This is a genomic window from Xenorhabdus thailandensis (assembly GCF_037996785.1).
In the GTDB taxonomy this organism is placed as follows: domain Bacteria; phylum Pseudomonadota; class Gammaproteobacteria; order Enterobacterales; family Enterobacteriaceae; genus Xenorhabdus; species Xenorhabdus griffiniae.
In genome coordinates this window covers 57,532-115,202 of record NZ_JBBMXF010000008.1, presented here as the reverse complement: position 1 = coordinate 115,202, position 57,671 = coordinate 57,532, and the positions used below count along the sequence as shown (strand labels likewise).

Annotated in this window: 50 protein-coding genes, 1 tRNA gene and 5 pseudogenes (1 of these 56 running past the window's edge); 21 read left to right on the top strand and 35 right to left on the bottom strand. The window is 43.8% G+C overall.

Annotated features, from left to right (window positions below; translation table 11 throughout):
- Window positions 1-86 precede the first annotated feature (86 nt).
- Together AAC853_RS08390 and AAC853_RS08385 are read left to right on the top strand one after the other, a co-directional pair.
- Complete coding sequence (locus tag AAC853_RS08390; protein ID WP_338885021.1) at window positions 87-713, top strand: glutathione binding-like protein; 627 nt, start codon at window positions 87-89, stop codon at window positions 711-713.
- 136 nt (window positions 714-849) lie between these two features.
- A complete protein-coding gene (locus tag AAC853_RS08385) occupies window positions 850-1,761 on the top strand; it encodes a TIGR01777 family oxidoreductase (protein WP_340614254.1) in 912 nt (303 codons plus the stop codon).
- Window positions 1,762-1,941: 180 nt separating this feature from the next.
- On the opposite strand, the gene AAC853_RS08380 is transcribed toward AAC853_RS08385, so the two are convergent.
- The 11 genes from AAC853_RS08380 to AAC853_RS08330 form a co-directional block, all read right to left on the bottom strand.
- Window positions 1,942-2,532: a UbiX family flavin prenyltransferase gene (locus AAC853_RS08380; RefSeq protein WP_189758866.1), complete on the bottom strand. Its 591-nt coding sequence runs from the start codon at window positions 2,530-2,532 to the stop codon at window positions 1,942-1,944.
- A 45-nt stretch (window positions 2,533-2,577) separates the two neighbouring features.
- Window positions 2,578-4,095 (bottom strand): amidophosphoribosyltransferase, encoded by a 1,518-nt coding sequence (purF, locus tag AAC853_RS08375; RefSeq protein WP_340614253.1) that lies wholly within the window; start codon window positions 4,093-4,095, stop codon window positions 2,578-2,580.
- Window positions 4,096-4,127: 32 nt separating this feature from the next.
- On the bottom strand, window positions 4,128-4,616 hold the full coding sequence (gene cvpA, locus AAC853_RS08370; RefSeq protein WP_099132017.1) for a colicin V production protein: 489 nt from the start codon (window positions 4,614-4,616) through the stop codon (window positions 4,128-4,130).
- A 141-nt stretch (window positions 4,617-4,757) separates the two neighbouring features.
- Complete coding sequence (gene dedD / locus AAC853_RS08365) at window positions 4,758-5,429, bottom strand: cell division protein DedD (RefSeq protein WP_340614252.1); 672 nt, start codon at window positions 5,427-5,429, stop codon at window positions 4,758-4,760.
- Window positions 5,419-6,717 carry a bifunctional tetrahydrofolate synthase/dihydrofolate synthase gene (folC, locus tag AAC853_RS08360; protein WP_340614251.1) on the bottom strand — a complete coding sequence of 433 codons (1,299 nt, stop codon included), beginning with the start codon at window positions 6,715-6,717 and terminating at the stop codon, window positions 5,419-5,421. Before folC ends, dedD begins: the two co-directional genes overlap by 11 nt.
- A complete protein-coding gene (gene accD / locus AAC853_RS08355; protein ID WP_340614250.1) occupies window positions 6,710-7,657 on the bottom strand; it encodes an acetyl-CoA carboxylase, carboxyltransferase subunit beta in 948 nt (315 codons plus the stop codon). Before accD ends, folC begins: the two co-directional genes overlap by 8 nt.
- Before the next feature lie 135 nt (window positions 7,658-7,792).
- The gene (locus tag AAC853_RS08350; protein WP_189758861.1) at window positions 7,793-8,491 is read right to left on the bottom strand and encodes a DedA family protein; all 699 of its coding nucleotides are present in this window, start codon (window positions 8,489-8,491) and stop codon (window positions 7,793-7,795) included.
- A gap of 46 nt (window positions 8,492-8,537) precedes the next feature.
- Complete coding sequence (truA, locus tag AAC853_RS08345; protein WP_338804896.1) at window positions 8,538-9,377, bottom strand: tRNA pseudouridine(38-40) synthase TruA; 840 nt, start codon at window positions 9,375-9,377, stop codon at window positions 8,538-8,540.
- The gene (locus AAC853_RS08340) at window positions 9,377-10,387 is read right to left on the bottom strand and encodes an aspartate-semialdehyde dehydrogenase (protein WP_338885016.1); all 1,011 of its coding nucleotides are present in this window, start codon (window positions 10,385-10,387) and stop codon (window positions 9,377-9,379) included. Before AAC853_RS08340 ends, truA begins: the two co-directional genes overlap by 1 nt.
- A 54-nt stretch (window positions 10,388-10,441) precedes the next feature.
- Complete coding sequence (pdxB, locus tag AAC853_RS08335) at window positions 10,442-11,569, bottom strand: 4-phosphoerythronate dehydrogenase PdxB (protein WP_340614249.1); 1,128 nt, start codon at window positions 11,567-11,569, stop codon at window positions 10,442-10,444.
- 157 nt (window positions 11,570-11,726) lie between these two features.
- Window positions 11,727-12,476 carry an AraC family transcriptional regulator gene (locus AAC853_RS08330; RefSeq protein WP_340614248.1) on the bottom strand — a complete coding sequence of 250 codons (750 nt, stop codon included), beginning with the start codon at window positions 12,474-12,476 and terminating at the stop codon, window positions 11,727-11,729.
- Window positions 12,477-12,607: 131 nt separating this feature from the next.
- On the opposite strand from AAC853_RS08330, the gene AAC853_RS08325 reads away from it, so the two are divergent.
- Window positions 12,608-13,507: a DMT family transporter gene (locus tag AAC853_RS08325; RefSeq protein ID WP_273558276.1), complete on the top strand. Its 900-nt coding sequence runs from the start codon at window positions 12,608-12,610 to the stop codon at window positions 13,505-13,507.
- Here AAC853_RS08325 and AAC853_RS08320 read toward each other — a convergent pair.
- A complete protein-coding gene (locus tag AAC853_RS08320; protein ID WP_340614247.1) occupies window positions 13,460-14,893 on the bottom strand; it encodes a sensor histidine kinase in 1,434 nt (477 codons plus the stop codon). The two genes, AAC853_RS08325 and AAC853_RS08320, sit on opposite strands and share 48 nt — an antisense overlap.
- The gene (tctD, locus tag AAC853_RS08315) at window positions 14,890-15,558 is read right to left on the bottom strand and encodes a transcriptional regulator TctD (protein ID WP_340614246.1); all 669 of its coding nucleotides are present in this window, start codon (window positions 15,556-15,558) and stop codon (window positions 14,890-14,892) included. The genes AAC853_RS08320 and tctD overlap by 4 nt, the downstream gene beginning before the upstream one ends.
- Window positions 15,559-15,843: 285 nt before the next feature.
- Between tctD and AAC853_RS08310 the strand changes: the two genes are divergently transcribed.
- The 3 genes from AAC853_RS08310 to AAC853_RS08300 are packed head-to-tail and all read left to right on the top strand — an operon-like array spanning window position 15,844 to window position 18,782.
- Window positions 15,844-16,818 (top strand): Bug family tripartite tricarboxylate transporter substrate binding protein, encoded by a 975-nt coding sequence (locus tag AAC853_RS08310; RefSeq protein WP_340614245.1) that lies wholly within the window; start codon window positions 15,844-15,846, stop codon window positions 16,816-16,818.
- A 13-nt stretch (window positions 16,819-16,831) separates the two neighbouring features.
- Window positions 16,832-17,263 (top strand): tripartite tricarboxylate transporter TctB family protein, encoded by a 432-nt coding sequence (locus AAC853_RS08305; RefSeq protein WP_340614244.1) that lies wholly within the window; start codon window positions 16,832-16,834, stop codon window positions 17,261-17,263.
- A gap of 10 nt (window positions 17,264-17,273) precedes the next feature.
- Window positions 17,274-18,782 (top strand): tripartite tricarboxylate transporter permease, encoded by a 1,509-nt coding sequence (locus AAC853_RS08300; RefSeq protein ID WP_338804888.1) that lies wholly within the window; start codon window positions 17,274-17,276, stop codon window positions 18,780-18,782.
- 131 nt (window positions 18,783-18,913) lie between these two features.
- Here AAC853_RS08300 and fabB read toward each other — a convergent pair whose 3' ends face one another.
- Window positions 18,914-20,128: a beta-ketoacyl-ACP synthase I gene (gene fabB / locus AAC853_RS08295; RefSeq protein WP_189758850.1), complete on the bottom strand. Its 1,215-nt coding sequence runs from the start codon at window positions 20,126-20,128 to the stop codon at window positions 18,914-18,916.
- Between the two features lie 204 nt (window positions 20,129-20,332).
- Between fabB and mnmC the strand changes: the two genes are divergently transcribed.
- Window positions 20,333-22,381, top strand: coding sequence for a bifunctional tRNA (5-methylaminomethyl-2-thiouridine)(34)-methyltransferase MnmC2/FAD-dependent 5-carboxymethylaminomethyl-2-thiouridine(34) oxidoreductase MnmC1 (gene mnmC / locus AAC853_RS08290; protein WP_340614243.1), 2,049 nt, complete (start codon window positions 20,333-20,335; stop codon window positions 22,379-22,381).
- Between the two features lie 98 nt (window positions 22,382-22,479).
- Here the strand turns inward: mnmC and AAC853_RS08285 are convergent, their stop codons facing one another.
- From AAC853_RS08285 to tnpA, 8 genes and pseudogenes are all read right to left on the bottom strand, one after another.
- Window positions 22,480-23,022, bottom strand: coding sequence for a GNAT family N-acetyltransferase (locus AAC853_RS08285; protein ID WP_273558269.1), 543 nt, complete (start codon window positions 23,020-23,022; stop codon window positions 22,480-22,482).
- Window positions 23,019-23,441, bottom strand: coding sequence for a CCDC90 family protein (locus AAC853_RS08280; protein ID WP_340614242.1), 423 nt, complete (start codon window positions 23,439-23,441; stop codon window positions 23,019-23,021). Before AAC853_RS08280 ends, AAC853_RS08285 begins: the two co-directional genes overlap by 4 nt.
- Before the next feature lie 67 nt (window positions 23,442-23,508).
- Window positions 23,509-24,632, bottom strand: a pseudogene (locus AAC853_RS08275) (ISAs1 family transposase).
- Between the two features lie 983 nt (window positions 24,633-25,615).
- Window positions 25,616-25,891 (bottom strand): YfcL family protein, encoded by a 276-nt coding sequence (locus AAC853_RS08270; RefSeq protein ID WP_273558267.1) that lies wholly within the window; start codon window positions 25,889-25,891, stop codon window positions 25,616-25,618.
- A 21-nt stretch (window positions 25,892-25,912) separates the two neighbouring features.
- Window positions 25,913-26,464 (bottom strand): elongation factor P hydroxylase, encoded by a 552-nt coding sequence (locus AAC853_RS08265; RefSeq protein ID WP_340614241.1) that lies wholly within the window; start codon window positions 26,462-26,464, stop codon window positions 25,913-25,915.
- A 21-nt stretch (window positions 26,465-26,485) separates the two neighbouring features.
- On the bottom strand, window positions 26,486-27,286 hold the full coding sequence (locus AAC853_RS08260; protein ID WP_189758846.1) for a sulfite exporter TauE/SafE family protein: 801 nt from the start codon (window positions 27,284-27,286) through the stop codon (window positions 26,486-26,488).
- Window positions 27,287-27,353: 67 nt separating this feature from the next.
- Window positions 27,354-28,445, bottom strand: coding sequence for a chorismate synthase (gene aroC, locus AAC853_RS08255; protein WP_273558265.1), 1,092 nt, complete (start codon window positions 28,443-28,445; stop codon window positions 27,354-27,356).
- Window positions 28,446-28,595: 150 nt separating this feature from the next.
- Window positions 28,596-29,012 (bottom strand): IS200/IS605 family transposase, encoded by a 417-nt coding sequence (gene tnpA, locus AAC853_RS08250; RefSeq protein WP_340614159.1) that lies wholly within the window; start codon window positions 29,010-29,012, stop codon window positions 28,596-28,598.
- A 22-nt stretch (window positions 29,013-29,034) separates the two neighbouring features.
- Here tnpA and AAC853_RS08245 point away from each other — a divergent pair.
- Window positions 29,035-30,254, top strand: a pseudogene (locus tag AAC853_RS08245) (RNA-guided endonuclease InsQ/TnpB family protein).
- A gap of 265 nt (window positions 30,255-30,519) precedes the next feature.
- Here the strand turns inward: AAC853_RS08245 and prmB are convergent.
- From prmB to hutI, 7 genes are all read right to left on the bottom strand, one after another.
- On the bottom strand, window positions 30,520-31,455 hold the full coding sequence (gene prmB / locus AAC853_RS08240; protein WP_273558264.1) for a 50S ribosomal protein L3 N(5)-glutamine methyltransferase: 936 nt from the start codon (window positions 31,453-31,455) through the stop codon (window positions 30,520-30,522).
- Between the two features lie 110 nt (window positions 31,456-31,565).
- On the bottom strand, window positions 31,566-32,930 hold the full coding sequence (locus AAC853_RS08235; RefSeq protein WP_338885004.1) for an amino acid permease: 1,365 nt from the start codon (window positions 32,928-32,930) through the stop codon (window positions 31,566-31,568).
- Window positions 32,931-33,022: 92 nt separating this feature from the next.
- A complete protein-coding gene (gene hutH / locus AAC853_RS08230; protein ID WP_340614240.1) occupies window positions 33,023-34,555 on the bottom strand; it encodes a histidine ammonia-lyase in 1,533 nt (510 codons plus the stop codon).
- 14 nt (window positions 34,556-34,569) lie between these two features.
- A complete protein-coding gene (hutU, locus tag AAC853_RS08225) occupies window positions 34,570-36,264 on the bottom strand; it encodes a urocanate hydratase (RefSeq protein WP_340614239.1) in 1,695 nt (564 codons plus the stop codon).
- Between the two features lie 303 nt (window positions 36,265-36,567).
- Entirely contained in the window at window positions 36,568-37,299 is a 732-nt protein-coding gene (hutC, locus tag AAC853_RS08220) for a histidine utilization repressor (protein ID WP_273558261.1), read from the bottom strand.
- 36 nt (window positions 37,300-37,335) lie between these two features.
- On the bottom strand, window positions 37,336-38,295 hold the full coding sequence (gene hutG, locus AAC853_RS08215; protein ID WP_340614238.1) for a formimidoylglutamase: 960 nt from the start codon (window positions 38,293-38,295) through the stop codon (window positions 37,336-37,338).
- A gap of 19 nt (window positions 38,296-38,314) precedes the next feature.
- Window positions 38,315-39,583: an imidazolonepropionase gene (gene hutI, locus AAC853_RS08210; RefSeq protein ID WP_340614237.1), complete on the bottom strand. Its 1,269-nt coding sequence runs from the start codon at window positions 39,581-39,583 to the stop codon at window positions 38,315-38,317.
- A gap of 182 nt (window positions 39,584-39,765) precedes the next feature.
- Here hutI and smrB point away from each other — a divergent pair, with 182 nt between their 5' ends.
- The gene (smrB, locus tag AAC853_RS08205) at window positions 39,766-40,308 is read left to right on the top strand and encodes an endonuclease SmrB (protein ID WP_340614236.1); all 543 of its coding nucleotides are present in this window, start codon (window positions 39,766-39,768) and stop codon (window positions 40,306-40,308) included.
- Window positions 40,309-40,515: 207 nt separating this feature from the next.
- On the opposite strand, the gene sixA is transcribed toward smrB, so the two are convergent.
- From sixA to AAC853_RS08185, 4 genes are all read right to left on the bottom strand, one after another.
- A complete protein-coding gene (gene sixA / locus AAC853_RS08200) occupies window positions 40,516-40,998 on the bottom strand; it encodes a phosphohistidine phosphatase SixA (protein WP_340614235.1) in 483 nt (160 codons plus the stop codon).
- Window positions 40,999-41,348: 350 nt separating this feature from the next.
- Window positions 41,349-43,505, bottom strand: coding sequence for a fatty acid oxidation complex subunit alpha FadJ (gene fadJ / locus AAC853_RS08195; protein ID WP_340614234.1), 2,157 nt, complete (start codon window positions 43,503-43,505; stop codon window positions 41,349-41,351).
- Entirely contained in the window at window positions 43,505-44,815 is a 1,311-nt protein-coding gene (fadI, locus tag AAC853_RS08190) for an acetyl-CoA C-acyltransferase FadI (RefSeq protein WP_340614233.1), read from the bottom strand. The genes fadJ and fadI overlap by 1 nt, the downstream gene beginning before the upstream one ends.
- A gap of 292 nt (window positions 44,816-45,107) precedes the next feature.
- The gene (locus AAC853_RS08185; protein WP_338884998.1) at window positions 45,108-45,404 is read right to left on the bottom strand and encodes a YfcZ/YiiS family protein; all 297 of its coding nucleotides are present in this window, start codon (window positions 45,402-45,404) and stop codon (window positions 45,108-45,110) included.
- 359 nt (window positions 45,405-45,763) lie between these two features.
- On the opposite strand from AAC853_RS08185, the gene fadL reads away from it, so the two are divergent.
- A complete protein-coding gene (fadL, locus tag AAC853_RS08180; RefSeq protein ID WP_340614232.1) occupies window positions 45,764-47,077 on the top strand; it encodes a long-chain fatty acid transporter FadL in 1,314 nt (437 codons plus the stop codon).
- Between the two features lie 62 nt (window positions 47,078-47,139).
- Here the strand turns inward: fadL and mlaA are convergent, their stop codons facing one another.
- The gene (mlaA, locus tag AAC853_RS08175; RefSeq protein ID WP_340614231.1) at window positions 47,140-47,892 is read right to left on the bottom strand and encodes a phospholipid-binding lipoprotein MlaA; all 753 of its coding nucleotides are present in this window, start codon (window positions 47,890-47,892) and stop codon (window positions 47,140-47,142) included.
- Between the two features lie 184 nt (window positions 47,893-48,076).
- Between mlaA and AAC853_RS08170 the strand changes: the two genes are divergently transcribed.
- From AAC853_RS08170 to AAC853_RS08145, 6 genes and pseudogenes are all read left to right on the top strand, one after another.
- Window positions 48,077-48,151: transfer RNA gene (locus AAC853_RS08170), tRNA-Arg, on the top strand.
- 173 nt (window positions 48,152-48,324) lie between these two features.
- Window positions 48,325-49,302: pseudogene (locus tag AAC853_RS08165) on the top strand (tyrosine-type recombinase/integrase); the annotation flags it as partial.
- Window positions 49,303-49,546: 244 nt separating this feature from the next.
- On the top strand, window positions 49,547-50,509 hold the full coding sequence (locus tag AAC853_RS08160; RefSeq protein WP_340614230.1) for an IS110 family RNA-guided transposase: 963 nt from the start codon (window positions 49,547-49,549) through the stop codon (window positions 50,507-50,509).
- Between the two features lie 103 nt (window positions 50,510-50,612).
- On the top strand, window positions 50,613-51,497 hold the full coding sequence (locus AAC853_RS08155) for an IS982 family transposase (RefSeq protein ID WP_340614229.1): 885 nt from the start codon (window positions 50,613-50,615) through the stop codon (window positions 51,495-51,497).
- A 6-nt stretch (window positions 51,498-51,503) separates the two neighbouring features.
- Window positions 51,504-52,655: pseudogene (locus AAC853_RS08150) on the top strand (DNA primase family protein); the annotation flags it as partial.
- Window positions 52,656-53,251: 596 nt separating this feature from the next.
- The gene (locus tag AAC853_RS08145) at window positions 53,252-53,713 is read left to right on the top strand and encodes a hypothetical protein (protein ID WP_340614228.1); all 462 of its coding nucleotides are present in this window, start codon (window positions 53,252-53,254) and stop codon (window positions 53,711-53,713) included.
- 527 nt (window positions 53,714-54,240) lie between these two features.
- Here AAC853_RS08145 and AAC853_RS08140 read toward each other — a convergent pair.
- Window positions 54,241-54,747, bottom strand: a complete 507-nt coding sequence (locus tag AAC853_RS08140; protein ID WP_340614227.1) for a DUF7823 domain-containing protein — start codon at window positions 54,745-54,747, stop codon at window positions 54,241-54,243.
- Between the two features lie 274 nt (window positions 54,748-55,021).
- Here AAC853_RS08140 and AAC853_RS08135 point away from each other — a divergent pair, with 274 nt between their 5' ends.
- The 5 genes and pseudogenes from AAC853_RS08135 to AAC853_RS08115 form a co-directional block, all read left to right on the top strand.
- A complete protein-coding gene (locus AAC853_RS08135; RefSeq protein ID WP_340614226.1) occupies window positions 55,022-55,216 on the top strand; it encodes a hypothetical protein in 195 nt (64 codons plus the stop codon).
- Between the two features lie 511 nt (window positions 55,217-55,727).
- A pseudogene (locus AAC853_RS08130) lies at window positions 55,728-55,978 on the top strand (tail fiber protein); the annotation flags it as partial.
- Between the two features lie 26 nt (window positions 55,979-56,004).
- Window positions 56,005-56,475, top strand: coding sequence for a phage tail protein (locus AAC853_RS08125; RefSeq protein WP_340614224.1), 471 nt, complete (start codon window positions 56,005-56,007; stop codon window positions 56,473-56,475).
- 432 nt (window positions 56,476-56,907) lie between these two features.
- Window positions 56,908-57,072: a hypothetical protein gene (locus tag AAC853_RS08120; protein ID WP_228860694.1), complete on the top strand. Its 165-nt coding sequence runs from the start codon at window positions 56,908-56,910 to the stop codon at window positions 57,070-57,072.
- 2 nt (window positions 57,073-57,074) lie between these two features.
- Window positions 57,075-57,671, top strand: partial view of a hypothetical protein gene (locus AAC853_RS08115; RefSeq protein ID WP_340614223.1) — the 5' portion only. Its footprint extends 120 nt past the window's final position; only the first 597 of its 717 coding nucleotides appear in the window; it begins with the start codon at window positions 57,075-57,077; its stop codon lies beyond the right edge, outside the window.

Sequence of the window (57,671 nt, the reverse complement as noted above, 5' to 3'; positions counted from 1 at the left end):
TGCAGTAAATTTATAACATTTATAAATAAACGATGGTAAGGTAACATCGTTACATTTTTCAGAAAGTTATTATCGCTGGAGGTTATATGATAGATCTGTACTATGCGCCAACCCCAAATGGCTACAAAATCACTCTTTTTCTTGAAGAAGCCGGTATTCCTTACACTATCTACCCCATCAATATCAGCACTGGCGAGCAGTTCAAACCTGAATTTCTCACCATTTCACCCAATAACAAGATCCCGGCTATTGTCGATCATCAACCCGCCGATGGGGGAGAGCCTGTCTCTATCTTCGAATCAGGAGCTATTTTACTTTATCTGGCAAATAAAACAGGCCAGCTATTAAGCAAAGATTTGCGTGAACGTACCGAACAATTGCAATGGCTGTTTTGGCAAGTTGCCGGCTTTGGCCCAATGCTCGGTCAAAATCACCATTTCAACCGCTACGCTCCAGAAGTTGTACCTTATGCCATTAATCGCTATGTGGAAGAATCAAAACGTTTATACAAGGTGCTAAACACTCAACTGGAAAAAACGTCTTATCTCGGCGGAAACGAATATAGTATCGCAGATATTGCCACTTATCCGTGGGCAAGATGCTATGAATACCAAAAAATCGACCTACAGGATTATCCGGCAGTTGCTAAATGGCTGGATAAGATCAGCCAACGCCCGGCAACACAAGCCGCCTACGCCGATAAGGGAGCTTAACTCCATATAACCTGATGACGAGATATTTCACCATAAAACTTGATATTGGTAACAGATAACCGCATATTTCGCTGCCGCTTAAGCTATCCCTTGTTATAGTCCAATGTGCAATTATTTTTTGTTACAGGGGGTGGCTATGCGTATCTTAATTACGGGGGGAACAGGGTTAATTGGTCATCGCTTGGCCTGCCAATTAATTTCGCTCTCCCATTCCATCACCATTTTGAGTCGTTCACCACAAAAGGTGTATTCTCTGTTTTCTGATCGCGTTGACTGTTGGACAACGTTGAATGACCAACACGATCTTAACGGCTTTGATGCTGTTATCAATCTTGCTGGCGAGCCTATTATCAATAAACGATGGACATTGAAACAAAAAGAGAAACTCTGTCAAAGCCGCTGGCAGATCACCGAGCAATTGAGCAAGCTAATCAAGGCCAGTGAATCTCCGCCATCTGTATTTATTTCCGGTTCGGCCGTTGGCTATTATGGTGATCAGAAACAAGCAGTCGTTACCGAAAACGATCTTCCTCACAATGAATTTGCCCATCAGCTTTGTGAACGTTGGGAGCAACTTGCCCTACAGGCTCAAAGTGACAAAACTCGCGTATGCCTGTTACGTACGGGCGTTGTCTTGGCTCCCGAAGGGGGAGCATTACAAAAAATGCTGCCACTGTTCCGGTTAGGTTTAGGGGGAGCTATCGGCAATGGCAAACAGTATATGCCGTGGATACACATTGACGATATGGTCAATGGTATTTATTACCTGCTGGTATCACCTGAATTACAGGGCGCCTTCAATATGACGTCGCCTTACCCTGTTCATAATGAGCTGTTTAGTGCCACACTCGCGACTGTGTTACATCGCCCTGCTTTTATACGTATTCCTGCATGTGTGTTAAAAGCAATGATGGGAGAAGCCGCAGAGTTAGTCCTGGGTGGTCAACAAGCTATTCCGAAAAGACTGGAAGAAGCCGGATTTGGTTTCCGTTATTTTCAACTGGAAGAAGCCTTGCAAGATGTCATAGAGGAAAAAGACAATACTTAATCAATCTATACGCATTAAACTTCAAATTGCCATTTACAACACGCTATGAAACCTGATGTCTCCCCGCTTTGCGGGGAGACATCACTCGCATCTTAAAGTGAGATTAGTATATCTTGAACAAGGGTAAGGTAATAAACGATATGCTGTTATGACTTCTTCACAACAGCATATTGACTCAACTTAAATGCCATATCCAATGGGTTTAGCTCCCTGCCAACGGCTAAACAGATCTTCTGGCAAGTCAATATCAAATTGATCAAGCACACGGTTAACCGTCTGGTCGATAATATCCTGAATATGTTCAGGACGATGATAAAATGCCGGAACAGGTGGCATGATCACCGCCCCAATTTCCGCGGCCTGCGTCATTAATCTCAAATGCCCCAAGTGCAAGGGAGTTTCCCTCACTCCCAGCACTAGCTTGCGCTTCTCTTTCAAAACAACATCCGCAGCACGGGTAATTAAGCCATCAGTGTAACTATGCACAATGCCTGATAGGGTTTTTATGGAACAAGGCAAAATCACCATACCCAGTGTCTTAAAAGAGCCAGAGGAAATGGATGCGGCAATATCACGATTGTCATGTACAACATCTGCCAAAGCTTGTACATCTCGCAGCGTATAGTCCGTCTCCAATGCCAAAGTCTGTCGGGCTGATTGACTGATCACTAAATGCGTTTCAATGCCTTCTATTGGTCGCAAAACTTGCAGCAACCTGACACCATAAATCGCACCACTCGCGCCGGTCAGCCCGACAATCAATTTTTTCATGTTTTCCTCTGAGATTCTGGCTATAACTGCATGATAATAACAATATTATCCTTCATTATATATTTCCAGATCCTCTATTTCGCTCTGTCCACGCACTTTCATTGCATCGTCTTTGCGTAGATTTTCAAGGTAGTCGAGGTAACACTGGTCAATGTCTTTCGTGACATAAATACCATCAAATACAGAGCACTCGAATGTTTGAATATCAGGGTTTTCTTCCCGGACAGCCTGGATAAGATCGTGGAGGTTTTGGTATATCAAGGCATCAGCACCAATGATCTGACGAATTTCATCCACTTCCCGACCGTGAGCTATCAGTTCATTGGCATTCGGCATATCAATACCATAAACATTCGGGAAACGAACTTCCGGTGCCGCCGAAGCAAAATAGACTTTCTTGGCTCCCGCTTCGCGCGCCAGTTCAACAATCTGCTCAGACGTGGTTCCACGCACGATGGAATCATCCACCAGCAAAACATTTTTACCCCGGAATTCAGCGCGATTAGCATTCAGTTTACGACGAACAGACTTACGTCGCTCTTGCTGACCAGGCATGATAAAGGTACGCCCGACATAACGGTTTTTGACAAATCCCTGGCGATAGGGTTTATCCAGAATATGGGCGATTTCCAATGCGATATCACAAGAGGTTTCCGGTACGGGAATAACGACATCAATATGTAAGTCTTCCCATTCACGGGCTATTTTTTCCCCCAATTTCCGCCCCATCCGCAACCGGGCGTTATAGACAGAAACCTTGTCAATAAAGGAATCCGGGCGAGCAAAATAGACAAATTCGAACAAACACGGTGTTAATGACGGATTTTCTGCACACTGGCGAGTAAACAGTTGCCCGCTTTCAGTGATATAAATCGCTTCCCCAGAAGCCACATCACGCAGGAACTCAAAACCCAATGTATCCAGCGCCACACTTTCCGACGCCACCATGTATTCATTGCGGCCATCTTCCCGTGTTTTCTTTCCCAGCACCAGAGGACGAATGCCATGTGGATCACGAAAAGCCACCACCCCATGCCCAATAATCATGGCAACACACGCATAAGCGCCACGAATTTTTTTGTGCATTTTTGCGACTGCCGCGAAAATATCATCAGGCTCTAAAGGGAAATGGGGAAATTGGGCTAATTCATTGGCAAAAATATTCAGTAGAATTTCAGAGTCTGAGGTTGTGTTGACATGACGGCGGGCATTTTCAAACAGCATTTTTTTCAATTCATGTGCGTTTGTCAGATTACCGTTATGTGCCAACGTGATACCAAAAGGAGAATTCACATAAAAGGGCTGCGCTTCAGATGCACTGGAACTGCCCGCCGTAGGATAACGGACATGCCCAATGCCGATGGTTCCCTGTAAACGTAGCATGTGCCGTGTTTCAAACACATCCTTGACTAAACCATTCGCCTTACGTAAACGAAACTCATTGTTACCATCAATAGTTGCAATACCTGCTGCATCTTGTCCACGGTGCTGAAGCACCGTCAATGCATCATAAATCGACTGGTTAACCGGTGTAAAACCGACGATACCGACAATACCGCACATGTAGCCTTTCCTCATCAGCCAAGCGGAGAGCGTTATCTCTCCGGCAAGAAACTCGACGCACTTTGTAAGTAGTCAAAAAACCACCTGATAATTTGACTAAACTGTGGGATCAGTTGTGATTGTTGCCAATCCTGACTTTTGGGCAGTGGCGTGAAAGAGTCCGCAATAAACAAAATGGCAGACACCACCAAGACACCACGCAAGGCGCCAAAGCAGATCCCCAAAACCCGATCAGTGCCTGACAGGCCCGTTCGCTGAACAAGTGAACCAATGACATAGTTTACTACTGCGCCAACAATCAGTGTTGCAATAAATAAGATAGCAATCGCTACCCCATTGCGCACCAGTTCATCCTCAAGGCGGGTAAAATAAGCCGCCAAATAAGTATAGAAGTGGCTTGCAACAAAGAAAGCACAGCCCCACGTTATCAGGGAAAGCGCTTCGCGAACAAAACCACGAATCAAGCTAACCAGTGCCGAGAAACCAATGATGGCAATGATCGTATAATCAATCCAGACCATATTTTAATCCAAAAACAGGCTCCCGACACTCAGGTCGGGCGCATTCTAACAGAAAACGAAAACGTTTGCGTAGTAGATTCACCACTCTACTGAAAATAATTTTCGACAGGTAAACAAACAGCATTTGCTGTGCCAATCAGATTATGGCTTATAATTTTTGATCTGCCCTTGTAATCCCGTAAGTTCCTTTAATTCGGGCAAAATAGATTCCAGTACCTGCCTTGATGCATTCGGTCCTACATAAATTCGGGTTAACTGCCCCTGTACCGGAGAAGAAGGCACTGTATATACCTGGTGCCCAGAAAGACGCAACCTTGCCACTATCTCGTCAACTTTATCCGCGTTTTTTAATGCGCCAAGCTGAACAACATATGCCGCTGCCTGGGGGGCTTGCTCTGTTGGCTCCGGTTTAGGTTTAGTTTCTGGCTTGCTTTCAACGCGAGGTTCAGGTTTAGTTCCCGCTTTCTCTTGAGGAGATGACTCCACTTTTTTAGGCTCTGGCGTGACAGTGACAGGAGGTGCTGTTGTTGGCTCTGCAGGCGATGGCCGAGACAGCATCTCGATATCTGGCTCTTGCTCCTGTGATTGCATTGCTTGTGCAGCACCTTCAGGCGGTGTAGAAGGCATGTTTTGTGTCAATGGTGGGATCGAGTCAATATCTTCTTCATCACCAGGCTTTGGCACCAAAGGGATCGCCGCAAATTGATTTTCATTGTATTTCTTATCACCATCAAAAATCATAGGCAGGACAATGACGCCCAATGCAACAAGAACAATCGTACCAACCAAGCGATTTTGGAATTTACTGGCCACTTTCCTTGCCCTCCTCCAGTGCTTCCATGACATGTGCGACAGTGTGGAAAGAGCCACAAACCACGATAATATCTTGCACCGACGCATCTTTCACTGCCTGCTGCCAGGCTGTTTTTACTTCGGGGAATGTCCGCGCCTGTACAAGATGCCCAGACAATTCGTCAGCTTCTGCTCCCCTCAGTTCATGCAACGATGCGCAATACCACTCATCAATTTGCTGAGAAAGACAAGTAAGTGTACCCGCTATATCCTTATCTCCCAACATGCCAACCACGCCACGGATCTTGCTGTCTGGTGAACGAGGCAATTCTGCCAGTTTTTGCACTAGATAGCCCGCAGCATGTGGATTATGAGCCACATCCAAAATAACCAGCGGATTTTCCCTGATGATTTGGAAACGCCCCGGTAATTGCGCATTTCTTAGCCCTGCACGGATTGCTTGTTCATCAATGGCCCGGCTGACTTTGTCATCCTGCTGCAATAAGCAGTGGATCACCCCCATTGCAGTTGCAGCATTTGCTAACGGCAAATTAGGCAAAGGTAACTCGTTGAATTGTTGCTTATCGCTTCGCCAGTTCCAGCTATCTTCACGCTGTGAGAAATACCAGTCAACACCACGACGAAAGAGCTTAGCGCCTAATTCTTCCGCAACTTCAGCAATTGAGTGAGGCATATCAGGTTCACCCACTACTGCAAAATGCCCACGGCGGAAAATGCCCGCTTTTTCACGGCCAATGTGTTCGCGATCTGCACCCAACCAATCCGTATGATCCAGTGCAATACTGGTGATTGCGGCAATATCGGCATCAACGATATTAGTGGCATCCAAACGTCCACCCAGCCCAACTTCCAAAATCACGACATCAAGATCCGCTTCTTTGAAAAGTTGTAATGCGGCCAACGTCCCATATTCAAAATAGGTTAATGAGATGTCACCACGCTGGGCTTCAATCGCTGCAAATACACGGCAGAAATCTTGTTCCGCGGGTTCCTTGCCCTGAATACGCACCCTTTCGGTGTAGCGGACTAAATGCGGGGAACTGTACACGCCGACTTTAAGCCCTGCGGCCAGAAAAATGGATTCCAGGGTATGGCAAGTGGTTCCCTTGCCATTAGTACCTGATACCGTGATAACTTTTGGAGCCGGAGTCAATAAGCCTAACTGACGCCCCAGTTTACCCACACGTGCAAGCCCCATATCAATGGCTTTGGTGTGCAGGTTTCCCAGATAGGAAAGCCACGTCATCAGTGGCGACGTGGCTTGAGGAATTTGTGAAATATCAGACATCTTCTTTATTAGGATTGATGTTTATATCCGCTTCGACATCAGCAGAATCAACAACGATTGCTTCTACTGGCTCTGCTTTTGTGCCTGGATGAGGTTTGTGGGTCAACATAGCAAGCAGGCTGGCAACTTTATCGCGCATATCTGGACGACGCACGATCATATCAACCGCCCCCTTCTCCAGCAGGAACTCACTACGTTGGAAACCTTCCGGCAATTTTTCCCGCACAGTCTGCTCGATGACACGAGGCCCCGCAAAGCCAATCAATGCTTTAGGCTCAGCGATATTGATATCACCCAGCATTCCCATACTCGCCGTTACCCCACCCATTGTTGGGTTGGTCAACACACAGATATAAGGCAAACCACGGTGTTGCATTCTTGCCAGCGCTGCACTGGTTTTTGCCATCTGCATCAGTGACATCAACGCTTCCTGCATACGCGCTCCGCCACTGGAAGCAAAACAGATAAATGGACAGTTATCTTCCAGAGCCTGTTCGACAGCGCGCACAAAACGAGCGCCAACCACAGAGCCCATTGAGCCACCCATGAAATTGAATTCAAAGGCACCCGCCACAACTGGCATATCATACAGCTTACCCTTCATAACGATGAGTGCATCTTTTTCTTGCGTCTGCTTCTGGGCTGCCACTAAGCGATCTTTATATTTTTTAATATCGCGGAATTTCAGGACATCTTTGGGTTCCAGCTCACTGCCTAATTCTGTGCCAGTGCCTTCATCCAAAAATGAATGCAATCTCTTACGGGCTGAAATACGCATATGGTGGTCACATTTTGGACACACTTCAAGGTTACGCTCTAATTCAGCACGATAAAGTACCTGACTGCAACTGTCGCATTTTGTCCAAACTCCTTCGGGTATACTGGCCTTACGAGTTTGTATGATTTTGCTTTTGTTTAGAATCTTTTCAATCCAGCTCATTAATGAACCTTTCCGTCTGAATCTGGCTGCTGCCAGCTATTGTTTTACGTGCCATTAAACCACAATGCCATTGCAGTGTGGATAAAAAACTGCTCAAACCTGTTTACGGTTATCAATTCATCTATCTTCTATTTTTTATCTATCTACTGCACTGCTTGCTGCTTTTTTCGATGCAGCGCGACGATGACGCCAAATTTCTATGATGCCAGGCAAAATAGAGATAAAAATAATAGCAACAATCAATAATTTCAGATTTTGCTGTATAACTGGCATATCACCAAATAAATAACCGGCATAAGTGAATAATAGCACCCAGATAAATGCACCGATGACATTATAAGCAGCAAAATGGCGGTAAGACATTTTCCCCATTCCTGCAACAAACGGTGCAAACGTTCTCACAATTGGCACAAACCGAGCCAAAATTATTGCTTTTCCACCATGTTTTTCATAAAACTCATGGGTTTTATCTAAATAACTGCGGCGAAAAATCTTTGAATTGGGATTGGTAAATAATTTCTCACCAAAAATTCTGCCAATGGTATAGTTGATAGCATCACCAATAATCGCGGCTGTAATCATCAAAGCGACCATGACGTGCACATTCAGATCATTAGAATCTAATGCAGATAGTGCGCCAGCCACAAACAGCAAGGAATCCCCTGGCAAAAATGGCGTGACCACCAGACCTGTTTCACAAAATATAATCAGAAATAGGATGCCATAAACCCAATCACCATAACTGGCAACTAATTCAGCTAAATGAGCATCAATGTGTAAAATAAAATCGACAATGAATTTCGCAAAATCAACAAAATGAGTTAAAAACTCCATAATATTCCTCGTTATGACCAAACATCCCTGTCACTATTCGAAAATGTCAGATTAAATGATTTGCCAGAAATAGTGGCCCCATGACGGGTTCAGGTAAACCAAAACGTTCAGGATAATCCACAGCAACTAAATATAAGCCTTCAGCCTTGGCAGTGGCTGCCGCTTTTGTCCTGTCTTTCAGCGCCAATAATTCAGCCATCCAGCCAATATCCTGGTTACCGCAACCAATCTCCAGCAAGCTGCCAACGATATTACGTACCATATGATGCACAAACGCATTCGCCTTAATGTCCACGACAATATAATGCCCATGCCGACTAACGTTAATATGCATCATATTGCGCCACGGTGAATTGGATTGGCACTGTACTGCCCGGAAAGAAGTAAAGTCATTTTCTCCCAACAAGCTCTGTGCCGCTTCATGCATTTTTTTCTCATCCAATGGATAATGAAAATGCGTGACACCGTGCGCCAATACCGCTGGACGATAACGATGGTTAAAAATCACATAGCGATAACGGCGAGCAGTTGCACTGAAACGGGCATGGAATTCATCATCCACCGTTTTAACCCAACGTACTGCAATATCCGCAGGTAAATGGGTATTTACCCCCATTGTCCATGCGGCATCTTTACGTTGGGACGAGGTTTCAAAATGCACGACCTGGCCGGTCGCGTGTACCCCTGCATCCGTTCTACCTGCACAAAAAACTGAAATCGGCTCATTCGCAACTTTCGACAGGGCTTTTTCCAGGCATTCCTGTACGCTTTTCACTTCTTGCTGACGCTGCCAACCATAATATCGACTGCCGTCATATTCAATCCCCAGTGCAATTTTTACTTTTTTTGCTTCTGGCACAGACTGACTCAGCTCTGTATCAGACATCAGTAAAATTGCTCCTGCATCAGCTTTTCAGCGATTTCAACCGCCATCAAAGCGCCACCGAAACGAATATTATCGGCAACTGACCAGAATTGCAGCATCTCAGGCATTCCGTAATCGTTACGCAGACAACCTATGCTCAAACTATCACTGCCCGAAGCATCCGTTACCTGAGTCGGGTAATCCCCCTCTTCTGAAACCTGAATATCGTCAAGGCGTTCAAATTCACTACGGGCTTCTTCTATGCCAACCGGACGCAACGTTTCCAAATTCACCATTTGGGCAATGCCATAGAAAACAGAAGATTGGACACAACTTACCGAAACCGGCAATCCTTCATCCTGTAATACTTTGCGAATTTGATCGACAATCCGGCGCTCTTCGCGCACTACACCTTCAGCATCAGGCAACAAAGGCAGCAAATTGAAAGCCAATTGTTTGCTGAAACGACCCTCATCCGGTGGAATGCCATTTAATAAACGAGCACTCTGCCCTGCCAGTTCATCAATAGCGGCTTTGCCATAAACAGAAACTGGCAAGATATTGGTCAAATGTAAACGGGCAATGCCAGCCGTATCGATCAATGGCTTGATGGCAGTCAGAACCTGGCTAGTTGAGCTATCTGCCACAGCAATGATGTTACGGTTACGATATTCTGCCAATGCATAAGGGTTAACGCCAGGAACAACCAGAGGCACATCTGGCTCCGCGGCAAACAAACCGCTGCTATCGATCACCAGACAACCAGACTCTGTTGCTTTTTCAATATATTGTGCTGTTGTTTCCATCGTTGCAGCAAAAAAAGCAAGTTGTACCTGTGACCAGTCAAACTCTGCCGCATCACGAACCGTGATATTTTTTCCGTTAAAACGCTGGATCTTTCCAACACTTTGTTCACTGGCAAGAAGATGCAGTTCACCAACCGGAAATTGACGTTCCTGTAATAACGCCAATATCGCTTCACCTACTGCGCCCGTTGCACCCAAAAGCGCAATATTCCAACCTTCTGACATGTTGGTTTTCTCCACTTCTCTTATTTTGCTGACAGACAGGGATTCCTGCCTGTATTAAATCACTTTTGCATTAAATCCAAGTCTGGACAGTAATTGAGCACTCTCTTCTGAGTCACAATGCACGGTCAGTGAAGACCATTCCCGACGATCTGGATAGTATTTGCGTAATCGATCAAAAGCGCCCTCCTGATCCGCAACCTGACGTAAGGGTGCATCATCACGGCGCACATCATACACTAAATGCATCAAACGCTTGAGGACACTTTGTGTCACCTCTCCTCGCACGGTGACCTGACTGAAATCGGGTGTTGGCAACAGATCAGCCAATTCCGTCTTGCGCGGTTGCCCCAGAAATTCACAATAAGCCTCAAAAACCTGAGTTGTCCCCCGTGCTTTGCCTTCCAGGGTATAACCGGCAATATGTGGGGTCGCAATATCAACCAACGCTAGCAGGGGTAGAGAAAGGTTAGGCTCTACTTCCCAAACATCAAACACTGTGCGTAACCTTTTTCCATTTTGCAGTGCGGAAAGTAACGCTTGATTATCAACCACCTCACCACGGCTGGCATTAATCAAAATACGGTTGTCCGGTAATGCAGAGAGTAATGCTGCATCAGCCAAATGATACGTCTGGTATGGGCCAGAGCGATTAAGGGGGGTATGGAAAGTTAGAATATCCGCTTCTTGCACCAATTTTTCTAAAGGCCAAAACGCCCCTTCATCACCACGATCTGCGCGGGGCGGATCGCACAGTAAGGTCTTCACGCCCAAGGCCGTCAGTCGATCAGCTAAACGTCCTCCGACATTACCAACACCGACAATACCGACAGTCTTGTCTTTAAGCTGAAATTGATCGCGCTCAGCCAATAGCATCAATGCCGAGAAGACATACTCAACCACGGCAATCGCGTTACACCCAGGCGCGGCGGAAAAACCAATCCCTGCCTGAGATAACCATTGCTGATCAATATGATCCATTCCCGCCGTGGCCGTCCCGACAAATTTCACCGAACTGCCCTGCAACAAAGATTCATTGACTTTAGTGACAGATCGAACCATAAAGGCATCAGCATGTTCCAAAATTCCCTCGGGCACTGGGCGCCCTGGAATTGCCTGCACTTCACCTAATTGCTGGAAGAGTTGTTCAGCATAAGGCATATTTTCATCAACTAAGATTTTCACTTTTCTCATCCAATGGCTTAAATGGGCGTGATCCATTATTCTGCCATTTTATCTGTATAAAACCTATATACCAATCTAACTTCAAGATGCGTATGATTTCTCCCCGCGACGCGGAAAGATATTAAGACGCATCTTGAAAGACGATTGGTATAGGCTTTCAGCCTTTTCTGAAACGTTCTGGTGTTGTGCCCGCAATCTGTTGAAACATGGCGATAAAAACCGATGATGAGCTATAACCCACATCAAACGCGATTTCGTGAATACTTTTCCCCTGTTCCAATAAAGAGATGGCATGGAGAAAACGCAACCGTTGCCGCCATTCACTAAATGACATGCCCAATTCTTGCTTACAACGCCGCGATAAAGTTCTCTCTGAGGTATACCGCTTTTTAGCCCACTCCGCTAAAGAGGTATTATCCGCCGGATTGCGTTCCAACATCTGTAATACGGGAGCGAGCAACTTATCTTTTGAGGAAGGCAAATAGGTACACTGACTTGGTGACAACTCCAACTGATCAATCAATATCTGTGCCAGCCGCCGATCTTTTTCTGTTTCCAACTGCCGGATCTTTCGTTGAAAAAAATCCACCATAATGGCATTGAAGATACCACTCAAACGGATAAGGCAAGGTTGTTGCGGCAAGGTCTCCGTCCATTGGGGGGAAATGTCAATGATCCAAAATCGCATCGCCTTCCGGTTATAACTTGAATGGGCGATATTTTTCGGTATCCAGATACAAAACTCTGGTGGAGCAAGAAAACGCTGCTTTCCCACCTGCGTTTCCATGACGCCACAAACGACATAAATTAATTGACCGAAAGGATGTGTATGTAACCGACATTCAGTATCAGCATTCAATGTTTCATCACGAAAAGAGAGGATATCTGGCATAATTGGCTGAAACATAACTTGATTTGTCTCCAAGGGTAAATATCTTGTCTTAATAGCCACATCTGTTGTCTGATTATCAATATATATAATAAATCGGTCATTGCTAAACTAAACAGACAAACTACTTACCTAAATAATCCAATTCAATGAAGAACTTATTATTCCCCCTTGTCGCTGTGCTGATCTGGTCAATCAACGCCGTTGTCAGCAAAGCTGCTGCCACTCATATTGAACCTGCTGCAATTTCTTTTTACCGATGGTTTATTGCCTTTTTGGTTCTGACGCCTTTTCTCTTATTGCCAGTCCTACAACAGCGGAAAATCATTGCTCAATATTGGTGGAAGCTCTTGATTTTGGGTTCTCTGGGTATGGTGCTTAACCAAAGCCTGGCATATTATGCAGCCCACACCGTCAGCGCGACAATCATCGGGATTTTCACTTCATTAATCCCCCTGTTAACTGTCATTATCAGTATCTTTGCCTTACGGGTTACCCCCACTGTTGGTATCACTCTCGGCACTGTACTCTCTCTGTTTGGGCTTGTATGGCTGGTCAGCAAAGGGGAACCCGCTTCCCTATTGCAACAGGGTTTGGGTATTGGAGAAGTGATGATGTTTATTGCCGCCGCTTCTTATGCCTTGTATGGAGTTTTAACCAAACGTTGGGCAATTCCATTAGCCAACTGGCAATCACTCTATGCCCAAATTGGGTTTGGCGTTTTATTGCTTTTGCCCAATTTTATGATGGCAGATGATATCCAGTTAACGACCGATAATATTTCCCTTGTTCTGTTTGCTGGTATTCCTGCCTCCATTATTGCTCCCTATTTGTGGATACAAGGTGTCACCCGCATTGGCGCAAACATGACTGCAATTTTTATGAATCTGGCGCCCGTATTTACTGCCATTATTGCTATTGTAGCTCTCCATGAAGAAATGCACAGTTACCATTTAATTGGGGGAGGTGTTGTTTTGGCCGGTGTGATACTCGCGCAACAGTTACGTATCCCGCTCACGCGCAGAAAGCCTGATTATAATTCTCACTAATAACCCACCCAACACCTCACTGGGTAAAAGCTGGAGAGCGGCATTGTGATACTGGCAAATTTCTTTAACAATAGTCAGCCCTAATCCCGTCCCCTCCAGCCCAGCAGCGTTGTCTAAACGGTTAAATGCCATTAGCGATTGGTGAATATCTTCTTGAGCGATCCCCGAACCTGAATCATCGATCTCAAGGCAAGCGTGTTTTTTATCTGGCATTATACTCACCCTTCCTGTTACCACGCCCATTTGCGGGGTATATTTGATAGCATTGTCCAGCAAGTTAGCGCACATTTCTGCTAACAATAGCGGATCTCCCCTGATCCAGGCAGCCTCTTCCCCTTCGTAGCCTAAGTCAATGTTTTTACTTTCTGCTTGCTGTAAACGGGAAAAGCAAACTTGTTGCAACAGCGCCACGATATTGACCGGCTGATAATTTTGTATTGCCTCTTTTTCATGCACTCTAAGTTGTGAAAGTTGCAGCAGGCGATCAGTCAGCACGATCATATTATCTAAACCCTTATCAATTGCTGTCAGTATGCTATCCCTCTGTTCAAGATCCTGGTTGCCACGTGCTACTGCAACCTGTGTTTTCAATACTGCTAAAGGCGTTCTTAATTGATGAGAAGCATCCGCACTAAATCGTTCTTGGCGTCCAACCATTAATGCCAACCGTCCAATATAGCGGTTAAGCGATTGCAGTAAGGGAGCAAGTTCGGACCACGGTAAAATATTCGGTAATGGCGTTAGATCATTAGCAGAACGCAGGCTCATCATGCCTGAAAGTTTCCGCAGCGGTTTAAGCAGGAGTTTGAGTAAGATGTAAGCAAGGAATAATGCCAATAATACGACAGCACCTTGATTAACAAGCGAAGACAGCAGTAATTGGTGAGTCATATCTTGGCGGGAGGTCACCGTTTCCGCCACCAATATCAACGCCATCCCCATGACGTTACCTTCATTGATGGGTTGATACAATCCCACTACACGTATAGGCTTCCCCTGATATTCCGCATCATAAAAATAAGCCAATGCCGTATATAAGGGTGAACGTTGGACGTTCTGCGGTATTTGAGGAAGATCATCATAACCGGAAATCGTCTTGCCTTGCGGTGAGATAACCTGGTAGTACAGACGATCATTCGTATTGCGCTCGAAACTGTCCAAGACAACATAAGGTACGTCAACGATTAAGTTCTGGTCCCGAACAGTCAGGCGTTCAGCAACGGTTCTTGCTGATGCAAGCAGTGTCCTGTCATAAGCCAACATTGCTGCATTTCTCACGCTGGCATACTGGCTATAAACAGAAGCACAGCCCAGTAATAGCAAAGGAACGCCCAGGAACAGCAATAACTGGTGGAATAACGATCGCGGTATTTTCAGATACTTCATTGTGTCAGCTGCTCCAACCGATATCCCAACCCACGCAATGTCTTGATCTCTACATCACTGTTGAGTAATTTTTTTCGTAACCGATGAACATACAGCTCTATGCTTTGTGGATTAGCCTCATCCGATAGGGAAAACACCTGCTCAAACAGCTGCTGTTTAGAAACCGGACGCCCTCGACGATGAAATAATGTTGTTAACACAGACAATTCTCTGGGAGTCAATGCCAACGGTACATTGTTCAGCACAAAATACCCTTCGCCTTCATAAATTAATGAACCAAATTTCTGTGCCTCTTGTGGTATAGCTGAACTACGACGCAACAACGCACGAATACGGGCTTCCAGTTCTTGAAAATCAAAAGGCTTGGTTAAATAATCATCGGCACCGGAATTCAATCCTTTCACACGATCCGTAACTTCTGTTTTAGCAGTCAATAACAACACGGGTAAGTTTTGACCACGCTTACGTAACCGCGATAACAGAGACAAACCATCCAATCTAGGTAAAGCCACATCCAGAATCAACAAAGCATAATTTTCAGTCTGCAAAAGCTGATCTGCCACGATACCATCTTCCGCCAGATCAACCACAAACCCAGCATTATTCAATGCTTTCTGTAACCAATGTGATAATTCTGGGTGATCTTCAACTAATAAGAGCCGCATTGAATAATACCTATTGTTAAAAATTAACCAGAGAAATAAAGCGGAGATATCACATAATTGCAATATTAAGATTGAGCAATTGCTTAGGGGTTAACAAAAAAACATGAATTCAAACAAACATTTAACATGATTATGTAAAACACTACGCAAATTAAGCGATTGAGGTCACATCCAGACAACTTTTTTTGTTAATGAAAGGTAATTGAAAGGTTTCGTTTCTATAAATAAACAGGCATCAGAAATTTGTCATTCATATCCTTTACTGGTGCTATGTGAGGAATAAAAATGAAAACTTTTAAAACATTAGTAGCCACTGTAAGCCTGTTTATTTGCGCCTGCGCTTTTGCAACTTCTGCTCCCAATAGAACCGAATGTATTGCCCCCGCCAAACCTGGTGGAGGTTTTGATTTAACTTGCAAACTCATCCAAATTTCACTATTAGAAACTAAAACTATCGATTCTCCCATGCGGGTGACATTTATGCCCGGCGGTGTCGGCGCAGTTGCCTATAACGCCATTATTGCTCAACGGCCTGCGGAAGCCGGCACTATCGTCGCCTTTTCCGGCGGTTCCTTATTGAATCTTGCACAAGGCAAATTTGGTCGCTACAACGTCAATGACGTACGCTGGCTCGCCAGTGTCGGTACAGATTATGGCATGATTGCGGTGCGCAAGGATTCTCCCTACAAAACGCTGACAGATTTGATGGAGGCGTTTAAAAAAGCGCCCGATAGTATTGTGTTTGGCGCAGGTGCTTCCATCGGTAGTCAAGACTGGATGAAAACCGCATTACTGGCAAAAGAGGTTGGTGTCGATCCCCGCAAAATGCGCTATGTCGCGTTTGAAGGTGGTGGTGAACCTATCACCGCCCTGTTGGGTAATCATATCCAAGTTGTATCCGGTGATTTAAGTGAAACCTTACCTTATCTCAATGGCGATAAAATTCGCATACTGGCTGTTTATGCCGATAAACGCTTAGATGGCGATCTGGCAATAATTCCAACAGCAAAAGAACAAGGTTATAACCTTATTTGGCCAATTATTCGCGGTTTTTATATGGGGCCAAAAGTTTCTGATGAGCAATATCAATGGTGGGTAGATACCTTTAAAAATCTCCAACAAACTGATGAATTCAAAAAACAACGTGAACTACGCGGATTATTTGAATTCAATATGGCAGGTAAAGAGCTGGATGACTATGTGAAAAAACAAGTTATTCAATACCATGAAATGGCCAAATCCTTTGGTTTAGCAAAATAACAGGGATAGCATCATGAGCGATCGTATCTTTGCTATTGTATGGCTGCTGCTATGTGGAATAGGGTTGGTCGTTGGATGGGGTATCCATAGTGAATATAGCTATGAACCTCTAGGCCCCCGCCCATTTCCAATTGTTATTATTTCATTAATGGCACTCTGTGCTTTACTATTGCTGTTAAAAAAACCTGATCCTGTTTACTGGCCGACATCACAAGTGTTACGTCGCTTAGTTTTATTGATTGCCACACTAACCATTTATGCATGGTCATTTGAGTGGTTGGGTTTTCCACTCGCAACTACGTTATTGACTATCTGTGTGGCACGACTCTTTAACGCCACACTCCTTGCTGCAATTATTTCCGGTTTAGTTCTCGGTAGTTCACTCTTTTTTGCTTTTGATCGTCTGTTAGAAGTCACTCTGCCCGTCGGCAGTTGGCTCAGCTAAGGAGACAACAATGGATACTTGGATATATCTGAGCCATGGTTTTGAAGTCGCATTAGTACCCAAAAACTTGGTCATTGCATTGATAGGCTGTTTTATCGGTACTGTCGTTGGGTTACTGCCCGGTCTTGGTCCTATAAATGGGGTAGCTATTCTGCTGCCTTTGGCTTTTGCGTTAAAATTACCTGCTGAATCTGCCCTGATCTTATTGGCAACTGTCTACATTGGTTGTGAGTATGGCGGCCGTATCTCTTCAATCTTACTGAATGTACCGGGAGATGCCGCTGCCATTATGACAACGCTTGATGGCTACCCGATGGCAAAACAGGGGCGAGCAGGTGTTGCACTCTCTATCTCTGCCGTTAGTTCGTTTTGTGGCTCACTTTTGGCTATCACGGGTATCATTTTATTTGCTCCACTTTTGGCACAGTGGTCTTTAGCTTTCGGGCCGGCTGAATACTTTGCACTCATGGTATTTGCCATTGCTTGCCTCGGCAGTATGATGAGCCAAAATCCTATCAAATCACTCCTTGCCGCCTTAATCGGTTTAGCCTTGGCAACCGTGGGCGTAGATGCCAACACCGGCGTTTACCGTTTCACCTTTGATAACGTGCACCTCTCCGATGGTATTCAATTCATTGTTGTCGTTATTGGCCTATTTTCAGTCAGCGAAATTTTATTGATGCTGGAGAGTACTTCTGCGGGGCAAAAAGTCATTAGCCAGACAGGACGCTTGTTATTCAATAGAAAAGAAGCCGCAACGTGTGTAGGACCAACTTTACGCTCCTCAGTCATTGGCTTTTTTGTGGGAATATTACCTGGTGCAGGGGCGACAATCGCCAGTGCAATAACCTACATGACAGAAAAGCGGATCAGCGGTAACAGTGATTCATTTGGCAAAGGTGATATCCGCGGTGTAGCTGCACCAGAGGCCGCGAATAACGCATCAGCTTGTGGTTCATTTATCCCTATGCTGACTCTCGGTGTACCCGGCTCAGGTACAACTGCTGTGATGCTGGGTGCTTTGACACTCTACAACATCACCCCAGGTCCTACCATGTTCACCGAACAACCTGATATCGTCTGGGGGCTTATTGCTGCTTTGTTGATCGCTAATATTTTGTTACTGATCATGAACATCCCAATGATTGGCTTATTTACCCGTATGCTCAGTATCCCAATGTGGTTTTTGGTTCCTGCAATAGCTATCGTTTCCGCAGTAGGCGTATATGCCATCCACAGTACCACTTTTGATCTGATGTTAATGGTCGGGTTAGGCGTTTTTGGTTATATACTGCGAAAAATGAATTTCCCAATGTCACCACTGATTTTAGGTTTCGTCTTAGGCGAAATGCTGGAACAAAACCTACGACGGGCACTCTCAATCAGCAATGGAGATTTTGAGATCTTATGGAGTAGTACTATCACACAAGTTTTGCTGATTCTGGCGGTATTGGTCATTGTTATTCCGCCAATTCTGCGCATCATTAATAAACGCCGCAATAAAATCACGGCGCTTTAATAAAAATAGCCAATCCACATAATCAATAGATTGGCTATACCCATCTAACTTCAAGATGCGTGTGGTTCCATATCGTGTTGTAAATTGCAACTTGAAGTTTAATGCGTATAAGTTTTTTATTACTTTAAAAATTAGTTTGAATACTTGCGCATCACCAGGGATGCATTTGTACCACCAAACCCGAAGCTATTGGACATCACTGTCCTTAGCTCGCGTTTGGTAGGTTCAGTAATAATATTCATGCCCTGTGCTTTTTCATCCAGGTTTTCAATATTAATGCTTGGTGCAATAATGCCATGCTCTAACATCAACAAACTATAAATCGCTTCATGGGCACCCGCTGCACCCAATGAATGCCCTGTCATCGCTTTAGTCGCGGAAATGGCAGGTGTGTTGTCACCAAAAACTTCTCTAATAGCTTCCAGTTCTTTCAAGTCGCCAACTGGTGTCGAAGTTCCGTGGGTATTGATGTAATCGATTCCCCCTTCAACACCGTCTAATGCCATTTTCATACAACGCACAGCGCCTTCTCCAGAAGGGGCGACCATATCTGCACCATCTGAATTTGCCCCATAACCGATAATTTCAGCATAAATATGTGCACCACGGGCTAATGCGTGCTCTAACTCTTCAACAACAACAATACCGCCACCACCCGCGATCACGAAACCATCACGGTTTTGATCATAAGTACGGGAGGCTTGTTCTGGTGTTTCATTATATTTAGTGGAAAGTGCTCCCATTGCATCAAACTCACAAGCCATTTCCCAGCTTAATTCTTCACCACCACCGGCAAAAATAATATCTTGCTTACCGAGTTGGATTAATTCAACGGCATGACCGATGCAATGTGCAGAGGTTGAACAGGCAGAACTGATGGAGTAGTTGACGCCCTTGATCTTAAACGGTGTTGCCAAACACGCTGATACGCCAGAAGCCATTGCCCGTGTGACCATATAAGGGCCAACGCCACGCAACCCACGGGCACGCATACCATCTGAACCTGCAACTTGGTTATAAGGAGAGCCTCCTCCTGAACCGACAACCAATCCAGTACGAAGATTAGAAACTTGTTCATCGGACAGGCCTGAATCTTTAATTGCCTCATCCATTGCCAGATAAGCATAAATAGATGCGTCACTCATGAAACGTAAAGTTTTGCGGTCAATCAAACCAGAAGTATCCAGTTTTACATTCCCCCAAACATGGCTGCGCATGCCTATTTCTTTAAATTTTTCTGAGAAAGTTATCCCGGAACGGCCCTCTTTCAGAGATTCCAGCACCTCTTTCTGGTTATTACCAATACTGGAAACAATACCCAGACCGGTGATCACTGCACGTTTCATTACTTACCTCATCAATATGTTTACCTGCGGGATTTATTCACCTGCACTTTAGCTTACACTTGTACGCCGAACAAGTCCGATCAGGTTAAAAATTCAAGGAAAAATTGATCTTGACTCAACTTTGAAACTTTACCATGGGTGGTGCAACTAAACGAAGACCGTTAAAATCCACCTATTATTGTTATCAACAGTACAGGCATTATTGTGAAAAGCAGCGCTATCAGCAACGCAACCCTAAGCTGGAATGAGCAAGGCACCCCCATTTCAGAGCAGTTTGATGATGTTTATTTTTCAAATCAAGATGGCTTGGAAGAAACATTATATGTATTTTTGAAAGGCAATCATTTTCCTCAACGTTTTAATACACATTCCCGTCCAGAGTGTGTTATTGCAGAAACTGGATTCGGTACTGGATTGAATTTCCTGACACTTTGTCAATCTTTCTCTCATTTTAGACAACAATATCCTGAAGCTGTATTAAAACGGCTACATTACATCAGTTTTGAAAAATACCCATTAAAACCCATTGACCTGAAAACAGCACACCAACGTTGGCCAGAACTGAAAACGTTTTCTGAGCAATTATGCCAACAATGGCCCTTACCACTGGCAGGCTGCCATAGATTAATCCTGGATAATGGCGCTATTACCCTGGATCTTTGGTTTGGCGATGTAAATGATCTATTACCGAAAATAAGTTCAAGCCTGACAGGGAAAATTGATGCCTGGTTTTTAGATGGTTTTGCACCAGCAAAAAATCCACAAATGTGGAGTGAACAGCTGTTCGCTGCAATGGCCAAATTTTGTCGTCCTGAAGGAACTTTTGCGACCTTTACTTCCGCCGGAACAGTCCGCCGAGGATTGCAGGCAGCAGGCTTTAATGTCACTAAGGTTAAAGGCTTTGGGCGTAAAAGAGAGATGCTAACTGGCACCTTATCTCCATCAAGTGACCCACTTCACTTACCTTATGCACCCTGGTTTTCTCGCAAAGCCGCTACCTGTACCGATGATATTGCCATCATCGGTGGAGGTATTGCCAGTGCATTAACCGCACTTGCCCTATTGCGCCGTGGCGCCAAAGTCACACTATATTGCCAGGATGAACAACCTGCCCAAAATGCATCCGGCAATCAACAAGGAGCCATTTATCCCCTATTGAATGGTAATAGTGATCCGTTAGAACGTTTCTTTACATCAGCATTTACTTTTGCCCGCCGTCAGTACGATCAATTAATTGACGAAAATGTATCGTTTGACCATCAATGGTGTGGTGTCAGCCAATTAGCTTATGATGAAAAAAGCGCAAATAAAATCAGCAAAATGCTACGGACAGCATGGCCAGAAGACATTGCGCTTGGTATGAACCGCAACCAATTAAGCCATGTCAGTGGAATAGATGTAAATTATGCTGGCATTCACTACCCACAGGGAGGATGGTTATCCCCTGCTCAACTCACTCAAGCGGTGATTAAACTGGCTGAACAACGCGGAATGCAGGTTTATTTTAATCATAAAGTAATTCAGCTTATCCAGGGTGAAAACGGCTGGCAATTGCAGCTTGAACATAAGGAAAACCTGCAATGCAAGGCTCACAAAGTTGTCATTATTGCCAATGGCCACTGTCTGCCACAATTTGAACAGACTAAAAAACTCCCTGTAACCGCTGTTCGCGGTCAGGTTAGCCATATTCCAACCACAGATAGCCTGAGCCAATTGAAAAGCGTACTGTGCTACGATGGCTACATGACTCCCGTTAATCCTAATAACCAATATCACTGTATCGGTGCCAGTTATCAACGCAACCAGTTGGATACACGGTATTCGTCTATCGAGCAACAAGAAAACCGAGATCGTTTATTAAAATGTTTCCCTGATGTTGATTGGCCACAGGAAATTGACATTTCAGAAGAGAAGTCTCGTCAGGGTATCCGATGTGTCATCCGGGATCATATGCCAATGATCGGGAATGTTCCTGCTTTCAATGAGCTTATGGATAAATATGCAAATTTATCTCTGCAAATAAACACGAATAAGATGATTGAAGAATCTCCTTGTTATCCAGATTTATTTGTTCTTGGTGTGTTAGGTTCACGTGGATTATGTTCTGCTCCTTTAAGCGCAGAATTATTGGCTAGCCAAATTTTCGGGGAACCTCTCCCACTTGATGACGAAACATTAGCGGCTTTACACCCAAATCGCTTTTGGGTGAGAAAGCTATTACGTGGCAAAGCGGTAAGAACAGAAAAACCTTAAAGTAGTTTATGTTGTGCACCAGACATGGGAAAATTATGTCTGGTGTAAATCCCAAGATTTTTATTCCCCAAATCGATATCATTTTCAAATTCAGTAAGTTACTTAGGTATAGTCGTCACAGTAAGCAAACGTCTCATTGCACAACGTTGTTCTTCAGCAAATCCATAATCGATTTCACTTTGTCGTATTTGCTGTAATGACTCAGAAAGTTGCTGTGACTCTAAGATCTCAAACCCCAATTTATGATAGAAGGGTGCATTCCAGTTAACATAACGAAAAGTTGTCAATGTCACAGCGTTAAGATGGCGCTGTTCAGCAACCTGAATAACTTTTTCAATCAATGCTTTTCCAATACCTTTTCTCTGCCAATTTTCATGCACTGAAAGCTCCATAATATGTAAGCCATCATCTAACGGCTTAGCTAAAATAAAGCCAACAGGCAGAGCATCTTCATTAAGGGCAACCCAGCTATTGCCTTGCGCAATATAGTCCAAATGTTGCTGCTCCGTTTGCACATGACCATCGGCTATCCAAGCCAGCTCGGGTATAAACCTAAACAATTTCGCAGCAGAACGTTCTATTGCGGGTAATTGGCTTACATCTGATTTTTGTGTTAAGCGAATAGAAGACCTTGTGTTCAAATCATAAACCTCATTGTTGCAATAATGACACCAGAAAAACCAAACATCATGGTGACCATCCATTTGGTTTGAGCAACTATTTTGTTGGATAGCTCCTCATTTAGAGTTGATATTTTCTGATGTATAGATGAGATATCACCTCGTATAGATGAGATATCACCTCGTATAGAAGATATCTCACCACGTACAGCTATCATATCCTTCTGCAAGATCGATACGTCATTACGTATAGAAGCTATTTCACTTCTCAGCGAGGACATATCACTACGCACAGATGATATCTCCTTGTAAATCAGTGAACTAACCATTTCAACATCCGTTTTTGTTGCATAGTTTGATTTTATAACAGCAACATCCATTTTGATTTGAGCAACGTCTGATTCCAGATTCTCAACTCTTTTTTCCAATGTTATATTCATCGATTTTTTCTCAGCAAATCTTAATACGTCATAATTTATAGGTTCAGCAGGGCAAGAGCGTGAATGCTCACTTCTTGCCCAACACCGTAAATCCTGCGACTAATACCTTGTCCAGATAGTTAATATCCATGCTCGCAAGCCGTTGTTTTCGGCGAATACTCGCTTTTTTGGTTGTTTCTGCCCGCAACATATTGACACTGATATGACGCATACATCCCAATATTTCAGCCGATTCTCCCCGATGGATAAGGCAAGCATCTTCTCCCATAGTGACATCAAGAACCCAATGTAATCGTGTTTCGATCCCCCAATGGCTCCTGACAGCGGTCGCAAATTTATCCGTGTTTAGCTCCGCTGAACTGATGTAATAACGATAATCGAGCGACTCTTTTCCTTTATTATTAATTCGATACCCGATTGCTACGCCGATGCTTTTTAAGTTTTTCCATTCAGGAAATGGTTGAGATAACGCTTGTGCAGACAATACATGATATTCACGCGCTTCTATACGACCATGCCCTTGTTCTATCGTGATATTTTCGGCATGACTCACTGCTGAGACTTGCGCAGACAACGCCTTCTTGACGGCGTGATACAGCGTTTCCTGATTGCCTTTCACCGCCAGAAGATAGTCACCTTCTTGCTGCACAATTTGTTCCGCAATCTTCGTTTGACATCCCATCGCATCAATCGTTATCAGGCAGCCTTTGATATCCAGCAAACGGAGTAATTTAGGGATCGCAGTGATTTCATTGGACTTTTTGTCTGTCTTCAATTGCCCCATCACAACGCCATTCTGGGTGGCAAACGCACTTACATCGACTGCCGATCCTTGCCGTGATAAGTTCCCCGCAATGTTTTCCCGTCAATGGCGATAATTTCCCCTTCAGAACGTTCATTAATCCCTTGAACCCACTGGATAAAACAGTGCTGAAACTCAACAGGATTGAGACGAGAAATAAGTCGAGCGATAGAATCATGTCCCGGTATTCCATTCGGGAAAAGTGATTTTTTTTGATACCAGTCCAGATACGTTTCGCCGAAATCTTCAATATCTTCCCATCCTTCCGCGCCGGCGATGATGGATGTAATTGCCAGAAAAAGGATATCAAACAAAGGATAACTGATCTTAGACGACTGGCGAGGGTCTGTTAACGTACTGAAATATTGAGAAAAGGCATCGATGCTCATGTAGAATACTTCCTAAAAAAAGAAGGATGAGATGATGTTTTTTCTTATCCGTCAACCCTAAATTTTGTTAACAAAAAATTCACGCTCTCACCCTGATAGGTTCAGGTAATAAAAGTGCTTTGTTATTTTCAGCATACTCTCTGTCACCACTTTGAATAAAGTTTCTTCCTAGTTTCATGTCACTATCTCCTGAAATATCCTTTTCTAGTTTTGACTTACCAAGAGGAATTTATTTGTTTTTTAATCTTAGCCCTTATTGACTTTTAACTTATAAATCCTCTTAAATCAGTGAGTTAGTTAAGTAAAAACCTCTTTATTTCCCTGTGTGTCATGACCAAAAGCTTAGCATCATTATTTATTTTAATCATCAGTCGTTCCATTAATAACATGATTATTTAAAAGCAATGATAAATAATTATATTCATACTCGTTAAAATCTAACATATTTATACATCATTTTAACGTGACATAAAAAAATCCTCTTAGATTAAGGTAATAAATAGAATGTCATTATTTTAGACATCATTTATATTTAATTTAATTCAATATATTAACACCCTAATTATTTTAATATACCAATCCAACCTCAAGTTTCAGCTTGAAAATCAATGCTATTATTTATATCTCCCCGCGTAGCGAGGGGATATAAAATGCATCTTGAAAGGCGGTGGGTATATAACAACATTGTTCCAGCAAGGAGTGCTTAAAGCTATATTTTGGACAAATTTAACCGTCAGATAACTCTACTTTATATTTACTATAAAAAACTCAATAAAGATTTCATTATCACCATTTATTCTCATTATTGAGATGCACTACGCATTTTTTTGTCGTTGAAGATAGGGGATTACTCAGTCCGAGCAAAAATAAAGGGCTATCTGAATAGCCCTAAATAAAGTTATTTTTATATATCCATCTAACTTCAAGATGCGTGTGATTTCATATCGTGTTGCAACTTGAAGTTTAATGCGTATATTAAAGAATTACTCTTTCGCACCATCCAGCAGTTTTTGCCAGGTCGCCAAAACCAAAACTTGATCTGGTGGAGTCAGTTCTCCCACTTTAATCGCTTTGTGGATGCTTTCTTCAACACGCTGATGAAGCTGTTCAACCGTATTTGCACCTTCTTGCTCTAATTCAGCAACAGCTAATGTCAGATGCCCGCGGAGGTAACCACCAGCAAATAATTCATCATCACTGGCCTGTTCAACCATATCATCAATTTGCGCCAGAATGCGTGTTTCAAACTCTGCGAGCATTATTTTTTCCTCAACATCAAATTAATTAGCAAAGCGATCTTCCGGATAAGGAAAATGCTCTGCTTTTAGTGGAGGCGTATTGTAGAACGATTGCAGACCTTGAATAAAGCGTGCAGCTCGTGCAGGTATCCCATTTTCAAGGTATTGCATGACTTGTACATGCACTTTCCGCTGAAAAACAAGCCGATCCGGCTCAAAATCACCTTCAAGGTTGTCACAACTGACATTAAAGGGAAATCCCGCAGCTACACAGAATAACCACTCCAGCGATTGTGGCTTAATCTCTACCTTTTCAAACGCTTCCTGAGTTTGAGCGTCACGCCCATCAGGGCAGTACCAGTAACCAAAATCGATCAGTTTGCGACGCTCTTCACCCGCAATACACCAATGAGAAATTTCATGTAATCCACTGGCATAAAATCCGTGGGCGAACACTATCCGGTTAAAGTCCATTTCATCATCTGCAGGCAGATAAATTGGCTCATCGTCACCTTTTATCAGACGAGTGTTGTAGTCATTACTAAAGCAATTATCAAAAATTTCAATCAGTTGTTGATAATGATGTGCGGTCATGTATTAATGCCAGATCCTAAATCAAAAATAAAATGCCAGCCAAGAGCGGACTGTATCTCCGTGCTGATCATAAAGAAGTTTGATGCTCATTAAGAAGGAAATTGTCACTAACAGCGGACGGATGAGTTTCTTCCCTTTGCTCAACACCAAACTCGCCCCTAATCGCGCACCGATTATTTGCCCTACCAGCATCACAACGCCCGCCAGCCATAAGATCTGCCCACCAAGCACAAAGAATCCCAAGGCTCCGATGTTAGATGCAAAGTTCAGTACTTTGGCATGAGCCGTCGCTTTCGCCAGATTGTAACCACAAAGCATGACATAAGAGAGTGCGAAAAACGATCCCGTTCCTGGCCCAAACACGCCATCGTAAAAACCAATGCCACAGCCGGCAAGACAACCAAACGCAATTGGGCCAAGACGACGTTGCCGATCTTCGGCACCAATACTCGGTACTAATAGGAAATAAAGGCCGATAATGATCACTAATGCCGGCAATAAATAACGCAGAAAATCCGGTGACACAAATTGAACCAACAACGCGCCCAACATGGCACCAATTATCGTCATGACGATAGCAAAACGCTGGGACCGCAAATCGACTACACCACGGCGGATAAAATAAAGGCTGGCAGAGAAAGAACTACCTATAGCCTGTAACTTACTTGTTGCCAATGCCTGGACCGGAGAAACCCCCACCGATAGCAACGCAGGAATGGTCAATAATCCACCGCCCCCTGCAATAGAATCGATAAACCCCGCCACCAACGCAACCAAAAAGAGGAGACCGTAAATTTCCGGCCCCAATAATGACCATTCCATTATGCATTTCACCAGAAAACTGCTTGCTTATTCCCATGATACCTTTCAGCATCAACCGAAGCAGGTATCAAAAGCCTCTTCCCAGCCTACCAACGTTCACATCAGCACACTGTGCCCGCTGGCGCAGTAAGTGATCCATCAGCACAATCGCCATCATGGCTTCTGCGATAGGTACGGCACGAATACCAACACAAGGATCGTGGCGGCCGCGAGTCACCATATCCACTTCTTCTCCCTGACGAGTGATAGTTCTGCCAGGCACCATAATGCTGGATGTCGGTTTCAAGGCAATATGCGCAATAATTGGCTGACTACTACTAATTCCGCCTAAAATGCCGCCAGCATGGTTACTGGTAAACCCCTGCGTCGTCATTTCATCGCGGTTTTCGCTGCCACGTAAATTGATAACACCGAAACCATCACCAATTTCAACACCTTTGACCGCGTTAATGCTCATCAAAGCATGGGCAATGTCTGCATCCAAACGGTCAAAAACCGGTTCCCCTAATCCCGCAGGAACGTTTTCGGCAACCACACTGACTTTCGCACCAATGGAATCTCCTTCTTTTTTCAATGTCCGGAGTAATTCATCAAGCTGCGTCAACTTACTTGCATCCGGGCAGAAAAAAGGATTCTGTTCAACCAGATCCCAATCTTTCAGTTCACAATGAATATCGCCCATCTGAGTCAGGCAAGCACGAATAAGAATACCGTGTTTTTCGAATAGATATTTTTTAGCTATTGCCCCTGCTGCAACGCGCATGGCAGTTTCACGGGCAGATGAACGCCCGCCACCACGGTAATCTCGCATCCCATATTTCTGTTCGTAGGTATAGTCAGCATGACCTGGGCGGAAAACATCTTTAATCGCACTGTAATCTTGTGAACGCTGATCGGTGTTTTCAATCATCAGGCCAATGCTAGTACCTGTTGTTACGCCGTTAAAAACGCCAGAAAGAATACGAACCTGATCGGGTTCACGACGCTGTGTCGTATAACGGGAAGTTCCCGGACGACGCCTGTCTAAATCGATTTGTAAGTCAGCTTCTGTAATAGCAATACCCGGTGGAACACCATCGACAATACATCCCAGTGCGATCCCGTGAGATTCACCAAACGTGGTGACACGAAAAAACTGCCCAATACTATTTCCTGCCATTCCTAGCCTGCCATTATTCTCTGTGCATTTAAAAAGAGTGAATAACAATAACTCACCCAATGATTAAAACCTATCTTATTTCAGTAATTTTATCAGGTGCGCCGTAAAACCCCGTCCTTCAGGGCGGGGATATCAGGCGCAGTTTTCCGACTAACCTGGTGTTTTCTGCTGCTCGATGTATTGCCGGATGATCGAGATCGGCGCACCTCCGCAACTACTTGCAAAATAGCTCGGTGTCCACAGAACGCCTTTGTAGTAATAGCGTAGAGCAATATCTGGACGGTCACGCCGAAGCAGCCTGCTGGAAACGCCTTTAAGACTGTTGACCAGATTCGATACTGCGAGCTTTGGCGGGGAGTTGATCAGCAAATGCACGTGGTCGTATTCGCCGTCCATTTCAACCAGTTCAACACCAAAATCAGCACATACGCTGCTAAAGTAGCTGCGTAGCTTTTCGATGGCATCAAGATCGAATATCTTTCGTCGATACTTGGCGACGAATACCAAGTGGACGTGCATCAGGAAAACACCGTGTCTTCCGCGTCGAATATCAGTTTCTTTTGTCATAGACCAAAGTATAATGATAGTCATGATACGACTTCAAGCCTTCAAATTCCAGTTAAGACCAAATGGTCAGCAGGAGCGCGATATGCGACGCTTCGCAGGGGCTTGTCGCTTCGTTTTTAACCGTGCACTGGCACTCCAGAATGAGAACCATGCAGCAGGGAATAAATATCTCCCCTACACCAAAATGGCTTCATGGTTGATTGAGTGGAAATCCGTACCTGAAACACAATGGCTGAAAGAATCTCCCTCGCAACCGTTGCAGCAGTCACTGAAAGATCTGGAGCGCGGCTACAAAAATTTCTTCCAGAAGCGGGCTGCATTCCCCCGCTTCAAAAAACGTGGTCAACATGACTCATTCCGCTACCCGCAGGGCGTGAAGCTCGATCAGCCCAACAGTCGAATCTCGTTGCCAAAGTTAGGGTGGATACGCTATCGCAACAGCCGTGAAGTCATTGGCGAAGTGAAAAACGTCACGGTCAGCCAGTCATGCGGCAAATGGTACGTCAGTATCCAGACTGAATACGAAGTGACTGACCCTGCTCACAATGCAGAATCAATGCAGAATCAATGGTCGGACTGGATGCCGGAGTAACAAAACTTGCCACGCTTTCAGATGGCACGGTATATCAGCCAGTAAGCAGCTTCAAAGCAAACCAACGTAAGCTGGCAACACTCCAGCGGCAGTTGAGTCGCAAAGTAAAATTCAGCGCAAACTGGCAGAAACAAAAACGGAAAATCCAGTGCTTGCACTCACACATTGCCAATATCCGGCGCGACTACCTTCACAAAGTCACCAGTGAAATCAGCAAAAACCACGCGATGATCGTCATTGAAGACTTGAAGGTCAGTAACATGTCGAAATCGGCAAAAGGCACGGCAGAGAAGCACGGAAGAAACGTCAAAGGCAAATCAGGCTTGAACCGCTCGATACGGGATCAAGGCTGGCATGAAATGCGCCGTCAGCTTGAGTACAAGCAGCTCTGGCGCGGTGGTCAGGTAGTGGCGATACCTCCGGCATACACCAGCCAGCGGTGTGCCTGCTGTGGTCATACGGCGAAAGAAAACCGTCAGACGCAAAGTCAATTCGTGTGTCAGGTATGCGGCTACACCGCGAACGCGGATGTAAACGCCGCACGTAATATTTTAGCGGCAGGACATGCCGTGCTTGCCTGTGGAGGGATGGTGCAGTCAGACCGCCCGTTGAAGCAGGAACCCACCGAGGTGAGTCAGGCTTCGGTCTGAACGCTGTAGGAATCCCCGTCCTTTAGGGCGGGGAGGATGTCAATTGCCTTTTATACGCATTAAACTTCAAGTTGCAATTTACAACATGCTATGAAACCTGATATCTCCCCGCGAAACGGGGAGATATCACACGCATCTTAAAGTTAGATTGGTATATCCTTAATCTTTCGAGCAACAATATTGCTAGCTATGACCCGAAATCCACGGGATATTGATACAATTTATATGAAATAGCCGTTTTAACCACTGGATGAATGAGAAAATATCAGTCTTTGAATGGCTGGAAATATTCCTGATATTCAACAAGCTGCTGGCGAGTCAGCACGAAAACACCGTCACCATAATCATGTTTGAATGTCAGCCATTTGAAGGGTACTTCAGGGTATTGCTCAATCAGGTGAACCATACTGTTACCTACTTCACATACCACGATTCCCTCTTCTGAAAGGAAATCCGGGGCAGTTGCCAGAATACGACGAACCAAATCCAACCCATCAATACCTGCAGCCATGGCTAATGTAGGTTCATGATCGTATTCCTGAGGAAAATCACTCATATCTTCTTCATCGACATAAGGAGGATTAGTGACAATGATGTCGTATTTCACCGGTGGTATATCATGAAATAGATCTGAACGGATCGGGATTACACGATGAGAAAGTTTATGATTCTCTATATTTATTTCTGCCACTTCCAAAGCATCAGGAGAAATATCAACAGCATCAACTTCGGCTTCTGGGAAGGCATGGGCACAAGCGATTGCAATACACCCACTTCCGGTACAAAGATCCAAAATTGTCGATGGCTGACGTGAGATAAGCCCTTCAAAATGCTCTTCAATCACATCTCTAATCAGTGAACGTGGAATCAAAACACGCTCATCGACATAGAATTCATGACCACAGAACCAAGCTCGATTTATCAAATAAGCAACAGGAACACGTTCATTAATACGACGCAAGACAAGTTCCACGATGCGTTGACGCTCTGTTGATGTCAGGCGTGAAGCCAGCATTGAATCAGGGACATCCATAGGCAAACGCAATGAAGGGAGAACTAACTGCAAAGCTTCATCCCACGGATTACATGCCGTATGTCCACAATAGATACCCGATTCGCTAAAACGGCTAGTAGACCAACGCAACATATCTAAAATGGTACGCAGTTCTGCAACAGCCTCATCGGCTACGATCTTATCCAAAAAACACCTCCAAACAACAAAGAAAGATATATCAGCTCGCTAGTTTGCCATGATCCAGAACACAAATCAGCTTTCTTAACACAGCGTTATTTTAGGGTGATATAGGAGGGTTAGCCATGACTTGGTTTTTTCACCCATAAATAATAGCTAATAGTCAATAATACTATCCATACTATCCCTACGTATAATGCAATCCGAGTATTTGGGAAATAACCTAATACCGCAATAACAAATCCCATAAACGCAATAGCCAACGTTGGCGCAACAGGCCAGAAGGGAACAGGGAATTTAAGCTGTCTGGCCTCTTCTGCGGGCATCTTCCGGCGCATGATATATTGTGACAGCAGAATCATCAGCCATACCCACACAGTTGCAAATGTTGCGATGGAAGCAATAATGACGAAAACTTTTTCCGGCAACAAGTAATTCAAGAGGACGCCCACCAACAAAACTCCTGACATTGCCAGCACCGTCACCCACGGTACTCCATTTTTAGTCAGTTGGGTAAACGAGGCTGGAGCCTGTTTTTCTTGCGCCATGCCATACATCATCCGTCCGGCACCAAAAATATCACTGTTGATCGCGGAAATTGCGGCAGTAATGACGACAATATTTAAAATATTGGCTGCGGAATCAATTCCCAAGCTGGAGAAGATTTGGACAAACGGGCTACCATTTTGCCCCACTTGGTTCCACGGATAAATGCACATCAAAACAAACAGCGTAAGGACATAGAACAATAAGATACGGAATGGGACCGCATTGATTGCACGTGGGATAGATTTTTCTGGATTTTTAGCTTCACTGGCAGTGATACCAATAACCTCGATGCCACCAAAGGCAAACATCACAACCGTAAACGAGGCAATCACTCCCGCTATGCCGTTTGGCATAAATCCACCATGTTCCCATAAATTCGACAGGCCGGTGACATGCTCAGCTTCCTGACCAAACCCATACATCATGATGGCAAAACCGCCGACAATCATGGCGATAATCGCAACAACCTTGATGATGGACAGCCAAAATTCCATTTCACCAAATACCTTCACATTGCATAGGTTGATTGCACCAATAAAAAAGACTATGCCAAGTACCCAAATCCACTGGTCAACATGGGGAAACCAGAGCTTCATATAGATGCCAAATGCAGTGACGTCAGCAAGGCAAACAACCAGCATTTCAAAAACGTAAGTCCATCCGGTCAGAAAACCCGCCAATGGCCCTAAATACTGGGTGGCATAATAAGAGAAAGAGCCTGGCGCGGAGCGATGTACCGCCATTTCCCCTAATGCCCGCATGACCATAAATACAGCTGCACCGCCAATGGCGTAAGCTAGCAATACCGCAGGTCCTGCGGCTTTGATGGCTCCCGCTGAACCATAGAAAAGACCGGTGCCAATTGCCGAACCCAGTGCCATAAACCGAATGTGGCGAACACTTAATCCTCGCTTGAGTTGTGAAATGTTTTGCATGATTTATCCTTATGTCTTTTATTATTAGATTGGAAGAGATAAATACTACGATAAGGCCGGAGCTTATCCGGCCTAAGACGGTGAGTCTGTACTTAGTTTTCTAAGATATTCCCAGCAGGCAACAAGGCAGAAAGTTGCTGTTCAGCCAGCAACTGAATTGCTGCATCAATATCCGGGGCGAAAAAGCGATCTTTATCATAATGTGCAACTTTATTGCGGAGAATATGGCGGGCTTTTTCCAATATCGGACTACTCGTCAAGCCATGACGAAAATCCATGCCCTGGCAAGCCGTCAGCCATTCAATCGCTAAGATCCCTCGCACATTATCTGCCATCTCCCATAAACGACGCCCCGCGGCGGGTGCCATTGAAACGTGATCTTCCTGATTGGCAGAGGTTGGCAAACTATCAACACTGGAAGGATGCGCCAGCGCCTTGTTCTCACTTGCCAGCGCAGCCGCAGTCACCTGTGCAATCATGAAACCGGAGTTAACACCGCTGTTTTCAACTAAGAATGGCGGCAACTGGGACATATTGCTGTCCATCAACAAGGCAATGCGGCGTTCTGACAATGAACCTATTTCTGCCAGAGCAATAGCCAGATTATCCGATGCCATCGCGACCGGTTCAGCGTGGAAATTCCCCCCAGAAATCACCTCATCTTCTTCAGTAAAGACCAGCGGATTATCAGAGACGGCATTGGCTTCAACCATAATGACATCAGCCGCATGGCGGATTTGGGCTAAACAAGCGCCCATCACTTGAGGCTGGCAGCGTAATGAATAAGGATCCTGAACTTTCGGGCAGTTTTTATGGGATTCACAAATCTCACTTTGTTCTCCCAATGCCAAACGGTAAAGGGCTGCCACATCAATCTGGCCTTTCTGCCCACGGACTTCATGGATACGAGCATCAAAGGGTTTACGGGAGCCAAGAGCGGCTTCAACAGACATGGCGCCACAAACAATCGCTGATGCGAGTAAATCTTCGGCAGCAAATAGTCCTTTTAAGGCGAAGGCGGTAGAAGATTGTGTACCATTGAGCAGTGCCAATCCTTCTTTGGCGACAAGACACATCGGCTCAAGTCCCGCTTTTTCCAGTGCTACTTTTGCCGGCAGCCATTCGCCACGATAATGGGCTTTCCCTTCTCCCAACAATAACAAGCTCATATGCGCTAATGGTGCTAAGTCACCCGAAGCCCCTACTGAACCTTTACTTGGAATACAGGGATAAACTTCAGCGTTGACCAGGGCAACCAATCCCTGGATCACGTCTAGACGAATGCCGGAATAACCACGGGCAAGGCTATTGATTTTCAACACCATAATCAATCGGACAATTTCATCCGGCAGAGGCTCCCCCACACCCGCCGCATGTGACAACACAATAGAACGCTGCAATTCTTCCAAATCTTGTTCTGCAATACGGGTATTCGCCAGCAAACCAAAACCGGTATTGATACCATAAGCCGTTTTATTTTCACTGATAATGCGGTTCACGCAAGCAACACTGCTCTCAATGGCAGGAAAGCATTGTTCGTCCAAACTAATGTGAATAGGATGCTGATAAACATGACGTAATTCTTCAAGTGTCATTTTTCCCGGATGAATAGTGATATTTTTCATTCTAACAACGCTCCTTATTTCGCATCAGCCACTGGCAGGTTTAACATTGGCAAGTTTAGCCCTTGCTCTTTCGCACACTGGATAGCCAATTCATAGCCCGCATCAGCATGACGCATAACTCCCGTTGCCGGATCATTGTGTAATACACGGGCAATGCGTTCAGCCGCTTCATCCGTTCCATCACAAACAATGACCATGCCGGAATGTTGAGAGAATCCCATACCAACGCCCCCACCATGATGCAAGGAAACCCACGTCGCACCACTGGCCGTATTCAATAAGGCATTCAGCAATGGCCAGTCAGAAACAGCGTCGGAACCATCTTGCATGGATTCAGTTTCACGATTAGGGCTGGCGACAGAGCCAGAATCCAAATGATCACGGCCAATCACGATTGGGGCGGAAAGTTCCCCACGGCGAACCATTTCATTGAATGCTAATCCTAATTTGGCGCGATCGCCCAATCCCACCCAACAGATGCGTGCAGGCAAGCCCTGGAAACTGATGCGCTCTCTTGCCATATCTAACCAACGGTGTAAATGGTCATCATTCGGCAGCAACGCTTTTACCTTGGCATCAGTTTTATAAATATCTTCAGGATCACCGGAAAGCGCCGCCCAACGGAAAGGTCCGATACCGCGACAGAACAGAGGACGAATGTAAGCGGGAACAAATCCAGGAAAATCAAAGGCGTGCTCAACACCTACCTCTTTCGCCATTTGGCGGATATTATTGCCATAATCAAAAGTAGGTATACCCTGTTTCTGGAAAGCCAGCATAGCTTCAACATGTGCGGCCATTGACGCTTTTGCCGCTTGGATCACCACTTCTGGCTCACTTTCGGCACGGCGGCAATATGCTTCCCATGTCCAGCCAGCCGGTAAGTAACCATGTAATGGATCATGGGAGCTGGTTTGGTCTGTCACCATATCAGGATGCACACCACGGCGTACCAGCTCAGGTAAAATCTCTGAAGCATTACCACACAATGCTATCGAAATTGCTTTACCTTCCTGGGTATAACGTTCAATACGCGCCAAAGCATCATCCAGATCAACGGCCTGTTCATCCACATATTTAGTACGCAGACGAAAGTCAATGCGGCTTTGTTGGCACTCTATGGTTAATGAAGAGGCACCGGCCAATGTCGCAGCCAGTGGCTGTGCTCCGCCCATTCCCCCCAAACCCGCTGTCAGTATCCAACGTCCGGTCAAATTGCCGTTGTAGTGTTGGCGGCCTGCTTCGACAAAAGTTTCGTAAGTTCCCTGAACAATGCCCTGGCTTCCAATGTAAATCCAACTACCGGCGGTCATCTGGCCATACATAGCCAGCCCTTTGGCATCCAGTTCGTTAAAATGTTCCCATGTCGCCCAGTGTGGCACCAAGTTCGAGTTGGCAATTAATACACGCGGGGCATTTTCATGTGTTTTAAACACCCCCACAGGCTTGCCTGATTGCACCAACAGGGTTTCGTCATTTTCCAGACCCTTTAAGGTTTCAACGATTTTTTCATAGCATTCCCAGTTTCTGGCTGCACGACCAATGCCACCATACACCACCAATTCACAGGGATTTTCCGCCACGTCGGGATCAAGGTTATTCATGAGCATACGAAGTGGTGCTTCGGTTAGCCAACTTTTTGCTGTGAGTTGTGTCCCTCTGGGAGCACGAATGGTTACGTTGCTGAATTTATTATTTTGCGTCGTCACGGTTTTTTCCTATCTCATCGTTGTGAATTTTGTTAATTGTATAGTTGTATATACATGTACATTCAATAGGCAAAAATGTGATAGAGATAAAGTTAATAATGCGGTAAAAATATTTTTTTAATTAAAATCAAAAAGATGATATTGATTTATTTCGTGATAAACAGGGGGATATTTTTGCTGGTTTTGTGTTTAACATCACATTGATTTTACATTATTGTTACAACGATGAATAAAAAACCTCTTCGACTCAACGGAAAAAGAGGTTTTTTGCCGCTTAACTTTTTGTAGCTCCATATAGGAGAACTATGAACTAAAACGCCCTTTCAATTTATATCGATACCCAGGAAACAATAACCTGGCACTGGAAACAATAAATTCTTTCGACCAGGTTCGCCGGCTGATTAACAAACAAGGCGTATTTGCCTCAATTTGTAATAACCGACAAGAGAGGGCATCTCCCGCCACGGCTTCGACGATATGCTCCCCTTCGGTCAATGGCGCTACCTGGGATAAATAATCATGGGCCGTTTGCTGACGAAAATCTTGCCGCAAATACTCTGGTGCCGCCTGAACATTGACAAAGCGATCTTCAATCTGCACAGGGACATCATTTTCATAATGTACAATGATGGAATGGTAGAGCGGCGCACCTACTGCAATACTGAATTCCGCAGCCTGCGTCATGTTAGCCTTCACTTCAGCAAGTTTCAGCACCTTGCAACTATGCCGGTTAGAGCGAGAAGCAATTTCATCGGCAATACTATGAATTTCAAATAACGCCGATTGTCCTTTCGGCTCAGAGACAAACGAACCCACACCTTGCAAACGGAATAGAAAACCTTCTGCTGTTAGCTCCCTCAATGCCCGGTTAGCCGTCATACGACTACAGTTAAATTGCCTGACCAATTCCGCTTCCGAAGGGATCCGATCATACGGTTTCCACTCCCCCGTATAAATCTTTTCAATAATCACTTGTTTGACTCTTGCATACAAAGGCACTGGTTTGGCATATGTATCTGGTAAATCGTCTGTCACTGTCCCTTCCTTCTCGCTTTTTATTCGTTCACCAACCTATTTATTCCACCAATGCACCAACTGCCATGCAAGGCGAGCCGCCGCTTTCCCCCCCATTCCCTGGATATCATATAAAGGGTTAAGCTCAACTAAATCTACGGCTTGCAATTTTTTGCTCTGACAGATGAGTTGAACCAATGGCAATAAACGCTCTAGCGGAACACCTAATGCCGCAGGCGCAGAAACGGCCGGCATTTGCCAAATTGGCAGCACATCCAAGTCGATAGTCATATAAATGATATCAACCTGATTAATTATATCTTGTAATTGCTGCTGTACCCTATCCAACATGGATTCAACGCAGTGGGTATCCCAAATAATGGTGACATCAAGATGGTTAGCTTCATCCAGTAATGCCTGGGTATTTGATGCCAAGCTGGCGCCAACACAACTGTAATTAAATGGGCGCTGGTGTTGTTGGCAGTAATGCGCAAGTTGCCGAAATGGGGTTCCTGATGTAGGCTGCGGCGAATTTCTCAGATCCAAGTGGGCATCAAAATTGATGATACCGACACGCTGCTCTGAAAACGCACGGTAAATTCCCATCCCATGAGCAAAAGCCGTTTCATGCCCACCACCAAAAATCAGCGTTTTCATATTATTCTGCTGGCATTCATAGACAGCATCACTGAGTACCTGCTGTGCTTCACTCAATTCACCAGAATTAGCACGAATATTCCCCAAATCCACCAATCTATCGTGACCGTCATAACTCGCCAGGTTTGCCAACGATTGGCGCAAATATTCTGGTCCCAATTTCGCTCCTGGACGGCCCTGATTCAATTTAACACCTTCATCACATTCAAATCCCAATAGCGCAATGTGGTGAGGAAATTCGGCTGGAGAGAAACTGGCTGGCTGTTTTATTGTCTGGAATAACCGTAACGCGTTATTGGCTTCAGCAAGATCATTGCGCCCTTGCCAAATGTTTTCGGATGTTGGATGCCATAAATTCATATTTTTTCCCTCACCACCATTAATTAAAGCCATTTAAATCATTACGATGCGTAATTTCGCCATGATAAATACGATAAACCAACGGGTTATGTCCCAGTTCGTATAAAATATCAACGGGGTTTCGGGCATCCCAAACAATAAAGTCTGCCGTAAAACCTGCGGCTAATTGACCGTGACTACCCGCTCGTCCCAGTGCCTGAGCTGCATGAATAGTCACGCCTTGCCAAGCTTCTTCTGGCGTCAAACCAAATTGTACGCAAGCCATATTCATAATCAGGCGCAAGGAAGCAAAAGGACTCGTACCAGGATTAAAATCGGTTGAAATAGCCATTGGAACACCGTATTGGCGCAATAATGCAATGGGTGGACGTTGAGTTTCTCGCAGGAAGTAAAATGCCCCCGGCAGTAATACGGCCACTGTTCCACTACGGCTGATAGCCCCAATACCCTTTTCATCCAAATGCTCAATATGATCAACGGATAAACCCTGATATTCAGCAACCAGCTCACTGCCTCCTAAATTGGAAAGTTGCTCAACATGACCTTTTACGGGAATATTCAAACGTTTTGCTGTTGCAAAAAGGCGTTTAGTCTGATTTAAAGTGAAACCAACGGTTTCACAAAATACATCTACAGCTTCAAATAACTGTTTTTGCCAGAGGGTAGGCAAGATGGAGTCACAAACTAAATCAATATAGGCATCAGGATCATGTTTATATTCAGGTGGGACGGCATGGGCAGAAAGTAATGTCGGGCTAATTTCGATAGGATTTTTCTGTGACAATGCCCGCACAACCTTTAACTGTTTTTCTTCATTTATCAGATCTAGCCCATAACCTGATTTCATCTCAACTGTTGTCACCCCTTCAGCCATCAATGCATTGAGACGTTTCTGGGATACGCTTTCTAACTGTTGAGCGGAACTGTTACGGGTGGCATTAACGGTAGAATTGATCCCTCCCCCTTTAGCACTAATTTCTTCATAAGAAACCCCATTCAAGCGCTGTTCCCACTCAGAGGCTCTATTGCCACCAAAAACTAAGTGAGTGTGGCAATCGATTAAGCCAGGTGTAATTAAACGCTGCTCTGCGTCAATGACCTTACATTGGTTGGCTGGTACGCTATCTGTCGGTAATATCGCTAAGATTTTTTCATCCCGCACAATAAGGTCATGCTGTTCTAACATGCCGTAATGACTTTCACCATCAACGTTCTTAATTGCAGGATCCATCGTAGCAAGTTTGGCATTGCGCCATATGACATCAGTGTCTCTCAGTTCAATCGACATTGTACTATCCTGTTATCTTTCTTGTTTGTATCAGAACTCATGTTGTATATACATTTATTTTATAACCAAACATAATTGTCAAATCATTTTGTGAACAATTTGTTACTTAAAATGATAACTGTCAGGAAAAATCACAAAAAATCATGTACACTTGCCAAAAGCAGTGAGTAAATGAATGTGTAATGAAGAAGAAATATCAACTAAACTCAGAAGACATCAGTCTATTCAGAACGTCTGTTACAGGAACCCGTCGTATTGCACAAGATACGGTTTCCCATCCCCCGAAAAGAAAAAAAATTAACGCTGTTGCCCCTGAACGTTTGATGCAGGAGCAAGCTGATGCCAGTTACTATTTTTCCGATGAATTCCAGCCAAATTTGGAAATGGAAGGCCCGACTCGTTACATTCGGGAAGACGCCAGCCATTATGAATTAAAGAAATTGCGGCGGGGAGATTATTCCCCTGAACTTTTTCTGGATTTACATGGGCTAACTCAGTTGCAGGCCAAACAAGAAATTGGGGCATTAATCGCTGCCTGTCGTCGCGAACACGTCTATTGTGCCTGTGTTATGCATGGACACGGTAAACATATTCTCAAACAACAAGCCCCGTTATGGCTTGCCCAACATCCTGATATTATTGCCTTCCATCAAGCACCCAAAGCGTGGGGAGGGAACGCTGCGTTACTCATTTTGGTAGAGATGGATGAGTTTACGCAGCGCTAATTTGGTCTTTATATACCAATCGCCTTTCAAGATGCGTCTTATATCTTCCGCTACGCGGGGAGATATAGACAATCACATTGATTTACAAGTTGCAATTTACAACACGCTATGAAACCTGATTTCTCCCCGCGAAGCGAGGAGAAATCACACGCATCTTGAAGTTAGATTGGTATATTTAATTAAATTGTCTAATGGTTAAGTAGTTGGTCAGGATTTCTCCGCTAATTGTGCAGGAGATGTTTGCCATAACAGACACCCTTTTTCTGTTTGGTGATCCAGTTCGACACAAGCAACGCTGGATGTAGCAAACATCGGCGGCGTTTGCCCAGGACAAAGCTCAGAAACCAAATAACCGACTAACGGTAAATGGGAAACCACCAATACAGATTTGTGCCCTTGTGTTGACAAGACGTGTAAGTAGCTGGCAACCAACGCAACATCACCCGATGGCGTTAACTCAGCCAATAACTCTTCATTATCAGGAAGCGCCAGGTTTTCTCGCACCGCCTTTAATGTTTGTCCTGCACGAATATAAGGACTGACCAAAATACAATCAATATCAGGCGTTTGTTGTGAAAGCCAATCTGCCATCTTCTGTGATTCTTGCCACCCTCTAGGTGTCAGCTCCCGGGCTGCATCACTGATTGCATCCAAAGCAGCATCACCGTGACGCATAATAAAAACGTACATAATCCACCGTTTAGTTAATTGCAAACCGATCTCAAAATACCCTATACACTCGTATTTCTTGAGATAAGCCATTGGTTATACGGCATTAAAACGTAAGCTCAAAAGCAATTATCAAGCTAATATTTGATATATGCCCTATGGATTTCCGAAGGATATAAAAACGTTTCAGTTAGGGCCAATCCGCATTCTGCCCTAAAAAAAAGGTAAATAAAATGGCTAAAAAAAATCGATATATCTCTTGTTATTTCGTGGACTATTTTTAGATAAAAAATACGAATAAGGATTTAATTGCCATAAAAAATCGACTCTTAATTAAAAGAGCCGATCGGGTTATTTAAATAAAATTCAAGTTATGCGTGAAATTTCTTTTTCTGTTCAGCCATCTGGACTAAACGCTCACAGGGCGCAAACCTTTCGCCATATTGCGCCTCCAGACGACGTAAAATTTCTACAACTTTATCACTGCCAAGCTTATCAATATAACGGAATGGTCCCCCCAGGAATGGCGGGAATCCGATGCCAAATACAGCACCAATATCACCATCACGCGGACTTCTGATAATCCCCTCATCCAGACAGCGCACAGCTTCATTCAGCATGAGCATCACACAACGCTGGGCAATGTCAGCCGGCAACATTTTTATCGCTGGTTTGATCTTTAATAAGGAATAAATCGAAGCATCCACTTCTTTGGCTTTTTTTCTGCCCGTATACAAATAGAAGCCGCGACCATTCTTCTTGCCTTTTCGGTCATCCTGCAAAATTGCAGATAAAATCTCTGGTGCTTTAAATCGACTGCCTAATTCTTCTACTAAAATAGGGATGATTTTAGTCCCCACATCTATGCCAACTTCATCCAGTAGATTGATAGGGCCAACAGGAAAACCAAAATTCAGCAAAGCATTATCAATATGTTCAATCGGCTCACCTTCCAATAAACAATAACCCGCCTCATTAATGTAAGGTGTCAGAATTCGGTTTACATAAAAACCCGCTTTATCACCAACAACAATCGCTGTTTTTCCCTGTTTCTTGGCTAACGCTACAGCAGTTGCGATCGTTTTTTCACTTGTTCCCTCATGTGGAATAACTTCCACCAGCGGCATTTTATCTACAGGACTGAAATAGTGAAGACCGATCACCTGCTCTGGCCGAGTCGCAGCTTCAGCAATCTTATGGATTGGCAATGAAGAAGTGTTAGACGCAAAAATGGTTTCAGGTTTTGTATTCTCTTCAATCTCTGTAACCATTTTGCGTTTTAAGACTAAATCTTCAAATACCGCTTCAACAACAATATCAGCTTGCTTAAACCCACTGTAATCGGTCGTTCCTGTCAATAGAGACATCTGACGAGAACGCTCACTTGATTTCAAACGACGCTGTTTTACCCGCTTAGAAAGGAGATCCCATGTATATTTCAAAGCCTGATTAATACCCTTTTCATTAATATCTTTAATGCGGGCAGGCAAATTTCCTCGCGTCACAGTTACATTGGCAATGCCGCCCCCCATCAGGCCGCCTCCCAAAATCCCCACCTGTCTGATTTCAGCGGGCTGTTCTGAAGAGCCAGTTTCATTCTTCAACGTGGTAGAAGCAAAAAACAGGCTCCGCAATGCTTCTGATTCTTGCGTCATCGCCAGCTCACCAAATGCCTTGGCTTCAAGCTGAAAGCCTTTCTCTGAGCCTTTTTCCAAACCGGCACGAATCACATTGATGATTTTTTCTGGAGCGGGATAATGGCCGCGAGTTTTTTCTCGCGTTTTTTTATGAACCATCTGGAATAACAACGGCCTGCCTAACGCACTTGCCAGCATACGCTGCGACCATGCCAATGGCTTACGTTTCACGATGCCTTTTTTAACATATTGCACAGCAACATCTAACAAGATATCTAAAGGAACTGCGTCATCTACAACACCCAACCGTAGCGCCTGTTTTGCCTTGAGTTGACGGCCTGTCAATATAATGTCCAAAGCAGCACTGACACCAATCAAGCGAGGTAATCTCTGCGTTCCACCTGAGCCGGGCAATAACCCAAGCTGAACTTCTGGCAAACCAAGACGGGTTTTTTCATCCAAAGAACAGATACGCGCATGGCAAGCCAATGCTAACTCCAGACCACCACCTAAGCACACACCATGAATCGCTGCCACAACAGGCAAAGAATAATTGGCAATCTGCGCAAACAGTTTTTGACCTTTTTCAGCTAATGCTGACGCTTCTTCCTGGGTTTGGCAGTTAGCTATCATGCTAATATCCGCACCAGCAATGAAAGTATCCGGCTTGCCGGACACAATAACCAACCCTTTCAAGCCTGAAACTTGTTGCGCTTTTTCAAACATGATCAGGAACTGCTCGACAAATTCAGCTTTCAGGGTGTTGACTTTCTCTCCTGGGACATCAATGGTGATAATTCCCACCTTGTCGTCCCTGACAGAAAAACGGAATACCGATTGCTCCGGTTGCATTGTTGCTGACATAACCGTTTCTTTTTCAGCCTGAGCCATTATTCTACCTCCAATACCATTGCTGCACCTAAACCACCAGCGGCACAAGCTGTCGTTAACCCAAAACCGCCCCCACGGCGACGCAATTCATTCAACGTTTGGGTCACCATTCTGGCGCCTGTCGCCGCGAAGGGATGCCCATAAGCAATTGAGCCGCCTAACACATTGAATTTATCCATATCCACTTCACCAATTGCCTGAGTACGTCCCAACTTTTCACGGGCAAATTTCTCACTGGCAAACATTTTTAAATTCGTTAATGTTTGGGCAGCAAATGCTTCATGCATGTCGATAATGGTCAATTCATTGAGAGTGATACCCGCACGCTCAAGCGCCAACGGGGTTGCATAGGACGGCCCCAGTAACATGTCCTGCCAAACATCAATGGCAGAAAATGCATAACTACGTAAATACCCCAATGGAACCATACCAAGCTCTTTGGCAACGGATTCACGCATTAACATCACTGCTGCGGCACCGTCCGTCAGTGGTGTGCTGTTTGCCGCGGTGACTGTGCCATGTTTTCGATCAAAGGCCGGACGCAATTTGGCATAAGAAGCTAAGGTTGAGTTTTTTCTGATATTGTTATCTTCTGCCAATGTCTTGCGGTATGGCGGGAAATAGGCTGATATGATTTCCTCTTGCAAAAGCCCTTGCTCCCAGGCTTTGGCGGCCAGTACATGCGAGCGGTGCGCAAGCGCATCCTGATCTTCGCGACTGATATGATACGTTTTTGCCATCTGCTCAGCGGTATCTCCCATTCTCAACCCTGTGGAATACTCTGCAACAGCAGGAGATACAGGCAATAAATCACGTAATTTCAATCGACTGAGCAATTTTAATCGTTGGGTGAGACTTTTGGCTTTGTTCATGTCAACTAACGTACGCGCCAATGACTTCGTCACTCCGATAGGTAAAACAGATGAGGAATCCGCACCTCCCGCGATCCCTATATTGACTACGCCTGCCATAATACTTTCAGCCACGTTTGCAATTGCCTGAAAACTCGTCGCACAGGCACGGGAAACACTATAGGCATCAGTATTCACACTTAAGCCTGCCCCCAAAACAATTTCCCTTGCAATATTTGGCGCTTCCGGCATTTGAACAACTTGCCCAAAAACCAATTGGTCGATCTTCTCAGGCGACAAACCGCTCCTAATGACCAGCTCGCTTACAACAGCCTTTCCCAAGTCAACAGCCGGAATACCGTGGTAGAAAGTTGCCTGTTTCGCAAAAGGAATGCGCAACCCGCTGACAATAGCAACACGTTCCTTTTGCGATGTCACTTTTGTTGAAGAACGACCCATAGCAACTCCTAATTATTATTAACTAAATCAATTGATTGATTAAAAATATTTACTCACCTCATAAGAGGTCAGACCTGATGATGCATTGTTAACGCAATGTTGGAAAATAGCAAATAGGAATAAACCAAAAATGAGAACAAACTCAACTTTAAACTATTTATAATTTATACAACTTAAATGAAGAATAAGCGAAAGGAGTGCAAAGAAAGGGCAATGATTTACAATCTATTACAAGCGATTTTCTCACTGTTTGGCATGACAAAACAATGAGAAAACCGTTGTTCAGAGTGAATTAACGCAAACCTAACTGAAAGATGAGGGCTTCCGCTTGGCAGCTAAAGGTAAAGTCCACAGATAATTGCATCCCACCGTTAACCGCTTCGATACTATGGCGTATAACACAGGGATCAGATTCCACTGATTTTGCCTTCTTAATTAACGTATTAAGCATGATTTCTGCGTCTTGTTCACTCGCAAAAATACACTGATAAGAAGCGGTGCAGTCTTCATTATCAATAACGGTTCCCACATCAACACAGCAGCAAGCTGCCGTTTCTTCGGCATTACAGCGCTTAATCGCATCAGACATTTAATTTCTCCGGCTAAAAAACTTACTGATAATTCTACGTTTTCCTGACTGCCGATAACCAGCATTTGCGCTGTTTGACGCCATTTATCTCACTATTTATTGATCTGACCACGTCAACAAAAACCCGTTTACACTTCATTAACGTAAGTTGTCTATTTTTTGTTAAGCAAGTCCCAATTTGAGAATCATTTTAGTTATATTTAGAAAACATTCTTGCAACATATTCTATTATCAAGCCTATACTTCGTGCACTGGTCTGATTTGTCATTATTGTCATGGTGACAAATCGACTCTACAATCCCGCGCTCTCAGCTACTTGAGTGGCATGTTAATAATAATTAGACAATGAGGTTTTGGTTATGGACCAGAAAAACCTATTTACACGTTCAGCGTTAGCAGTGGCGGTTGCAATCCTCTCATCCAACGCGAGTGCTGCTGGTTTTCAATTGAATGAATATTCATCATCAGGACTAGGCCGTGCATTTTCTGGGGCAGGTGCCGTTGCAGATAACGCTTCCGTAGGCAGTCGTAACCCTGCGGCCATGACCTTATTTGATCGCCCATCATTTTCTGGTGGTTTAGTGTATGTCAACCCAGATGTTGATATCACCGGGAATTCTCCCATCACCAAAAACAGCACTAATGCTAAAAATATTGCACCACATGCATGGATCCCAAACCTACATTTTATTACCCCAATCAATGATCAATGGTTTGTTGGCGCATCTGCAACGTCTAACTTCGGCTTGTCTACTGATTTTAGCAATAACTATCCTGCTGGCCCAATTGGTGGTAAAACGTCGCTTAAGACCATGAACCTAAACTTAAGTGGTGCTTATAAGTTTAATGATCAATTCAGTTTTGGCTTAGGTGTCAATGCCGTTTATGCCGATGCTAAAATTATTCGTCATCTGGGTGATATAAGTTCTGGGATATCCCGCATGACAGGACATAATATCCCAGCAAGTACTGAAGCTGCCAAATTGAAAGGCAAAGATTGGGGCTATGGCTGGAATGCAGGATTACTCTATCAGTATGATGAAAACAACCGCTATAGCCTAACATATCGCTCTAAGGTCAAAGTTAAGTTCAAAAATGGGGATTATAGCAATGAAATCCCCCCTAACAAGTTTATCCCTGGTCTTGGTGGCAATACCATTAAAGGTACTCTGGACCTGAACTTACCTGATATGTGGGAACTCTCTGGCTATAACCGTGTTGCACCACAGTGGGCAATTCACTATAGCCTTTTGTACACAGGCTGGAGTGAATTTAAAGAATTACGTGGTAAAAGCAAAAATACCGGCGACACCTTATTCCACAAACACGAAGGTTTCCGCGATGCTTACCGTATCTCGCTAGGTACAACTTACTATTATGACGATAACTGGACATTCCGTACCGGTATCGCCTTTGATGAAAGCCCTGTCCCCGCCAAAAATCGTTCTATCTCCATTCCGGATCAAGATCGTTTTTGGTTTAGCTTAGGAACCACTTACGCATTCAACAAAGATGCTTCCGTGGATGTTGGCGTTTCCTATATGCACGGTAAGAAAGTCCATGTTAGCGAAAAACTGCAAGATAATACTCAATCCCCTTACAATACACCATATGAGTTCGATTCCAAAGGAACTGCATGGTTGTATGGTATAAACTTTAACTATTCGTTCTAACTACATGCTGTAATCCCAAAAAAGGATAGCAGATGCTATCCTTTTTTGATTATAAGTACGAACTAATCTATGGAATCCAATTCATCTTGAATGCTTGCCGCATTAGGATTTTTTTCTGGCTCCAACTTACCTCCATTGGCCATAAAATCGTGGCGTTGGAAGTAAGCATCGCGCACCATCAAATAAGGATCTGAAGAATTTTTTAACAGGCCGTCAGAATCCAGCAAGCGAGCGCGGGTTTCTATACCTTGGAAAATCCACGTGCCTACCGACACCCATCCCGTAAGATAACTCAATACAGGGTAAGTCATATCCGCAAGGTTACCGCCCTCATCACGCAATGTAAAACTGCCGTAACCGGGCAGAACAACATATGGGCCATACCCCACATTATAGTATCCCAATGTGCTACCAAAACGCATCGGATCTTCTTTTGCTAGTTTGGGATTAGCCATGGAAGCCACATCAATAAGTCCTCCCATTCCCAACAAAGTATTCAAAAAGAAACGGTTGAAATGTTTTGCACCTTCACGAACATCACCACGTAAGAAACTGTTCACCATACTGGCAGGCTCTTCAAGGTTGCTCATAAAATTACCAATGCCGTTTCGTGCAGGCATCGGCACATAATTACGCCAGGCTACAGCAACAGGACGCAGTACATATGGGTCGAGAACATCATAATTAAAGTTGAACATAGTACGGTTAAACCCTTCCAGCGGATCAGAACGCCCCTGCTCCATCGTATTCGATGAACTGGCACATCCCACAAGCAAGACGGCTGTAAGAGCAACTCCGCTCAGACGATACTTCATACAGTTCTCCATATAATTATTTTTAGATATCAATTATCGTGCTGTATACCAGCTATTGCACCCAATATGTAAAATATACTGCCTATCTTTCATTAATGGTAATCAAAAAGAGTGGTGATTATATAGGCAAACAGTTCGTTATACCTTATCTCTGACAAGAAAAACAGGTATACTGCGTTCCGCTGTCCCCTTAGTTAAATGGATATAACGAGCCCCTCCTAAGGGCTAGTTGCAGGTTCGATTCCTGCAGGGGACGCCAAACAAACCTCTCTCAACGTCTACCAAAGCCTCCAAACCCCATAAAAATCAAGCTATAGCGAGAAACTCTAATCTCTCGAAGTCTACAACCGTCTTCCTAAATCTCTACAATTTGTTGTATAGTTTTTTGTATAGAAATTCCCTATACATTTCTTCTATACAATACAATATTGGGTGGGTTATAAGCTGACAGACTTAGCAATCAAGCGAGCCAAACCAAAGGAAAAAGCCTATACATTGGCGGATGGCAACGGGCTATCTTTGTTAATTGATACCAATGGTTCTAAAGGCTGGCGATACCGTTATCAATTCGCGGGTAAAACTAAAATGATCTCGTTAGGTGTTTATCCGGTAGTAACGCTCACCGAGGCCAGAATCAAACGTGACGAAGCAAGGAAATTAGTTGCTAATGGGATTAATCCAAGTGAAGTAAGAAAAACTAAAAAGATATCCGCAGCAAACCTGATAGAAAATACCTTCAAAAACATAACTCGTGAATGGTATGAGAAACGTGTAGATAGGTGGTCAGCTTCTTATGCCAAAGAAATGATGGAAACATTTGAAAACGATGTTTTCCCCTATATAGGCAATAGACCTATCGCTGAAATTAAGCCAATGGAGCTTATGTCTGTTTTATCACGAATGAATGATCGGGGGGGGGGGGGGGGGACTGAGAAGCTCAGAAAAGTGCGTCAACGCTGTGGGGAAGTATGGCGATATGCAATAGTAACAGGAAGAGCTGAGTATAATCCCGCACCTGATTTAGTGTCTGCCTTTGCTCCACATAAAAAAGAACATTATTCATTTTTAACTGTTGATGAAATCCCTGAGTTCTATAAATCCTTAAATGCCTATACAGGAAGTTTTATTGTAAAAATGGGGATGCGATTACAAATGATAATTGGTGCCCGTCCCGGTGAATTGCGTAAAGCTGAATGGTCAGAAATTGATTTTGATAAAGCTCAATGGGAAATACCTGCTGAAAAAATGAAAATGCGCCGTCCTCATATTGTTCTATTATCAAGTCAGGCTATTGATATATTAGAACAAATAAAACCAATCACAAGACAAGGAAAATATGTTTTTCAGGGCAGGAATGATGCAAATAAGCCTATGAGTGAAATGGCATTAAATTTATTAATTAACCTTATATCTTGATTATCACTTTTACAGAGCGATAATCCCCTGACTGATCATCAGGGATGCTGTTGTGAGTTTGTTATTATTAACCTGAACCTGAAATGGGTCATTCAATGGAGTTCGTAACTCAGAGTAAACCACAACAGCCTCTTCTTTATCGCCTTTAAGATTGAACGGTATCTTGTGCCTCGAGCATCTATTTTATAAGTCTAATCATGGCGATATCTCCTGTGTCTCTGACAAAGAGGATAACCTTATGTCTGATAACATCGTAGTCGGTATTGATATCGCCAAACACAAATTTGATGTCGCCGTTTGGGCAAGCAAAAAGCATTACAAAATGAAGCATTTTCCAAATGACCTTAAGGGATTCGATGCCTTCATTAATTGGCTTAAACCCGCCTCAAATTACCATTTTTGCATGGAAGCAACCGGGATTTATGGGGATCCGCTCGCACTTTATCTTTCGGATAAGGGGCTTCTTATCAGTGTTGTCAATCCGGTACAAATCCATGCCTTTGGTAAAGCGGAATTACTCCGCAATAAAACCGATAAAATTGACGCCAAACTAATAGCACGTTATTGCGCCAGTCAGCATCCACCGGCATGGCAGCCCGCGCCGCTTTGTGAACGCCAATTACTGGCTTTAGTCCGCCATCGCAATAAGCTGAATGAAATGCTTTTGACGGAAAAGAATCGCCTCTCCGTGGCGGATGAAGTTGTTTGTGATTCTCATGCAAAGATAATCACCCTGCTAAAGCAAGAGCTCAAAGACACCGAATTGAAAATAAAAAAGCACATTGATGACTCGCCTTCGCTGAAGAAAAATAAGGGATTACTGGAAAGTATTCCCGGTATTGGCGAACGGTTGAGCGCAACACTGCTGGCTTATATTGGTGATGGTTCACGGTTTCATCATAGTGGGCAAGTGGTGGCTTACGCTGGGCTTAATCCTAAATTACATGAATCAGGACAACTAAAAGGGCGGGCTCATCTCTCGAAGCAGGGAAGTGCCGAGCTGCGAAAAGCACTTTATATGCCTGCACTGGCAGCGATCAGTTGCAATAAAGTAGTGAAAAAGCAGTGGGAACAGCTGACAGCACGCCATAAAGGGGGGAAAGTCGGTGTTTGTGCAGTGATGCGTAAACTCTTACGATTGGCCTATGGCGTGATGAAATCAGGCACATTATTTAACGCAGAAATACCACTTGCAGCTTAATGACGGAGACGGTATCTGAGCTTCGCTTAAGAAGGGAACTAAAGTGCCTGAGGCACGATCAAAGTTTTTGCTAAATAAAACAAAATCGTGGAGATCCTCAGGCATGTCTAATTTAGAAGAACTTTACTGCTGCGTCGATGACTTTTGCCAAAAATTTATTCCTCTCTGGCATCAACAGCTCATTGAAAACGGATTACGTCAACGGCACCGCGAAGCTTCCCTTTCGCTTAGCGAAGTCATGATGATCCTTATTTTATTTCATATGAGCCATTATCGTGATTTTAAAACGTTTTATAATAAATATGTAAAACAATATCTTACCGCATATTTTCCCGGATTAGTCAGCTATACCCGTATCCTCACCCTGAAGAAAAGGGCACTGATTCCTTTATGCGCTTTTCTTTCGTCACGTAAAGCGAAAACTCAAGGGATCGCTTTTATTGATTCCACCAAAATTGCCATTTGTCACCATCTTCGGATCCCCCGTCATCGCGTATTTGAGGGAATGGCACAACGAGGAAAAACCAGTACAGGCGGGTTCTATGGTTTTAAACTTCATCTGGTTATCAATGATTGCGGTGAACTTTTGGCCGTAAAATTAACCGCAGGAAATAAGGATGATCGTCACCCTGTCAAAGCATTGGCAAGAGGGTTAACGGGATGTTTATATGGCGATAAAGGGTATTTATCACAGGCTTTATGCGATGAGCTGGAAGCGGAAGGCGTTACGTTAATTACGAATGTCCGTAGCAACATGAAAGCCAAAGCGTTATCGCTCTGGGATAGGTTGATGTTAAGAAGACGATTTTTGATAGAAACGGTCATTGATCAGCTCAAAAATATTTCTCAGATAGAGCATTCAAGACATCGTAGTCAGCTCGGTTTTCTGCTGGAAATCGCCGCAGGTCTCATTGCTTATACATTCCAACCTAAAAAACCGAGCTTGAATTTACGGGATAATGATATCGCTATTTTTAAACGAAGCTGAGGTAATTTTAGTAAGCGCGCACTCAATAATGTGGTGGAAGCATTAAAGATTGTTGCGCCTGTCATGGGTGAGCCATGTCAGAGCATGATCCCCTTTGCGAATGGTGTCTTTGATATTGAAACAAAAGTCTTCTCACCTCACAGACCTGAAAATTGGTTATTAAATCACAATGGTATTGAGTATATCCCAGCAAAACCGGATGAGAATTTGCGAGATGGAGTGCCTAATTTCCATAAATGGATAAGCCACGCTGCTGACCGAGATCCGAACAAGATGAAGCGAATATTTGCAGCGTTATATATGGTGCTGGCGAACCGTTATGACTGGCAGCTATTTTTAGAAATTACGGGTGAAGGAGGCAGCGGTAAAAGCGTCTTTACTCAGATAGCAACGTTATTAGCAGGCCAGCACAATACAGCCAGTGGCAATATGGTGGCTTTGGACACGGCACGAGGACGAGCGCAATTTGTGGGTAAGAGCATGATAACGCTACCCGATCAACCCAAATACACAGGGGAAGGTACGGGCATAAAAGCGATTACGGGCGGTGATGCCATAGAGATTGATCCCAAGCATGAACAGCAATACACAACAATCATACGGGCAGTGGTTGTCGCTACTAACAATACCCCGATGATATTTACTGAACGTGCGGGTGGCGTGGCTCGTCGGCGTGTCATTTACCAGTTTAACAATAAAGTGAAAGAAGAAGATAAAGACCCGCACTTGTCAAAGAAAATAGCCCATGAAATTCCGGTTATTGTCAGACGGCTATTGGCGACATTTGACGACCCAGAACAGGCTAAAGTGTTATTACTTGAGCCGCGTGATAGTGATGAAGCATTGGAGGTTAAACGGGCATCCAACCCTGTTTTAGATTTGTGTGCGGCACTGGCTTTTATGGGAGAGCCGCGAGGGTTAGAAATGGGTGGTGGACGTAAAACCGAAGAAGAGCGCCAGCCAAAAAGATACCTTTATCACCTTTACCTCTCATTTATGGAATATCAAGGGCTGGGACGTCCACTGAGCGTAACTGAGTTTGGCAAAGCAGTTAAAGAAGCGGCAAAGGAGTACAAAACCGAATATCTGACACGAACCATCAAGGGCAGACGACAAACTAATGTGCAACTGACCGATAAAGCGGACGAGTTTATCTAAAAATAGCGTTTGGTTATCTACCTTGTCTACCCAAAGGAAAGAAAAAAGTAGGTAGATGAGGTCGAGACAGGTAGACAACGGGTAGGCAGTCAAAAGTCAGTCATCTACCCACTCAAAGCCTTGTGCCGCATGGGATAGAGTGAGTGGGTAGATAAGGTAGATAACCCCGAGACATTTTTTTATAAACATTAAAACGCCCACGAAAAGTAAATTCTCTATACGTGTAAAACTGACCGACAACACTGATAAATCGACAATGGTTATACAAATATTTTATAAATCAATATATTAAAATATCAAATGCTTGTCGGTACGTTGTCGGTTTGCCGTTTTCATTGTCGGACTTAAAGCAAAGCACCTACCAGAAGAAAAACTTTCTTTCTTGGCAGGCAAAAGGATTCAGAGACACATGAAAGAGTTTGTTTATAGGTGACGCTGTCGAAAACCGACAATAGAGATAAAACAATACCCATCTAAAATATAACAGTAAATTTGTAATTTTAGAGATATCAAAAAAATAGGACTGCAGTTATTGTTCCACTTTTACCTCAAGTTAGCGTAACCTTTAATTATTACCATCGATTAAAGAGTAAATGATGAAAAACATTTTGATATTTCTATTCACTATTACTTTCAGTACGTCGCTATTAGCTTCAAATGAAAATTTGTCCAGCAGAAGTAAAGCGCTCGTTAATATTTTTAATTGTGCATTCTACGCAGAGTGGCTACAAAAAGATGATGAATTCAAGGTATTGATCAATAAAGGAACAAATTTAGGTATTCCACTCATTAAAGAAATAAAATCCCATCAACTTCCTAATGGAAACATACCTGAAGAATTTGGATCAAAGATTCCGACGGTATTGTTAACCACTCTTTTTTCATCTTCTCCGGAATTTTCGCTAGGAATGATGTACACAACACTTAATCAAGTAAATAAAGCTACTATTTTTCGAGATGAAGCGGGAAATTTACGAACAGATAGCGAATCGCGTAAACTTTTGCTTCAGAGCTATAACGAATCTAATTGCAATAAGCTTGCTTATCCGGACAAATAATCGCCACAAGACAACCAGAGAAATATTTCAGCAGTTGGAGATAAAAGTGCGCCAGTACCAAGTATGTATTGCATATAATCTGACTACCACAGCGAACAAGGATAATATTGATGTTTCTGCAATGGATTAAACGTGCGCTTATCTGGATGATAAAAGGTATCTTCAGCAACCATGTTTGCGCTGCTTACTTTCATTGGTGGATTCAGTCTAGAGTTCAAATTCATGCTGTTATTGTCAGTTCTGATAGTAGTCCTTTACTCCCCTGAAATTTGGCTGCTCCTGAAAGCCAGAATAAACAATAAAGGTAGCAGGTAGGTATATTAAGCGTACTGAGCTATTTTTAACCAACCCTCTTAAAGAAGGTAGCCTCTGAGTTTATTTCCATGCCTCAGTTTCAAACGGAAGCGTGACATAGCACTAAACCTGCATCATGCAGGAGATAATAGATATCAGTGAGTTAAAGGTGGTTTTACGTGAAAAAGGCCGCATAATCGCAGCCTTGAATTCAGGGTGTGAGTTTGGATGTATTATTTCCAGTTGATATACAGGCGCTTGGTTACACCTGTCTGTTTCAGTACAGTTCCTAATTCATATGCTCCAGGGCTAGTATATAAGCCAATCACAACGTTTTTCGGCGGATTCCCTGGCTCATTAGTATTATTACCAAGATTATAAGTTACTCCATCAACCGTTACAAAAAGGGTCTGATTTTGGAATAAATCGAATACCTTCTGAAAATATCCATCATAAGAAGATGTAATCCATGTAATTGCAGATGTATTGTCCAATTTAGGTGAAAATTCTGACCAATCAAACTCTTGAGTTTTCACAGCATCAATAGATGTATTGTTCTCTATTACAATTAAAGATCCAAAAGATGTTGCACTGCCATTTGAATCTGTATCATCTTGATGACCCCACCAGTGCGCCCATTCGTCAGTATCTGGACTCCATCGAGCCATTCCCAAAATAATATCAATGGTCAGCATATTTTTTATTTCTGATACATTATCCAGCCTATTAACGTCAGACATAAACACCTCACTTTATTATTCGTTAAAGGTCATTTCATCCTGCTGTTAACGCACCAGAAACCTTACTGAGTTCAAATTTTAATCTCAATCGGATTGCGACTATAGCCCGGCTTATAATTTGAAGTTATTGAACACTGAGTATCCATTGTTCCATTATGGGAATTCCCATATCGGGATTTGAACTAGTCGGTTTCGCCGACAGGTTGAGTTGTTCGGAATGACCGAACATGTGATACTCATGCTAGATTTTACTATTTAATATAAAAGGATTTTTATGCAACAGAACGATAAAAACCCACTCAAACAAAAGTCATTTAAATTCATTCTTGCCGGTGTGATATTACTTTTTATGGCGGGTATTAGATTTATTCAATATGATGATTTTTTACTGGGTGCTGTCGAAAGCTTATTGGCTATTGGGCTTGTTCTCCTTGGGCTTAAATTGAAAAAAGGCGAAAATAAAAAGTAGACTATTAGATTCCTTCGAATTCGGGGGAATTAAAATCCATCGAATTCATCACACCATTCGAATTCATCTTTCATAGGGTGATCTCTTTTCCGCTGAAAACCAGATTAACCAACTGATTTATATAGTATGAAGGGATGTTTCTAATCCCGAACAGTATGTTGATCGAAACATATAAAATCACACTTAATACATTGATTTAACTACGACATAGGCGTTGATCGACCCGCTCTAACCACTTGAATTTATTCCGTTATGGGAACTTCTTTATTGATGATTTAATAATCCTCTTAAGTCCTCTGAGGTATTAATTTTCATCAACAGTGAGGCGATTTTTATTAATTCCCCGCCTGTCATTTTATGTCATCCTGCCAACAAAACATGCGGCCTATCAAATAGTAGTCAAGCCGTACTTTCCCGTATTGATGAACCCGTTTATTGATGTTCACCGGCGGAGAAGTCTCCCACCGCCTTCATGTTATTTAGCAATGTGTATTTTTGATTAGATGAGGGAATGAAGATGCAAGATAAGAAATCTGATGTATCCGTTTCAGAAGATAGTAATCTGGTTACTGTTACCACGCCAGAATATGTCAAAGAGTCAATCAAAGAAGCTATTGCAGAGCACGTGCGAGTCGCAATCACCCAGATGCAACACTGCAAGATAAAGGGTTTGTTGTCCTGAGCAACGATGTGGGTAGTGATAGTGAAACAATGGCGGCAACGCCAAAGGCAGTGAAAGTAGCATATGACTTAGCTAATACAGCGAATAAAATGCCACTAATGCGCATATGGATGGTTCCAGTCTGCCTGTTGGCGTTCCTGTTCCGTGGCCAACGGAGAACCCACCTGAAGGCTGGCTTATTTGCAACGGCGATTCGTTTGATAAGGAAAAATATCCAAAACTTGCTATTGCTTATCCATCTGGAAAATTACCTGATTTAAGAGCTGAGTTTATTCGCGGTGCAGACGCAGGACGTGGAATTGATCCAACTATTAATGTTTTATCCGCAAAGCCAAGCCAAATCCAATCACACACACATGATTATCGTGATCGATATTATAGCGAAAACAAGGGTTCTATTGACGGTGCTACAAACTGGGAGTGGCAACCTGATGGGTATAACAACTCTCTGGGTTCAGGTAGCACGGATCATGACAATAACACATTTCTGTATTATAACGGCACGACCAGCAGTACTGGTGGAACTGAAACACACCCTCGCTATATCGCATTTTTATACATAGTAAAAGCTGCTTAAGGCGATGCATATATAACTCATACCAACCCGCACTTTTCTGCGGGTTTATCGCCATGCTTCGGCTTTCCTTACCGATCCCCCGGCATCTGGACATGGACATTTAACTAATACTTTCTGTTAATATCGCATGTTCCGGTAAAACATACTCATAACACACCAAAACGCAAAGATTTGTCAGTATCCTGTTCTCATGCTTCCAGTGTCAGAGCAAAGGCTTTACCTTGTGAATAATTAGCCCTATATTGATTACTCACTCCCCAGCCTCCTTTCATCAAACCTCATCAAACGGCGGTATCTCATGATATTGCCCGCTTCCTGCTGTCGTTAATTTACAGCGAATTTTATTATTTCATAATTTGCATCATTAATTTTATTTGTTGCATATATTGAAACAATATGACTATATAAATTATCAGCGATTGAGGTGTAAGTATGAAAATCGATAACAAGGCCATCTTACTGACTCGTCAGCAGATGGACGCCCTACGCCAGATACAGCAGGACGAGTACAGCCGTTCAGAACTGGGTATTAAACCCACGCTTCACGAAGTGGCTCGCAAGCTGGTCGACAAGGCTTTATTACAGACAGGAAAATAACAATGGCAAATTACAGCATGTCCGAAATATTGGGGTTAGGCCGCTTCAAACGTAAAGCAGCTCGCAAACAGAACAAAGACCCACAATACAACTTTAGTCAATTGTCAGCACGGGCTGATGATGATTCGGGGCACTACACCACGGAACCGGCACAGGAACTCGCTACAGATCTCATCACTGAGCAAAACAACCAGCCTGAACCTATCAAAAAGCACAGCAGAGGGCACAATGTCGCTGTATCGGAAGAAGCCAAAAACAGCCCGGTACTGGCGGTTAAGTTGTTACGTGAAACCGACCTGCATTCAAATAAGATTAAGGCTAAGTTACGGAACGAACCGGAAGCCCTGTCAAAGTTCACCAGTAAGTATATGGAAGAGCATGATCCATCATGGGAGTTTTTGGATGATGAAGAAAAAGCCTTCAAAGCCATGACATTTGCGGTTAATAACGGTGATGCTAACGGCTACAACCAAGCAAAACATCATGCTGTCAATGCCCTGAAAAAGATGAAAGAGCCGATGACGGAAGATGAAATACAGTCACTGATAGAAAGAACCCAGCAAATGATGAATGAAAGCAACCCGAACACCGCAGACAAT

Bases quoted from the DNA above. Each gene is read 5' to 3' on its own strand.
- mlaA (WP_340614231.1), bottom strand. From the start codon at position 47,892: ATGAAGTATCGTCTGAGCGGAGTTGCTCTTACAGCCGTCTTGCTTGTG.
- fabB (WP_189758850.1), bottom strand. From the start codon at position 20,128: ATGAAACGTGCAGTGATCACCGGTCTGGGTATTGTTTCCAGTATTGGT.
- AAC853_RS08300 (WP_338804888.1), top strand. From the start codon at position 17,274: ATGGATACTTGGATATATCTGAGCCATGGTTTTGAAGTCGCATTAGTA.
- hutI (WP_340614237.1), bottom strand. From the start codon at position 39,583: ATGTCGATTGAACTGAGAGACACTGATGTCATATGGCGCAATGCCAAA.
- fadJ (WP_340614234.1), bottom strand. From the start codon at position 43,505: ATGGCTCAGGCTGAAAAAGAAACGGTTATGTCAGCAACAATGCAACCG.
- AAC853_RS08260 (WP_189758846.1), bottom strand. From the start codon at position 27,286: ATGGAATGGTCATTATTGGGGCCGGAAATTTACGGTCTCCTCTTTTTG.
- hutH (WP_340614240.1), bottom strand. From the start codon at position 34,555: ATGAAAAATATCACTATTCATCCGGGAAAAATGACACTTGAAGAATTA.
- tctD (WP_340614246.1), bottom strand. From the start codon at position 15,558: ATGCGGCTCTTATTAGTTGAAGATCACCCAGAATTATCACATTGGTTA.
- AAC853_RS08155 (WP_340614229.1), top strand. From the start codon at position 50,613: ATGTCTAATTTAGAAGAACTTTACTGCTGCGTCGATGACTTTTGCCAA.
- purF (WP_340614253.1), bottom strand. From the start codon at position 4,095: ATGTGCGGTATTGTCGGTATCGTCGGTTTTACACCGGTTAACCAGTCG.
- fadL (WP_340614232.1), top strand. From the start codon at position 45,764: ATGGACCAGAAAAACCTATTTACACGTTCAGCGTTAGCAGTGGCGGTT.
- AAC853_RS08145 (WP_340614228.1), top strand. From the start codon at position 53,252: ATGAAAAACATTTTGATATTTCTATTCACTATTACTTTCAGTACGTCG.
- aroC (WP_273558265.1), bottom strand. From the start codon at position 28,445: ATGGCAGGAAATAGTATTGGGCAGTTTTTTCGTGTCACCACGTTTGGT.
- tnpA (WP_340614159.1), bottom strand. From the start codon at position 29,012: ATGACAAAAGAAACTGATATTCGACGCGGAAGACACGGTGTTTTCCTG.
- AAC853_RS08305 (WP_340614244.1), top strand. From the start codon at position 16,832: ATGAGCGATCGTATCTTTGCTATTGTATGGCTGCTGCTATGTGGAATA.
- AAC853_RS08320 (WP_340614247.1), bottom strand. From the start codon at position 14,893: ATGAAGTATCTGAAAATACCGCGATCGTTATTCCACCAGTTATTGCTG.
- AAC853_RS08385 (WP_340614254.1), top strand. From the start codon at position 850: ATGCGTATCTTAATTACGGGGGGAACAGGGTTAATTGGTCATCGCTTG.
- AAC853_RS08390 (WP_338885021.1), top strand. From the start codon at position 87: ATGATAGATCTGTACTATGCGCCAACCCCAAATGGCTACAAAATCACT.
- sixA (WP_340614235.1), bottom strand. From the start codon at position 40,998: ATGTACGTTTTTATTATGCGTCACGGTGATGCTGCTTTGGATGCAATC.
- truA (WP_338804896.1), bottom strand. From the start codon at position 9,377: ATGTCTGATACAGAGCTGAGTCAGTCTGTGCCAGAAGCAAAAAAAGTA.
- smrB (WP_340614236.1), top strand. From the start codon at position 39,766: ATGAAGAAGAAATATCAACTAAACTCAGAAGACATCAGTCTATTCAGA.
- accD (WP_340614250.1), bottom strand. From the start codon at position 7,657: ATGAGCTGGATTGAAAAGATTCTAAACAAAAGCAAAATCATACAAACT.
- AAC853_RS08325 (WP_273558276.1), top strand. From the start codon at position 12,608: ATGAAGAACTTATTATTCCCCCTTGTCGCTGTGCTGATCTGGTCAATC.
- AAC853_RS08185 (WP_338884998.1), bottom strand. From the start codon at position 45,404: ATGTCTGATGCGATTAAGCGCTGTAATGCCGAAGAAACGGCAGCTTGC.
- AAC853_RS08270 (WP_273558267.1), bottom strand. From the start codon at position 25,891: ATGCTCGCAGAGTTTGAAACACGCATTCTGGCGCAAATTGATGATATG.
- AAC853_RS08340 (WP_338885016.1), bottom strand. From the start codon at position 10,387: ATGTCAGAAGGTTGGAATATTGCGCTTTTGGGTGCAACGGGCGCAGTA.
- AAC853_RS08350 (WP_189758861.1), bottom strand. From the start codon at position 8,491: ATGGAGTTTTTAACTCATTTTGTTGATTTTGCGAAATTCATTGTCGAT.
- AAC853_RS08120 (WP_228860694.1), top strand. From the start codon at position 56,908: ATGAAAATCGATAACAAGGCCATCTTACTGACTCGTCAGCAGATGGAC.
- AAC853_RS08235 (WP_338885004.1), bottom strand. From the start codon at position 32,930: ATGCAAAACATTTCACAACTCAAGCGAGGATTAAGTGTTCGCCACATT.
- AAC853_RS08160 (WP_340614230.1), top strand. From the start codon at position 49,547: ATGTCTGATAACATCGTAGTCGGTATTGATATCGCCAAACACAAATTT.
- AAC853_RS08280 (WP_340614242.1), bottom strand. From the start codon at position 23,441: ATGAATATAACATTGGAAAAAAGAGTTGAGAATCTGGAATCAGACGTT.
- hutG (WP_340614238.1), bottom strand. From the start codon at position 38,295: ATGAATTTATGGCATCCAACATCCGAAAACATTTGGCAAGGGCGCAAT.
- folC (WP_340614251.1), bottom strand. From the start codon at position 6,717: ATGTCTGATATTTCACAAATTCCTCAAGCCACGTCGCCACTGATGACG.
- AAC853_RS08330 (WP_340614248.1), bottom strand. From the start codon at position 12,476: ATGTTTCAGCCAATTATGCCAGATATCCTCTCTTTTCGTGATGAAACA.
- AAC853_RS08380 (WP_189758866.1), bottom strand. From the start codon at position 2,532: ATGAAAAAATTGATTGTCGGGCTGACCGGCGCGAGTGGTGCGATTTAT.
- AAC853_RS08125 (WP_340614224.1), top strand. From the start codon at position 56,005: ATGGATGGTTCCAGTCTGCCTGTTGGCGTTCCTGTTCCGTGGCCAACG.
- cvpA (WP_099132017.1), bottom strand. From the start codon at position 4,616: ATGGTCTGGATTGATTATACGATCATTGCCATCATTGGTTTCTCGGCA.
- AAC853_RS08265 (WP_340614241.1), bottom strand. From the start codon at position 26,464: ATGACCGCACATCATTATCAACAACTGATTGAAATTTTTGATAATTGC.
- fadI (WP_340614233.1), bottom strand. From the start codon at position 44,815: ATGGGTCGTTCTTCAACAAAAGTGACATCGCAAAAGGAACGTGTTGCT.
- AAC853_RS08140 (WP_340614227.1), bottom strand. From the start codon at position 54,747: ATGTCTGACGTTAATAGGCTGGATAATGTATCAGAAATAAAAAATATG.
- AAC853_RS08135 (WP_340614226.1), top strand. From the start codon at position 55,022: ATGCAACAGAACGATAAAAACCCACTCAAACAAAAGTCATTTAAATTC.
- AAC853_RS08310 (WP_340614245.1), top strand. From the start codon at position 15,844: ATGAAAACTTTTAAAACATTAGTAGCCACTGTAAGCCTGTTTATTTGC.